The 57671-nt window shown below is 63.1% G+C and carries 44 protein-coding genes and 2 tRNA genes (1 of these 46 cut by a window edge); 16 read left to right on the plus strand and 30 right to left on the minus strand.

The features are described 5' to 3' along the window. The 3 genes from LMTR13_RS20505 to lipA all read right to left on the minus strand — a co-directional run. A protein-coding gene (locus LMTR13_RS20505) for an NAD(P)-dependent oxidoreductase (protein WP_065729408.1) crosses the window boundary here: on the minus strand, nt 1-804 show its 5' portion. Its footprint begins 120 nt before the window's first position; the window shows 804 of its 924 coding nt (coding positions 1-804); it begins with the start codon at nt 802-804; its stop codon lies beyond the left edge, outside the window. Nucleotides 805-869: 65 nt separating this feature from the next. Then, nucleotides 870-1343 carry a type II toxin-antitoxin system RatA family toxin gene (locus LMTR13_RS20510; RefSeq protein WP_065729409.1) on the minus strand — a complete coding sequence of 158 codons (474 nt, stop codon included), beginning with the start codon at nt 1341-1343 and terminating at the stop codon, nt 870-872. A gap of 9 nt (nt 1344-1352) precedes the next feature. After that, nucleotides 1353-2312: a lipoyl synthase gene (gene lipA, locus LMTR13_RS20515; protein ID WP_065729410.1), complete on the minus strand. Its 960-nt coding sequence runs from the start codon at nt 2310-2312 to the stop codon at nt 1353-1355. Between the two features lie 178 nt (nt 2313-2490). On the opposite strand from lipA, the gene LMTR13_RS20520 reads away from it, so the two are divergent. Together LMTR13_RS20520 and LMTR13_RS20525 are read left to right on the plus strand one after the other, a co-directional pair. Then, nucleotides 2491-3123, plus strand: a complete 633-nt coding sequence (locus LMTR13_RS20520; protein ID WP_065732840.1) for a DNA-3-methyladenine glycosylase — start codon at nt 2491-2493, stop codon at nt 3121-3123. Between the two features lie 941 nt (nt 3124-4064). Next, entirely contained in the window at nt 4065-5057 is a 993-nt protein-coding gene (locus LMTR13_RS20525) for a methyltransferase (RefSeq protein ID WP_065732841.1), read from the plus strand. Nucleotides 5058-5060: 3 nt separating this feature from the next. On the opposite strand, the gene LMTR13_RS20530 is transcribed toward LMTR13_RS20525, so the two are convergent. The 4 genes from LMTR13_RS20530 to LMTR13_RS20545 all read right to left on the minus strand — a co-directional run bounded on the left by LMTR13_RS20530 (nt 5061) and on the right by LMTR13_RS20545 (nt 9803). Beyond that, entirely contained in the window at nt 5061-7175 is a 2115-nt protein-coding gene (locus LMTR13_RS20530) for a xanthine dehydrogenase family protein molybdopterin-binding subunit (protein ID WP_065729411.1), read from the minus strand. Continuing rightward, nucleotides 7172-8149, minus strand: a complete 978-nt coding sequence (locus tag LMTR13_RS20535) for an FAD binding domain-containing protein (RefSeq protein ID WP_065729412.1) — start codon at nt 8147-8149, stop codon at nt 7172-7174. Before LMTR13_RS20535 ends, LMTR13_RS20530 begins: the two co-directional genes overlap by 4 nt. Before the next feature lie 2 nt (nt 8150-8151). Then, nucleotides 8152-8778 (minus strand): (2Fe-2S)-binding protein, encoded by a 627-nt coding sequence (locus LMTR13_RS20540; RefSeq protein WP_083219105.1) that lies wholly within the window; start codon nt 8776-8778, stop codon nt 8152-8154. Between the two features lie 182 nt (nt 8779-8960). Further along, nucleotides 8961-9803: a helix-turn-helix domain-containing protein gene (locus tag LMTR13_RS20545; RefSeq protein ID WP_236843034.1), complete on the minus strand. Its 843-nt coding sequence runs from the start codon at nt 9801-9803 to the stop codon at nt 8961-8963. Nucleotides 9804-10450: 647 nt separating this feature from the next. Here LMTR13_RS20545 and LMTR13_RS20550 point away from each other — a divergent pair. Next, nucleotides 10451-12757 carry a glycoside hydrolase family 113 gene (locus tag LMTR13_RS20550; RefSeq protein WP_065729414.1) on the plus strand — a complete coding sequence of 769 codons (2307 nt, stop codon included), beginning with the start codon at nt 10451-10453 and terminating at the stop codon, nt 12755-12757. A 41-nt stretch (nt 12758-12798) separates the two neighbouring features. On the opposite strand, the gene LMTR13_RS20555 is transcribed toward LMTR13_RS20550, so the two are convergent. From LMTR13_RS20555 to LMTR13_RS20580, 6 genes are all read right to left on the minus strand, one after another. Beyond that, a complete protein-coding gene (locus LMTR13_RS20555) occupies nt 12799-13185 on the minus strand; it encodes a VOC family protein (RefSeq protein WP_065729415.1) in 387 nt (128 codons plus the stop codon). 47 nt (nt 13186-13232) lie between these two features. After that, nucleotides 13233-16100, minus strand: coding sequence for a valine--tRNA ligase (locus LMTR13_RS20560; RefSeq protein ID WP_065729416.1), 2868 nt, complete (start codon nt 16098-16100; stop codon nt 13233-13235). A 247-nt stretch (nt 16101-16347) separates the two neighbouring features. Then, nucleotides 16348-17049: a PopZ family protein gene (locus LMTR13_RS20565; RefSeq protein WP_065732843.1), complete on the minus strand. Its 702-nt coding sequence runs from the start codon at nt 17047-17049 to the stop codon at nt 16348-16350. 317 nt (nt 17050-17366) lie between these two features. Beyond that, nucleotides 17367-18773 carry a TolC family outer membrane protein gene (locus LMTR13_RS20570; protein WP_065729417.1) on the minus strand — a complete coding sequence of 469 codons (1407 nt, stop codon included), beginning with the start codon at nt 18771-18773 and terminating at the stop codon, nt 17367-17369. A 248-nt stretch (nt 18774-19021) separates the two neighbouring features. After that, complete coding sequence (locus LMTR13_RS20575) at nt 19022-19687, minus strand: protein-L-isoaspartate O-methyltransferase family protein (protein ID WP_065729418.1); 666 nt, start codon at nt 19685-19687, stop codon at nt 19022-19024. A gap of 140 nt (nt 19688-19827) precedes the next feature. Beyond that, nucleotides 19828-20076 carry a hypothetical protein gene (locus LMTR13_RS20580; protein WP_418219708.1) on the minus strand — a complete coding sequence of 83 codons (249 nt, stop codon included), beginning with the start codon at nt 20074-20076 and terminating at the stop codon, nt 19828-19830. Nucleotides 20077-20278: 202 nt separating this feature from the next. On the opposite strand from LMTR13_RS20580, the gene LMTR13_RS20585 reads away from it, so the two are divergent. Then, nucleotides 20279-20353, plus strand: a tRNA-Asn gene (locus LMTR13_RS20585). A gap of 242 nt (nt 20354-20595) precedes the next feature. On the opposite strand, the gene LMTR13_RS20590 is transcribed toward LMTR13_RS20585, so the two are convergent. Together LMTR13_RS20590 and LMTR13_RS20595 are read right to left on the minus strand one after the other, a co-directional pair. After that, entirely contained in the window at nt 20596-21075 is a 480-nt protein-coding gene (locus LMTR13_RS20590) for an SRPBCC family protein (RefSeq protein ID WP_065732844.1), read from the minus strand. A 253-nt stretch (nt 21076-21328) separates the two neighbouring features. Further along, a complete protein-coding gene (locus LMTR13_RS20595; RefSeq protein WP_065729420.1) occupies nt 21329-22210 on the minus strand; it encodes a universal stress protein in 882 nt (293 codons plus the stop codon). Between the two features lie 145 nt (nt 22211-22355). Between LMTR13_RS20595 and LMTR13_RS20600 the strand changes: the two genes are divergently transcribed. From LMTR13_RS20600 to LMTR13_RS20610, 3 genes are all read left to right on the plus strand, one after another. Beyond that, nucleotides 22356-25133 (plus strand): cation-transporting P-type ATPase, encoded by a 2778-nt coding sequence (locus LMTR13_RS20600; protein ID WP_236843035.1) that lies wholly within the window; start codon nt 22356-22358, stop codon nt 25131-25133. A 251-nt stretch (nt 25134-25384) separates the two neighbouring features. Continuing rightward, on the plus strand, nt 25385-27661 hold the full coding sequence (locus LMTR13_RS20605) for a cation:proton antiporter family protein (protein ID WP_065729422.1): 2277 nt from the start codon (nt 25385-25387) through the stop codon (nt 27659-27661). Between the two features lie 211 nt (nt 27662-27872). Beyond that, nucleotides 27873-28598 carry a choice-of-anchor K domain-containing protein gene (locus tag LMTR13_RS20610; protein WP_156795693.1) on the plus strand — a complete coding sequence of 242 codons (726 nt, stop codon included), beginning with the start codon at nt 27873-27875 and terminating at the stop codon, nt 28596-28598. A gap of 74 nt (nt 28599-28672) precedes the next feature. On the opposite strand, the gene LMTR13_RS20615 is transcribed toward LMTR13_RS20610, so the two are convergent. Next, complete coding sequence (locus LMTR13_RS20615; RefSeq protein WP_065732845.1) at nt 28673-29158, minus strand: anthrone oxygenase family protein; 486 nt, start codon at nt 29156-29158, stop codon at nt 28673-28675. 2 nt (nt 29159-29160) lie between these two features. After that, nucleotides 29161-29982, minus strand: coding sequence for an NmrA family NAD(P)-binding protein (locus LMTR13_RS20620; protein WP_065729424.1), 822 nt, complete (start codon nt 29980-29982; stop codon nt 29161-29163). Between the two features lie 102 nt (nt 29983-30084). Between LMTR13_RS20620 and LMTR13_RS20625 the strand changes: the two genes are divergently transcribed. Beyond that, the gene (locus LMTR13_RS20625) at nt 30085-30738 is read left to right on the plus strand and encodes a TetR/AcrR family transcriptional regulator (protein WP_065729425.1); all 654 of its coding nucleotides are present in this window, start codon (nt 30085-30087) and stop codon (nt 30736-30738) included. Nucleotides 30739-30770: 32 nt separating this feature from the next. On the opposite strand, the gene LMTR13_RS20630 is transcribed toward LMTR13_RS20625, so the two are convergent. Next, nucleotides 30771-31028, minus strand: a complete 258-nt coding sequence (locus LMTR13_RS20630; RefSeq protein ID WP_065729426.1) for a hypothetical protein — start codon at nt 31026-31028, stop codon at nt 30771-30773. 252 nt (nt 31029-31280) lie between these two features. On the opposite strand from LMTR13_RS20630, the gene LMTR13_RS20635 reads away from it, so the two are divergent. Then, complete coding sequence (locus tag LMTR13_RS20635) at nt 31281-31460, plus strand: hypothetical protein (protein ID WP_065729427.1); 180 nt, start codon at nt 31281-31283, stop codon at nt 31458-31460. Between the two features lie 56 nt (nt 31461-31516). Here LMTR13_RS20635 and LMTR13_RS20640 read toward each other — a convergent pair. From LMTR13_RS20640 to LMTR13_RS20675, 8 genes are all read right to left on the minus strand, one after another. Continuing rightward, a tRNA-Cys gene (locus LMTR13_RS20640) sits at nt 31517-31590 on the minus strand. A gap of 329 nt (nt 31591-31919) precedes the next feature. Beyond that, entirely contained in the window at nt 31920-32600 is a 681-nt protein-coding gene (locus LMTR13_RS20645) for a hypothetical protein (RefSeq protein WP_065729428.1), read from the minus strand. A gap of 294 nt (nt 32601-32894) precedes the next feature. Further along, nucleotides 32895-33374: a hypothetical protein gene (locus LMTR13_RS20650; protein WP_236843036.1), complete on the minus strand. Its 480-nt coding sequence runs from the start codon at nt 33372-33374 to the stop codon at nt 32895-32897. Nucleotides 33375-33696: 322 nt separating this feature from the next. Continuing rightward, nucleotides 33697-34428, minus strand: coding sequence for a tRNA-uridine aminocarboxypropyltransferase (locus LMTR13_RS20655; protein ID WP_065729429.1), 732 nt, complete (start codon nt 34426-34428; stop codon nt 33697-33699). 36 nt (nt 34429-34464) lie between these two features. After that, nucleotides 34465-37569, minus strand: a complete 3105-nt coding sequence (locus LMTR13_RS20660) for an efflux RND transporter permease subunit (protein WP_065729430.1) — start codon at nt 37567-37569, stop codon at nt 34465-34467. Continuing rightward, nucleotides 37570-40719 carry an efflux RND transporter permease subunit gene (locus LMTR13_RS20665; protein WP_065729431.1) on the minus strand — a complete coding sequence of 1050 codons (3150 nt, stop codon included), beginning with the start codon at nt 40717-40719 and terminating at the stop codon, nt 37570-37572. A 48-nt stretch (nt 40720-40767) separates the two neighbouring features. After that, on the minus strand, nt 40768-42168 hold the full coding sequence (locus LMTR13_RS20670) for an efflux RND transporter periplasmic adaptor subunit (protein WP_065729432.1): 1401 nt from the start codon (nt 42166-42168) through the stop codon (nt 40768-40770). Continuing rightward, nucleotides 42158-43603: an efflux transporter outer membrane subunit gene (locus tag LMTR13_RS20675; protein ID WP_418219802.1), complete on the minus strand. Its 1446-nt coding sequence runs from the start codon at nt 43601-43603 to the stop codon at nt 42158-42160. The genes LMTR13_RS20670 and LMTR13_RS20675 overlap by 11 nt, the downstream gene beginning before the upstream one ends. Before the next feature lie 880 nt (nt 43604-44483). Here LMTR13_RS20675 and LMTR13_RS20680 point away from each other — a divergent pair. After that, nucleotides 44484-45713 (plus strand): SAM-dependent methyltransferase, encoded by a 1230-nt coding sequence (locus tag LMTR13_RS20680; protein WP_065729433.1) that lies wholly within the window; start codon nt 44484-44486, stop codon nt 45711-45713. A gap of 90 nt (nt 45714-45803) precedes the next feature. Further along, nucleotides 45804-46844 carry a cysteine synthase A gene (locus tag LMTR13_RS20685; protein ID WP_065729434.1) on the plus strand — a complete coding sequence of 347 codons (1041 nt, stop codon included), beginning with the start codon at nt 45804-45806 and terminating at the stop codon, nt 46842-46844. 67 nt (nt 46845-46911) lie between these two features. Here LMTR13_RS20685 and LMTR13_RS20690 read toward each other — a convergent pair whose 3' ends face one another. From LMTR13_RS20690 to LMTR13_RS20705, 4 genes are read right to left on the minus strand one after another with little or no spacing between them, the layout of a single operon-like run. After that, a complete protein-coding gene (locus tag LMTR13_RS20690; protein WP_065729435.1) occupies nt 46912-47655 on the minus strand; it encodes an amino acid ABC transporter ATP-binding protein in 744 nt (247 codons plus the stop codon). 10 nt (nt 47656-47665) lie between these two features. Beyond that, a complete protein-coding gene (locus tag LMTR13_RS20695; protein WP_065732848.1) occupies nt 47666-49189 on the minus strand; it encodes an amino acid ABC transporter permease in 1524 nt (507 codons plus the stop codon). Next, the gene (locus tag LMTR13_RS20700; RefSeq protein WP_065729436.1) at nt 49186-50391 is read right to left on the minus strand and encodes an amino acid ABC transporter permease; all 1206 of its coding nucleotides are present in this window, start codon (nt 50389-50391) and stop codon (nt 49186-49188) included. Before LMTR13_RS20700 ends, LMTR13_RS20695 begins: the two co-directional genes overlap by 4 nt. A 24-nt stretch (nt 50392-50415) precedes the next feature. Continuing rightward, on the minus strand, nt 50416-51432 hold the full coding sequence (locus LMTR13_RS20705) for an amino acid ABC transporter substrate-binding protein (RefSeq protein WP_065729437.1): 1017 nt from the start codon (nt 51430-51432) through the stop codon (nt 50416-50418). Between the two features lie 335 nt (nt 51433-51767). Here LMTR13_RS20705 and metC point away from each other — a divergent pair, with 335 nt between their 5' ends. From metC to LMTR13_RS20730, 5 genes are all read left to right on the plus strand, one after another. Continuing rightward, entirely contained in the window at nt 51768-52961 is a 1194-nt protein-coding gene (metC, locus tag LMTR13_RS20710) for a cystathionine beta-lyase (RefSeq protein WP_065729438.1), read from the plus strand. 299 nt (nt 52962-53260) lie between these two features. Continuing rightward, nucleotides 53261-54058 carry a Flp pilus assembly protein CpaB gene (gene cpaB, locus LMTR13_RS20715; RefSeq protein ID WP_065729439.1) on the plus strand — a complete coding sequence of 266 codons (798 nt, stop codon included), beginning with the start codon at nt 53261-53263 and terminating at the stop codon, nt 54056-54058. 17 nt (nt 54059-54075) lie between these two features. Next, on the plus strand, nt 54076-55536 hold the full coding sequence (locus LMTR13_RS20720; RefSeq protein WP_065729440.1) for a type II and III secretion system protein family protein: 1461 nt from the start codon (nt 54076-54078) through the stop codon (nt 55534-55536). A gap of 41 nt (nt 55537-55577) precedes the next feature. Continuing rightward, nucleotides 55578-56318: a CpaD family pilus assembly protein gene (locus tag LMTR13_RS20725; protein WP_065729441.1), complete on the plus strand. Its 741-nt coding sequence runs from the start codon at nt 55578-55580 to the stop codon at nt 56316-56318. Beyond that, on the plus strand, nt 56315-57598 hold the full coding sequence (locus LMTR13_RS20730) for a CpaE/TadZ family protein (RefSeq protein ID WP_065729442.1): 1284 nt from the start codon (nt 56315-56317) through the stop codon (nt 57596-57598). The genes LMTR13_RS20725 and LMTR13_RS20730 overlap by 4 nt, the downstream gene beginning before the upstream one ends. The last annotated feature ends 73 nt before the right edge of the window (nt 57599-57671 follow it).

Below are 57671 nucleotides of genomic sequence, written 5' to 3' on the forward strand. Positions count from 1 at the left end.
GTAGGTCTGATGCACCGCTTCCGCCATGAACCCGGGCAGACCCGCCTCCTCCAGCCAGCGCGCATAATAGCGGACGTCCTTGCGGGCGTTCGCCAGCGACATCAGCGGCGTGAAGTCGCCATCGAGCGTGGCCTGGCCGTAAAGATCGAGCATGCCGCTCTTGCCGCCGGCCGCCGAGATGATGCGGATCACCTGGGAAAGATCGAGCCCGTCCTTTGCGGCGAGCGCAAAGCCTTCACACCACGCCGCCACATTGGCGAAGGCGATATAGTTGTGAATGAGCTTGAGGCGGATCGCATGCCCCAGCGGGCCGATGTGGAAGATGTTTTCGGCATAGCGTTCAAAATAGGGCCTGAGGTCGTCGAGCAGGTCGCGCTCACCGCCGAACAGCACGTTGACCTTGCCGGCGTCGGCGTGTTTCGGGGTTCGCGTCATCGGTGCTTCGGCGTAGCGACCGCCGGCCGCGCGCACCATGCGGTCGAGCTTGGCGACCATCTGCGGGCTGCCGGTGGTGTGATCCACGATGATGAAGCCCGGTGCCGGACTGGCGAGCAGCCCATCGCTGCAAACCATCAACGCCTCGACATCCTCGGCCTCGTTGACGCAAATCATGATGACGCGGCAATTGTCGCGAATTTCCTGAAGACCGCTGGCAGCGGTCGCGCCGAACGATTTGGCGCCCGCCACAGCCGCCGGGTTGATATCATAGGCGGTGACCGCCACGCCCTTGGCGACGAGGTTCTTGACCAAGCCTCGCCCCATTCCACCAAGGCCGATAAAGCCAACGCGTTCGAATGTCGTCATCTCAACCGTTCCGTAGTTGTTCCCTGGAATCTTTCCGAAGAGCCGAGCGCGCCGAGTTGCGGAGCCTAGCTTCGGGTGCCGGTGACGGGCTTCCCATAAATCACGTCCGCCCGCTTTTCGAACGCGTGGGCAAAACGCTGGAATGCGGTATCGAACATCGTCCCCATCAGCATTGCCAGCATCCGGCTCTTGAATTCATAGGACAGGAAGAATCCGACGTCGCAGTCGGTTTCGGATTTCGGCTCGAACGTCCAGCGGTTTTCGAGGTTGCTGAACGGGCCCTTCAGATATTCGACCATGATTTTCAGGTTCGGCCGGTCCAGCGTCACCCGGCTGGTGAAGGACTCCCGCACCAGCTTGAACGATACCGTCATGTCGGCGACGATCACCTCAATGCCGTCGGCCTTCTGCGTGCGCTGCCGTATCCTCAGCGATTGGCACAGCGGCACGAATTCCGGATAGCGCTCGACATCGGCGACCAGATCGAACATGTGCGACGCGGTATGATGAACCCGGCGCTTGCTGGAAAAGCGAGGCATTGGACGCGCTCAACCGTGTAGCGCAGCCCGCGCCGCCCTGAGCTTGGCAAAATCCTCACCCGCATGGTGCGACGAGCGGGTCAGCGGACTGGCCGACACCATCAGAAAACCCTTGGTATAGGCGACCTTCTCGTAGCCCGCGAATTCGTCCGGCGTCACGTAGCGCATGACGGCGTGGTGCTTGCGGGTCGGCTGCAGATACTGCCCGATGGTCAGGAAATCGACGTCCGCCGAGCGCAGATCGTCCATCACCTGCAGCACCTCGTGGCGCTCCTCGCCGAGGCCGACCATGATGCCTGACTTGGTGAAGATGGTGGGATCGATTTCCTTGACCCGCTGCAACAGCCGGATCGAATGGAAGTAGCGCGCGCCCGGGCGTACCGTGAGATAACGCGCCGGCACGGTTTCCAGATTGTGGTTGAACACGTCCGGCTTGGCCGCCGCGACCACCTCCAGCGCGCCTTCCTTGCGCAGGAAGTCGGGGGTGAGGATTTCGATGGTCGTGGTCGGGCAGCGCGCGCGAATGGCGCGAATCGTCTGCGCAAAGTGCTCGGCGCCGCCGTCGGCGAGATCGTCGCGATCGACCGAGGTCACCACGACATGAGTCAGCCCGAGCTTGAAGGTCGCCTCCGCGACATGTTCCGGCTCATTGGCGTCGAGCGCGCCGGGCATGCCGGTCTTGACGTTGCAGAACGCGCAGGCCCGCGTGCAGGTGTCCCCCATGATCATGAAGGTGGCGTGCTTCTTGTCCCAGCACTCGCCGATATTCGGGCAGCCGGCCTCCTCGCAGACCGTGACGAGGCCGTTCTCCTTGACGATCTTCCTCGTGTCGGCATAGCCGCGGGTGTTCGGCGCGCGCACCCTGATCCAGTCCGGCTTCGGCGGCGATAGCGCATCCGGCCGGTTCACCTTTTCGGGGTGACGCGGGCGAACCTGGTTCAGGGAGACGGTATCGACGAGGACGACCATGTTAAGTCCGGAAAATTGCGAGAACACCTAGCTAATCCGTGTTGCTCGCGCCTGCAACTCTGTTGCGGAAACCTGCAACCTGGCCCGCGGAAGGCCCACAGGTCGGCCTCGCGAAACCCGGCAGATCGTGCAAGATAATGACGAATTTCACCCTTCCGCGAACGATTCTCACTTGAAAATAGTTCAAAACCCCAAGCCCGCCGAGGGCGCCGCCCCCCGGCTCGGCAAGCCGCTGAAACGCTCGTTTTTCGACCGCAGCGTGCACGAGGTCGCGCCCGACCTGATCGGGGCAACGCTCCTGGTCGACGGCGTCGGCGGTATGATCGTGGAGGTCGAAGCCTATCACCATCTGGACCCGGCCGCGCATTCATTTCGCGGACCGACACCGCGCAACCGGGTGATGTTCGGCCCGCCGGGTTTTGCCTATGTCTACCGCTCCTACGGCATCCACTGGTGCGCCAATTTCGTCTGCGAAGAGGAAGGTTCGGCCAGCGCCGTCCTGATACGCGCACTGCAACCGACCCATGGCATACCCGCGATGCGCCGCCGCCGCGGCCTCCAGGACGAGCGCGCGCTGTGCTCGGGCCCGGGCAAGCTCTGCGAGGCGCTCGGGATCACGATCAGGCACAGCGAGCTGCCGCTCGATCAGCCTCCGTTTGCGCTGCATGCGCGAGTCGGCAAGCCCGAGACCATTGTTGGAGTACGGATCGGAATTACAAAAGCGGTCGATCTGCCGTGGCGCTACGGATTGAAGGGGTCGAGGTTTTTGAGCAAGCGGTTTTTGACGGGGGAGCTGCATCAACATCAATAGTTGTCATCCCCCGCGCATGCGGGGGATCCAGTACGCCGCGGCTTCTCGGTTCAATCATCGACGTCTCTGGGATACTGGGTCGCCCGGTCAAGCCGGGCGATGACAGCGAATGTGTGTCGGCGTTCCCGCGACACGATGCGCCCGGGCTTTTGCAAATCGTTCGCCCCAGAAGTGAGAGGGCGCAGGGAATGCCGGGTGCTTGCTGCACCCGCGGTCCCGTGTGCAAATGCACTTAAGAGTGCGCGCACACGAGCATACAGGTACAGCCGGAGCAGCCCGGCATTCCCTGCGCAGTGGGTTTACGGCTTATGCCGCGCTCTCCTTGGAGACGAATTCCTCTTGCCTCCATCACTGACGAATTGACGGCTCGCATGCCACGGTTGGGCGCCTGCAAACCTCTGCCAGCTTGACACCAGCCACGGGCGCCGGGACCACACGGTTTTGCCGTACGCGGCTTCCCTCACCACAGACTTCAACCAGCCAAGTGCCTGCCGGCAGAAGGAATGGCGAAAGCGTTTAAGCGCCGTACGTCCTGCGCACTGTGTTCACTCACGGTAAAAACCGCCCTGCGAACACCTCTCGCGCCCGACGCTGCCGCGTCCACCGCAACCCGCCCCAACGTTCGTGACGATGGCCAACGCCCCTCTTCTTCGGGACGGGATGGCGGGAGTTGTAGAGGTGATTTGGGGTCAGCGCGAAGCGGAATATTTTTGCGGCGATGGCTGGACGGGGCAAATCAGCTTGAAGCTACAAGAGAAAATCGCGTATTCGCGCAGCGGCGCGGGACCTGTGATTTCAACTGCCTCTAGCAAGTGAGTAGGCAAACGTTGGCTTCCGAGCTTGAGCCAGTCCGAACATTCAAGGCCGCGAGCGCGATCCAGAACCGCCAATACGTGAGCCTGTCATTGTATGATATCAACATTGGCGGCAGGAGGAGCGCCATGACAATTCCAGCGGAAAAGCTAATTCGGCTTGGTTTTGGTTTCGCGGTTTCCCAGGCACTGCGGGTTGTCGCGGATCTTGAGATTGCCGACCGACTAGCCGACGGCGAACAGAGCGTAGACGATCTGGCAGCGCAGACCAGCACCCACGCCGACGCGCTCTACAGAATCATGCGATTGCTGGCCGCCGAAGGAGTATTTCGTGAGACCTCCGAGCGTCGCTTCGGTCAAACTGAACTAAGTTCGTTGTTACGCTCTGATCAGCGATCGAGTCCGCGCGACCTGATCCGAATGATCAATAGCGAGCCATATCTGGCCTTCGCGCAGCTCGGCCATTCGGTGCAGACGGGCCTGCCAGCTTTTGACGAAACGTTTGGAAAATCCCGCTTCGATTGGCTGGCCGACCACCCGGCCGAAGCTGCGCTCTTCCAGAGCGCAATGATCGCCCTGAGCCAGGGTAGCAATGAAGCGGTTGCAGAGGCCTATGATTTCACGCCCTTTTCCAAAGTCGTGGACATCGGTGGCGGCCACGGGCAACTCCTGTCGGCCATCCTCGCGCGCCATCCGCATCTGTCGGGCGTACTCTACGACCTTCCATCGGGCATCGCGGCGGCGCGGGCAGGTGCCGGAGGTCATCTGCCCCGCACAGACTTTGTTGCCGGAGACTTCTTTGAATCTGTTCCAGCGGGCGCTGACGTCTATGTGCTGAAGAAAGTTATCCACGACTGGAACGATGAAAAGGCGGTCATGATCCTGCGCAAATGTCGCGACGCCATGAAGTCGGACGGCAGGGTGCTGGTTGCGGAGACGATCGTTCATTCGGGCAACGAACCCGAATCGATCAAACTTATCGACGCCCAGATGTTGGTTGTGACCGGGGGCGTCGAGCGCACGGTGACTCAGTATGCTGCTCTATTCGAGGCGGCGGGTCTACGGTTTGAGCGCGTCATCCCAACTGTTCGGCCAATCTCCATTCTTGAGGCGCTCAGGTGAGAGCTACACGGTCAGCACATCTTCAATCCGGATCGGTAAGCTGCGCACGCGCTTGCCTGTGGCGTGAAAGACGGCGTTGGCGATGGCGGGGGCCATGCCGACAAGCGCGATCTCGCCGAGGCCTTTGACACCAAGAGCATTGACGTGTGGATCTGTCTCCTCGACGAAGTGCGCTTCAAGCTGGGGAATGTCGAGATTCACGGGCAGCAGGTAATCGGCCATATGGGCGTTGACCGGGCGGCCGTCGCGCGGATCGAGGACAGTGCGTTCCATCAGCGCCATGCCCATCCCCCCGATCATGCCGCCAATGCATTGGCTCCTCGCAAGTCGCGGATTGACGACGCGGCCGATGCCATAGGCGCCCATGGCGCGGCGCAGCCGGATCGTGCCGACATCGGGATCGACGGCCACCTCCGCAAATACAGCTCCAAAGGAGTGCATCGAAAATCGGGCCGCGACATCGGGATCGCGCTGAGCCGAAGCCGTAGCCTCGATGGGTCGGCCGTCCTGAGGGCGCTTTGCGGCTTCCTGCTGCACGGCCAGGCAGGCGGCGCGGATCGCAGAACCTACCGAGGCCATCGTCCATGAGCCGCCATGGGATGGGGCCGGCGGATAGTCAGAGCGGCCGAGGCTGAAGCGCACCCGTTCAACAGGCAGTCCCAGCGTCTCGGCGGCGATCTGCGTCATCGACGTGTAGGTGCCGGGACCCATGTCGCTTGCCGCGACTTCAACTTCGGCCGTGCCGTCCGGGAGCAGCCGCGCCCGCGCGTTCGCCGGCGCATGGAAGGCCGGATAGCTCGCCGATGCCACGCCCATGCCGACCAGCAGCCGGCCATCGCGCATCGAACGAGGTTCAGGTACCCGCCGCGACCAGCCGAAACGTTCGGCGGCAAGGTCATGGCATTTCATCAGCGACCGGCTGGAGAACGGCTTGTTCTCGCCCTCATCGATCGCCGGCTCGTTGCGGCGCCGCAGATCGATCGGATCGATTCCGAGCTTGTACGACAGTTCATCCACGGCACATTCGAGCGCAAAGACACCGCTTGCCTCACCGGGGCCGCGCATGTGGTTCGGGGTGCCGATATCGAGTGGCAGCAGCCGATAGCGGGTCCGCACGTTCGGCGTGGAGTACAGGAAGCTCGTGACCGAGGTCAGGGCCTCCATGAATTCTTCGTAGCGGCTCGTCTCGCCGGTGCCCTCGTGCACAATGCTGGTGAGCTTGCCGTCCGCCGTGGCCCCGAGAGCCATTCGCTGCAGGGTGCGGGGCCGGTGGCCCGTCATGAAGAACATCTGCTTGCGCGTGAGAACGAGCTTGACGGGACGTCCCACCTGTCGCGCCGCTATGGCCGCAAGCGTCACATGCGGCCACGTCCTGAGCGACGTGCCGAAGGCACCGCCGATAAACGGACAGATCACCTGTACGTTCTCCGGCGGCAGGCCGAACACGGCTGCGATCTCGGCCTGTTCGTTGACGACGAACTGGCTCTTGCTCCACAGCGTCAGCCGATTGCCATTCCAGGCCGCGACAGTGGCGTGCGGCTCCATTGGATTGTGGTTCTCGCGCGCGATTTCATAGATCTCGTCGACCTTCACCGGCGCGTCCGCGAGAGCGCTGTCGGCACTGCCGCGCGCGGTGTCGGCCGGCAGTCTCGCGTCCGGCTGCTTCCCGGCTTCCGGAACGACAGGTTGGGCTTTTGGGTCGGCAGGATCAACGAGCGGCCGCTCGGCCGCGTAGGAGATGCGCAGCGCCGCAGCCGCGCGTTCCGCCTGGTCGAGCGTATCGGCGACGACGATCGCGACCGGTTGCCCGTAGAAGCGCACGTGGTCGTCCTGCAGCACATGCAGCCGCTCGCCTGTCGCCGGATCGATATAGCTCTTGTGGGGTGCGTATGGCAGGCGTGGCGCATTGCGATGGGTGATGACAGCAACGACTCCCGGCATCTTCTCAACCGGCCCGGTCTCGATACCGGTCACGCGACCGAGACCCACCGTGGCACCGACGATCACCGCATGGGCCTGGCCGCCCTGGTTGAAATCGGCCGCATAGCGGGCCGCGCCAGTGACCTTGGCACGACCATCCACGCGCGGCAGCGGCTTTCCGATCACGTTGGTCGTCATGCGGCTTCTCCCGTCATTTCAAGAGCGCGGACGATCGTCCGGGGCAGGAGTTCGAGCTTGTAATGATTGCCCGACAACGGACGGGCCCCTTCGAGCGCCAGCCGGGCGGCTGTTTCGAAGATTTTACGATCCGGTGCCTTGCCGATCAGCGCGTTCTCCACCGTGCGCAGACGCCACGGCCGAGTGCCCACGCCGCCGACAGCGAGCCGCGCCCGACGGATCACGCCGTCCTCGACATCCAGTGCGGCTGCGGCGGATACGAGCGCGAACTCGTAAGAAGCGCGGTCGCGCACCTTGAGATAGCGCGCCCGCCGGCTGAACGGACCGCCGGGGACCCGCACCGCGAGGATGAGCTCGCCAGGCAGCAGCGTTTGTTCGAGATGCGGCGTATCGCCTGGCAAGCGAAACAGTTCCTCGACCGGAAAGGTGCGCTCGCCCCGCGGCCCCCTCACCTGCATCGTGGCATCGAGCGCGACCAGCGCGACGGCAACGTCCGAAGGATGCGTTGCCACGCAATGATTGCTCGTGCCCAGAATGGCGTGCCCGGCATTGAGGCCATCGATTGCGGCGCAGCCGGAGTTCGGGGTGCGTTTGTTGCAGGGCGCATCGTGCATCCGGAAATAGGGGCAGCGCACGCGCTGGAGCAGGTTGCCGCCGATGGAAGCCATGTTGCGCAATTGCGGCGAGGCGCCCTCGATCAGGCTTTCGGCGACGAGCGGGTGCAGGCGCTGCACGCCCGCGTGGGCGGCAACATCGGCCATGCGGGCGAGCGCACCGATCACGAGAACGGAGCCCTCGATACGGATTTCGGAAAGCGGGAGCGTGTTGATGTCGACAAGATTCGCCGGCTGCTCCACCTCCTCGCGCATGAGGTCGATCAACGTCGTGCCGCCGGCGATGAAACGTCGGCCGGATGATGCGGCGGCGATGGCGGCCTGAACAGAGGTCACCTTCTCGAGCGTGAATGGAAGCATGGTCAGGCCCTCTTGGCCGCGTCGGCGACCGCAGCGACGATGCCCGGATAGGCGCCGCAGCGGCAGATATTGCCGCTCATCCAAAACCTGATTTCATCCGGCGAACCTGCATGGCCTTCCGCGATGCAGCCTATTCCCGACATGATCTGTCCGGGGGTGCAGAAGCCGCACTGCAAACCGTCGTGCTCGACGAACGCAGCCTGGAGCGGATGAAGCTCGCCATTTGTTTCAAGGCCCTCGATCGTCTTGATCTCGGCCCCGTCATGCATCGCAGCCAGCGTCAGGCAGGAGACGATCCGCCTGCCGTTGAGAAGGACGGTGCAAGCACCGCAGGCGCCCTGATTGCACCCCTTCTTCGTGCCGGTGAGATCGAGCGTCTCGCGCAGCACATCGAGCAGTGAGCGGCGGGGATCCAGGTCAAGCTCATGCTGACTGCCGTTGACGACCAGGCGGACCCGTCCCGGAGATGTGGCGGGAGACCGTTCAGAGATGGGTTGCGCGGCGACTTCCGATGCCGCCGCGAGAGTGACCACTCCCCCGACCGTAAGCAGGATCGAACGGCGCGATAATCCGCCATGCCGTTCTTCAGTCTCAACAGCACCGTCGGTGAACGGCTCATCGTTTCTCATGGTCGTCTGCTCGCTTGCTTGTTGGGGTAAGGATCGTTCGCCGATTGCGACGAGATGGCGCCAAAATTCCTCTTCGATGCTCGGAAGCGGCCCCGCGAACTAAGCATGAACCTAGCGGGGTGTACCGTTCGGATATTGCGGCGACTATCGCGGTCTTGCGATGAAGTGCCGCCGGGCACTTCCTACAGAGCGCGTCGGAACGCCGATGGCGTCACGCCGACGATCGTTCGGAAAGCCGCCGTGAAGGCTGACGGCGTCTCGTAACCGACTGCAAGCGCGACCTCCGTGACGCTCAGGCCTGAATGGGCGAGAAGCTCGCGGGCGCGGCGCATGCGTTGTGCTGTCAACCATGCATGCGGGGTCTGGCCGGTCGACTGCCGAAATGCAGTGCAGAAGTGGAAGCGGCTCAAGCCGACAAGCGTGGCAAGTTCGCCGAGCCCGATAGGCTGTTCGAGGTTCTCTCGCATAAACGTCGTGACACGCCGCACCTGCCAGTCAGCAAGCCCGCCCTTTCTGACCTGAGCAGGCAAGCTGCCAAATGATGAATGCTCGCGGATCAGCCGCGCGCAAAGGAGGTCGATCGCCTGCTCCACGAACAGACGGGACGATGCACTGTCCCGCGCCGCCTCGTGGCTGAGAATTTCAAGCAGCCCTGCCGCCGCAGGATCGGCGAAAGCAACACGCGGAAGAATCTCGATACGTCTTCCGCCTGCAATCTCGTCGGCGCATGCCTGGAGGCGCTCCTGAGTGAGGTAGACATGCGAAACGACCACGGGGCCAGCAATATTCCAGTGGCCATCAACGCCTTTCGGAATGAGGGTGAAGGCTTTCGGGTTGGTCCGGGATGTCAGGCACTTGTTCTCGATCCGCCAGGATATCTCGTGCTGTCCTTCGTAGCAGCCGACCGCAACGTATCCAGCCACGCCGCGCATGTAATCCTCTTGCAGCCCACCATGCGCCCACTTCCGCGTCAGCCGCGTATCACCATGCAAAACCTCAGGCACCAACATCGGTGGCTCGTCCAAGATGCGCGCCATCTCAGCGGCAGCGTCGGGACGTGAGCGATCCGCTGCAGATCGGCGCAGACCGCCTGGATCATCCGGCGTAGCCCTGCTTCGGGAACGGAACAGCCGCTGGTCCAACTGCTTTCCTCGTCGAGCTGCTGCACATTTGCAACGCCATTATGCAAAATGCCGGAGCCGCTGTGTAGAAAAACGTCTGCGACAATCCTGACGCCGGTTGTCTGCCTACAAATTGGTCACCCCATGATCGTGCAGTTCGGGCGAGGCCTCGATCCGATCGGGCGGGGATCCGTATGCGCGCTCGAGCAAAACCCGACATCATCGCAAGCGCGCGGATCGGCGCACCGAGGCAGTGGAACTGCGACGGCGGTTGAATAACCCGAATTCCCCGAGCAGTCGTTTCGAATTGAACTGAAATGGTAGACATCGCCGTAACGTTGCGCATCGCTATTTCAACAATCGCAACATCGACTCAATCCCGTCACGACACGCCCACGTTGAATACGTAAGTGTGGTCTGCTGTTTCGCTTTGCGAAAAGTGAAGTGCTCAGGAATTGTACTGCGTCGAACACGTGGAACGCGCAGCGTAATGCTGCAACCACGGAGCCACCACACAGCAACAGAAACTTCAAGAGAAAAGGAGCTGTACAATGGCTGGCGTGTTTCCTGTTCAAGGATTTGGATTCCTCTCCAACTACAATGGTGCATTCGTCGCCAGTTCCGCGCTCGCCGCCATGCAGGCGATCGCGGGCACCAATGCAAACTCGATCGAGCTCGCTCCACGGCTCTTTATGCAAACCAGGACGTCGAATGACGTCTTCGCCGATCCCAACAAGACCGAGAGCGACGCCAACATTCTCCAGGCTATGGCAAATGCGCAGGCGCTCGGCCTTTCGGTCACGCTGAAGCCCATGGTCTCGGCCCTCGACGGCTCGCTTGCATACGTGCTCAATCCGAGCGATCCCGCCGCTTTCTTTGCTTCCTACAAGAGCCATATGGTTCACATGGCTGAAATCGCCGAACAAGCAGGAGTCGCCATGCTTGTGATCGGCAATGAGCTGGGCAAGCTCTCCGGACCGCAATATCGAAGCTACTGGGTCGACCTCATCGATTCCGTACGCGCCGTGTTCCACGGCGAGATCACCTATGCAGCCGCAACCGACGAAGCCATCAATGTCAGCTTTTGGGACAAGGTCGATGTCATCGGAATCAACGCCTATCCGCCGCTGACGACGACAACCGATCCGACCGTCGAGGAGATGGTCAATGCGTGGAACAGCATGTCCACGGACGACTACTGGGCGAAGGTGATGAATCACATGTCGCCGGTCGATTTCTTCCATTCCCTTGCCTTGCAGTACGACAAGCAGGTGTTCTTCACCGAAACCGGCTATCGCAGCCTCGACGGAACCAATATCAGCCCAGGTGGCTGGGCCGACGGCACGACGGAGGATGTGCAGGAGCAATACGATGCCTTCAACGCCTTCTTTCAGGTGTGGGGATCGGAAGGCGGAAGCTGGTTCAGGGGCGCCTCGATCTGGAACTGGGATACGAACAACAAATACTCGCCGATCGGCTACTCGCCCCAAGGTAAGCCAGCGCAGGAGTTGATTACCGAATGGTACGGCGGTCAGCACCAGCCGCCAGGCCAGACGCTGACGGGTTCTCCCTCTGCCGATTTGATGGATGTCGGCGGCGGCAATGACGTGCTGTCGGGCGGCGTCGGCAACGACACGATCAAGGCAGACGGGGGCGACGACACCATTACCGGCGGCCCCGATACAATTCCGAAACTCACCGAGACGTCAGTCACGGTGACGGGCTACAGCTCCGTCGTCGACGGCGTCGGCGCCAAAATGCAGTTCCTGATCAACGGACAGCAGATCGGCAGCACCGTCGAATTCCACGGCGCGACCGATCCATCGGGCTTTCAGACCTTCACCTTCACATTCCCTAATCCGAGCAGCATATCGAGTCTCGACCTCGCCTTCATCAACGACTTCACTAACGCCAATGGCGACCGCAACCTTTACATCAAGGATATCACCGTCAACGGTGAGCATCTGTCGGTTGCCGATGCAGTCAACCCGAGCTCGCCGGGCACCTGGAACCTCTATCACAACAAGTCAATCCACTACGACATGACCGGCCGCCAAGCCCTATTCTTCGGATCGTCGACCGACGATGACATTCTTGAAGGAGGCGCCGGCAACGACGCGATCAACGGCGGCGCCGGGACGGACATCATCCAGGGCGGCGCGGGCAACGACACCATCAACGGCGGTCCCGGCGCGGATGTGATCCACGGCGGGGCAGACGACGACACGATCAACAGCGGCGCCGGCATCGCCACGGCAACCGATCAACTCTACGGCGACGACGGCAACGACATCATCAAGGCCAGCGCCGGCGACACCGGCGCCCGGCTAGACGGCGGCAGCGGCAAGGACCAGCTCTATGGCAGTTGGGTAGCGAATGTCCTGAATGGCGGTGACGGCAATGATTATCTCTCCGGCGGCGGCGGATTGGACGTCATGCATGGCAATGCCGGTGATGACCAACTGAAAGGCGGCCCGGCGGCAACCCAAATGTTCGGAGACGACGGCAACGACAGCCTGCAGGGCGGTACCGGCAGCGAGTTCCTGTACGGCGGCAGCGGTAACGATCGGCTGACCGGTAGCGCAGGGAACGATTATCTGGCTGGCGGCACCGGCAACGACACATTCGTGTTCGCCCCCAACTTCGGCAAGGACACCGTCGCCGATTTCCAGAACACCGATGGCGTGCAGGACATCATTCAGTTCAGCAAGACGATGTTTGCCGACTTCAGCGCGCTGCAATCGCACATGGCCGAGGTCGGCACCAGCGTCGTGATCACGGTCGACGCCAACAACACGATCGAGATTCAGAACAAGACAATGAGCCAGCTCCACGCCAGCGATTTTCTGTTCGTCTGAGGTCTATTGGGACAAGTCCCACGCCGATAGGCATCGCGCGGCTACTCCGCGCGGTGACACACGGCCTCGACCTTGTTGCCGTCGGGGTCGCGCAGGAAGGCGCCATAGTAGGCGGCATGATAGTGGCGCAGGCCGGGCGGGCCGTCATCGGTGCCACCGGCGGCAATGCCGGCGCGCCAGAACGCGTCGACCTCGACTCGCGATTTTGCCTTGAAGCACCAGTGGCGGCTGGAGGCTTCGTCCGGTTCCGCGCCCCTGTAGATGGCGATGTAGACGCGGTCCGGAAACTCCGCGTCGGCGCGTTCGCCATAGCCGAGCCAGCGGTCGCTGCGGCCGACCTTGACGACATCGAGCGCCGCCATGATCGCGTCGTAGAAGCGCTCAGCGGCGGCGAAATCGGATACCGTGATGGAGACGTGGTCCAGCATCGATCCGTTCCTCGATGATGACTCAAACTGCATCAGTCAGCCATCATTCAGGACGCCAGCCTCAACCGCTCCAGCGCTTCCTGCAGTTTCGCCTTGCGCGCCACCGCCGCCTCGCGCTTTTCCTTTTCCTCCTCGACGATCTCTTCGGGCGCATTCGCCACGAATTTCTCATTGCCGAGCTTGGCGTCGACGCGCTTGATGTCGGCGTCGGCTTTGACGATTTCCTTGTCGAGACGGGCTTTTTCCGCCGAAAGGTCGATCACGCCCTTGAGCGGCAGCGCCACGACTTCGCCGCGCACGAGCAACTGCACCGCGCCTTCCGGCGGGCGGTCGGCGAATGAAATCTCGGCCAGCCGAGCCAAGCGTTTCACGATGTCGTTCCAGCGCTGCGCGCGCTCCTTCGTCTCCGTTGACGCACCCGACAGCACCAGCGGGATCAGCGTGGCCGGCGGGATGTTCATTTCCGAGCGCACCGAACGGATGGCGGTGACGAGGTCGACCACCCAGCCGATTTCGGCCTCGGCGGCGGGATCGCTGAAATCGCCGGCATCGAGCGCGGCCATGGCCGGTGCGATCAGCGGATCGCCGGGCCCGGCCATCGCCATCGCGGCGATCTGCTCTGGTGTGACCGAACTCGCCTTGCGCGGCCACTCGGCCAGTACCAGCAGGCCGTCGCGCTTCGCCGTCACCGCCCAGAGCTCTTCGGTGATGAAGGGCATGAACGGATGCAGCAATTTGAGGATCTCGTCGCGCGCCCAGGCGATCATGGCGCGGGTCTCGGTTTTCGCCGCGCCCTCCTCGCCCATCAGCACCGGCTTTGCGAGTTCGAGATACCAGTCGCAATAGACGTTCCAGACGAAGCGGTAGATCGCATTCGCCGCATCGTTGAAGCGATAGCCCTCGATCGCCTCGGTGACCTCGCGTGTGGCACGCGACGTCTCATGCGCGATCCACCTATTCAGGGTCTCCCTGGCGTTCACGGGATCGAAGCCGTCCGGCTTCTCGCAGCCGTTCATCTCGGCAAAGCGGCAGGCGTTCCAGAGCTTGGTCGCGAAATTGCGATTGGTTTCGACCAGTTGCGGCGAAAGCTTGATATCGTGGTTGTGAGCCGCGCCGCGTGCCAACGCGAAGCGCAGCGCGTCCGCGCCAAAATCGTCGATGACGCCCAAGGGATCGATGACGTTGCCTTTCGACTTCGACATCTTCGCGCCCTTCTCGTCGCGGACGAGGCGGTGGATGTAGACGGTCGAGAACGGCGCCTCCTTCATGAAGTGCAGGCCCATCATCATCATCCGGGCGACCCAGAAGAAGATGATGTCCCATCCCGTGACGAGGACGTTGGTCGGGTAGTAACGCTTCACTTCCAGCGTTTCGTCCGGCCAGCCGAGCGTCGAGAACGGCCACAGTCCGGACGAGAACCAGGTGTCGAGCACGTCCTCGTCGCGCGTGATGAACCCATCGCGCTTGGCGGGATCCAGCGCCATCTCGCGCCCCTGCTCCGGCGTGATGACTTCCTGCTCGACGTAATAGCCGAGCGCGTTGCCGACGGCTTCATCTTCGGTCTCGGCGACGAACACCTTGCCGTCCGGCCCGTACCACGCCGGGATCTGGTGGCCCCACCAGAGTTGGCGCGAAATGCACCAGGGCTGGATGTTTTCCATCCATTCGAAATAGGTCTTTTCCCAGTTCTTCGGCACGAAGCTGGTCGCGCCCGAACGCACGGCCGCGATTGCCGGCTGCGCCATCGTCTTCGCGTCGACATACCACTGGTCGGTCAGATAGGGCTCGATGACCACGCCGGAACGGTCGCCATGCGGCACCACGTGCGTGTTGGGCTCGATCTTTTCCAGGAAGCCGAAATCTTCCAGCCGCGCCACGATCGTCTTGCGCGCGGCGAAGCGATCGACATTGTGCAGCTCTTCCGCAAGCATCAGCGCGCCCTCGGGCAGCCCGCGCAGATAATCCTCATTGTCGACGAGGGCCATGCAGCTCTCGCGGTCGAACACGTTGATCTGCGGCAGGCCGTGACGCTTGCCGACCTCGAAGTCGTTGAAGTCGTGCGCCGGCGTGATCTTGACCGCGCCCGATCCCTTTTCGGGATCGGCGTAGTCGTCGCCGATGATCGGGATGCGGCGGCCGACCAGCGGCAGGATCACATGCTGCCCGATCAGGTGCCCGATCCGCTCGTTCTCCGGATGCACGGCAACCGCGGTATCGCCCAGCATCGTTTCGGGGCGCGTGGTCGCGACCACGATGAAGGTCGTGGGATCGTCGGGGCTGAATGTCTTGCCCGCGATCGGATAGCGCAGATACCAGAGGCTGCCCTTGACCTCGACCTGCTGCACCTCGAGATCGGAGATCGCGGTGAGCAGTTTCGGGTCCCAGTTCACCAGCCGCTTGTCTTTGTAGATCAGGCCTTCGCGGTGCAGCTCGACGAAGACTTTCACGACGGCGCGCGACAGCCCCTCGTCCATCGTGAAGCGTTCGCGCGACCAATCGCAGGAGGCGCCGAGGCGCTTCAACTGATTGACAATGGTGTCGCCGCTATCCGCCTTCCACTGCCAGACGCGCTCGAGGAATTTGGCGCGGCCGAGGTCGCGCCGGCCCGGCTCCTGCCGTTCCATCAATTGACGCTCGACCACCATCTGGGTGGCGATGCCGGCATGGTCGGTGCCGGGCTGCCACAGCACGTCGCGGCCGCGCATGCGCTCGAAGCGGCAGAGAACGTCCTGCAGCGTGTTGTTCAGCGCGTGGCCCATATGCAGCGAGCCCGTCACGTTCGGCGGCGGAATCACAATGGTGAACGGCGCGGCGTCTTTCCGTTCCGGGCGGCCCGCCTTGAACGCGCCGCTTTCCTCCCAGATCCGGGACATACGGCTTTCGATATCGGCGGGCTGGTAGTTTTTTTCGATCATGGCACTGCAATTGGGGATGTCGGGGGCGCTCTCGAGCGACCCGTCGCCGGTCCGCCGAGAGAATGCGCATCAAATCAACGTGGTAGCGCCCGGTTCTGATGTGATCGGCGCCGGGCCGCCCCTAGAAAGCCGCCACAGCGCCTCAAGTCAACCGGACAACTCGGTCGGGGGCCACAGGAAGCCGCGATAACGCCGGTTTGAATGTCCCGATAGGACCCGGATCGGCGGACGCCGGGGGCGCCTTGAGTTAGCGGCCGCGCGAAACCCGCTCGATTTCGGCCTTGACGATCCGCTCCACCAATCCCGGCAGATTGTCGTCGAGCCAGGATTTCAGCATCGGCCGCAGCATTTCCTTGACCAGATCTTCCAGCGTCCGCGCGTTGTTGCTCAGCACCGTATTGGCCAGCGAATTGAAGGCGGACTCGACCGCGGAGACGGTGGAGCGCGACAAGATCGGCTGCTGAGGTGCTTCGAACGGCGGCGGCTCGTGAGCCGGCTGCCGTCCTCTGTTGGATTCGCTGAACTCGATGTCGTCCTCCGGCTCGATCTTGTTGAAGGAGGCTTTCGGCGGCGCCGGATCCGGCAGCGCCATCTCGTCGGTGAGCTCGAACACGTCGGCTTCCGGCTGCGGCGCCGGCCTGATTTCCGCCTCGGGCGTTGCCGCGTCCAGGCTCGCCAGCATCGCGTCGATGTCATCCTGGCTGTTGCTGGCGGCGGCTGGTTCGGGTGCAGGCGGCGGTGGCGGGGCCGGCTTCGGCGCAGGAGCCGGTTTCGGCGGGGGAGCAATCGCGGACGGCGGGATGTCCTTCATCACCGGTTTCGGTGCCGGCGCTGCGGTGGCCTCCGGCTTGGCAGCGGCAGGCTTTGCCTCGTCGTCGGCAATGATGCGACGGATCGACGCCAGAATCTCCTCCATCGAGGGCTCTTGGACCTTTGCAGGCTGCGTCATCTCCGACTCCACATCGAAACCATTTTACACCAAAGCCAAGAGGGAATTGCCGGTTCCGGATATGCAGGCCGGGATTTTCACCGCACAAGCCTGACTTGTCCCCAGATCAAGCCCGCCCGCGACATCGCGCGAGAGGTCTGCTCCCCTTCAAAACGCAACCCGACGCGCGTCCGTGAGATGCAAAGACGCTGGCCGCGAATCGCTCAGCTCGCCCCGGAAACGGTACGTCATGGCCGCAAATGATTGCAAGCAAAGCGCCCGGCGCTTCAGGCGCCGGGCGACGAATTCCTCCGCCTGCGCGGAATATGCCTCAGGTATCAGCGGCCGTCGGGTGTACGAACGCCGGCCCAGCTATCGCGTACCTGATGATAGTGCACGCTCGGGTCATAAACCGTCGTGGGCAGGTTGAGCACCTGCGGCGACAGACGGCCGATCGTGTTCAGCACGGAGTACGACGCCACCACGCGGTCATGCTGCGCGGTGACGAGCGCGACGCGCGCATTGACCAGCGCCTGCTGCGCGTTGAGCACGTCGAGCGTGGTGCGCTGTCCGGCCTTGGCTTCCTCGCGCACGCCGTTAAGCGCGATTTCCGACGCCTGCACCTGCGCCTGGGCGGAGGCGACCTGCGCTTTGCCGGCAACGAGCTGCCCCCATGCCGTGACCACGTTGGCACGGGTCTGGTCGCGGGTCTGGTCGAGAACGAGGCGCTGCTGCGCCACCGTTTCCTTGGACTGCCGGATCAGCGAATATTCGGCACCGCCCTGATAGATCGGCACCGAGAGCTGCGTGGTCACGGAGGCGCCGAACGAGCGGAACTGGATCAGGCTCTGCTCATAGGACTGCTGCACCGCGGCCTGCACTGTGACGGTCGGCAGCAGCGCGCCTTCGGCGACCTTGACCTGGAGATAGCTGACGTCGATGCCGAACATCGCCGCGGTGACGTTCGGGTTTTGGATCAGGCCGAGCTCGACGGCGGCCGGCAGCGTCGACGGCAGGAAGCGGTCGACTGGCGAGCCCGGCGCCAGCGCCACCGGCTCGCTGCCGATGATGCGACGGAAGTTCGACCGCGTCGTGTTCAGGTTGGCTTCCGCGGTCAACAATTGAGTCTTGCCGGCAGCAAGCTGCGCCTCCGACTGCGCCACGTCGGTGCGCGTCACTTCGCCGACATTGAACCGGTCGCGGGTCTGTTTCAGCGTCTGCTCGAGCACGCGAACGTTGCTCTTCTGCACCTCGACGATGGCGGAATCGCGCAGATAGTCCATGTAGATCGTCGCGGCACTGAGCAACACGGTCTGCTCGAGCGCCCGCAGCGCTTCGCGTGCGCCGGAAACCTGGCCCTCCGCGGCCCGGGTCCTGTTTGCGGTCTGCTGGCCGTTGAACAGCGTCTGCGTGACGGTCCCACCGATGCTGCGCGGCGCATTGGCGCCGACAATAGGAGTTTTCACGAGCCTGGTTTCGTCACCACCCTGCGTGCTCAGCGTATCCGTATATTGGACGCCCGCGCTCGCCGTGACCGCGACTCTCGGGCGGTAGCCCGACAGCGCCTGCGGCACGTTCTCGTCGGTGACGCGCACCTGCGCGCGCTGTGCATTGAGCTGCGGATTGTTCTGATAGGCGCGCACCAGGGCCGCCTCAATCGTGTCGGCCAAAACGGGCGTCGAGCCCATGCATACTAATAGAAGGGCCGAAGCTGCAGCCCCGGCAAATGCCTTCACCCCACGCATCCCAAGCAATCCAATCATTCTGGTCCGCCCGGCCCACCATCATGTTCGCACATGATCATTAACCGAACGTCGCTTCACTCGAAGTGAGTCCCGGCTCACCTTATTCCGCACGTACGCTGGACGGAACACCCCCGCAAGCTAACGCCGTCGAAACTCTTCACGTGGGGCAATCCGGCCACACTTCTGATTTCGAAGGGGATTTAGACGGCCACGGGGGGCGAATATTGGGCGTGGGAAGGGCTGAAAGGCTAGAAAACGAAGGCCGGAACAAGTTCCATGCCGGGCAGCACCGGGGCAACGGCATCGAACAGCGTCCGGTGACCGAAATCGCCATGCGAACAGGTCACCATGGTGGCCCGCGCGGGCTGCGATATCGCAAAAACGCCCACCAATCGGCCATCATTGCGCAATTGCCCGTAGAGTCGCTCCGGCACGATCTCGGTTGCGCCGTTCAGCACAATGACATCGTAGGGCGCGTTCGCCGGGTCGCCATCGGCCGGTGCCGCAGTCCGGACCGTGACGTTTCCGCAGCCATTTCCGACCAGAATCGCCTGCGCCTTCGCCGCCAGCGCCGAATCGCTCTCCGTCGCGGTCACTTGGGCAGCGAATCGGGCAATCACGGCGGCGGCGTATCCGGTGGCGCAGCCGACCACGAGGACGCGATCGCTCTCCCTGATCTCGGCCGCCTGCAGCATCTTCGCCAGCACGGCCGGCTTGATCAGGAAGCGCTTGGCCGAGCCCCCTTCGCTGACGTCGAGATCGAGGTCCAGATAGGCCAGCGCCTGCTTGGTTTCGGGAACGAAGGCCTCGCGCGGCACCGCGAGCATGGCATCGATAATTCGGATATCGGTCACGTCGCTCGGACGCACCTGACCATCGACCATTTTCTGGCGCGCGGTCGCAAAACCGGACATAGGCGAAGACCCTGAAAGCATGCGGCGTTGCCGCCGGGGGAGCTGAAACCGGGCCATCTTTGGTACAAGCTCCCGCAAAACGCAACATGCGGGCGCCTGTTACGGGCCACCGCCGCCGGGGAAAAAGCCGCTGCCCTCGCCTACTCTATCGTGACGGCTAATCGGGCGATCAGTCGCGCGACCTCATCCAGATGCTCGTTGTCATGTTCTTCAACGGCTTGCGCGAGCCGACGCAGGCATTCGTCGTCGCTCATGGCGGGAACGTCGCTCGGAACGATCGGCGGTGCCGCACGTGTCAGGTCGGTCACATTGGCAGGCATCGAATCAACTCCCATGAAACCCGATACCAGGAAGGCTCCGGGCCGATTGAGTCGAATTGGCGGCCCCATCCAGGGCTCCTATAGACGACGCAATTGCCGGCGCCCGGTTCCGCCCGCCGTCTGCCCCGGGGACGAAAACGGCGACAAATCGTTGTAGCGCGGGGACTTTCCGGCCCTGCTTCAAGCAAGTGCAGGACCTGCGATTTGGTCCTTTGCAAGCCCGAAAGGCTTTGTTATACGCTGCCCGCTCGCGAACCTTTGTTTCGCCTATTCCTCGGTAGCTCAGCGGTAGAGCATTCGACTGTTAATCGAATGGTCGCTGGTTCGAATCCAGCCCGGGGAGCCAGTAGCCTTCGTCCGTGGTTATCTTTAGGGGTCCGCGGACATTCAGACCTCCTGTCAAATCATTGAAGAAGCAGCCTTTCCGGGTCACCATGCCCGTCACGTGCTGTTTGCTCCTGTTCGGGGACAACCACCCGAAATGACAGTATCGGACCAGGACGGAACGGGTCCGATACTGTCATGGGCGGGTTTCGATACTGTCATTTGTGTCTGCTCCGTTCGGTCAACAGGGTGACCCTGCCCGCATTATGCGCCGTCCAGGTAGTGTGCCTTCTGCGCCGGGTAGTAGTCTTCGAACGACGGCAGCGCCTTGCCCTCGCGCGCCGCGACCAGCATGTCGAGATAGTATTCCCAGCCCGGCCCTACGTCGCCCGCGAGTTTCCGGTCGCTCAGGTGCTGCACGAAGCGCATCTCGGTCGTGTCGTCCATCTGCGTCAACGTCAGCTCGATGCGCCACTCGCCGTAGTCATCTTTCATCATGACGACGAGGCGGCGCGGCGCCTCGCATTCTTCGATCGTCACGTTCGTCCACGGCTGGCCCTTCTCATGGACCAGTTGCAGCCGCACGATCTTGCCCGGACCGGCGTCGCCTTCCCAGTTGCCGAACCAGCGCGCGGTGTTCTCGGACTTCGTCACGCTCGTCCAGACGTCATCGATGGGTGCGCGGAACGTGCGCGTGAGGATCAGGTCGTTGCCATGAACGTGGCCGGTGGGCTTGGGGCTCATGCTCTCTCCTTCTTGTTGTCGCTCGCGCTTTACGCGGTGGAGCTCGGTTTGCGTGATCGTCGAGGGCATGAGATGTAGCATCTTCTGCTCTGCCGTCATTCCTGCGGTGGTTTGCCTGGGGTGCCGGGCGGCACGGCGGCATGGGTGACGTTTCGTCGTTTTGGGGATCGTGGCGTTCGATCGCGCTTACGAGGCGAGGCGGTCGCCGCTCAGCGCCTTCCGGAACACGGGCAACATGACCGTACCGCCGCCTCTATTGAGGCTGCTCCGGCGACGAACTGGTGACGCCCGGAACTACCAACACGTCGGCTTCGGAATTGCGCAGCACCTCCTCTGCCACGCTTCCCAGAAAGAACTTGGCTGGCCCTGTTCTGCCATGAGTTCCGATCACCACAAGATCGACCTTGTGCTTGTGAGCGCAGTCCCGGATCGTCTCCGGCGCAGAGAGTTCGATGAGTTGAACGAAGCGTTGGTTCGGCCACAGATCGACCTCTTGCAGGAACTTTGAGAGCTCTCCTGCAGCGCGCTCCTCCTCGTCGGCAATGTAATCCTTCAACTGATCCATCGTCATGAGCGAGTGGGTCGTCATACTCCGGGCCGGGGCGTCGAAGGCGTGCAGGACAAGAACTTCGATGTGATCAAGCAAGCCCAGCTTTCGTGCCTCCTTTGCCGCGATCGCCGAGCGGTCCGAAAAATCGGTCGCGACCAGAACACGGATATAGGTGCCTGCTGGAACTGCGTTCGCCATGATGACAGGGCGTCGGCTCCGTCCAATCGTCCGCTCGATCGTCGTGCCGATGAAGACGTCCCGCAAGGCTTGCCGCCTGTGAGGTCCCATCACAACGACATCTGCATCGGCGCGCTCCGCCGCCTCGGCGATTGCCTGAAATGGTTCGCCGAGGACCACGCGCGTCTCGCAATGCACGCGGTCGACTTCGCGCAGTGTGGCGGCGAGATCGTTCAGCAGCTCTCCTGCTGCGCGCTCCTCGGCCTTCACCAGCCGCGGCGGCTGATCGTCATCCACGACGTGGACGAGAACGATCTCGGCGGAAACCTGCCGCGCCAGGAGGGTTGCTCGACGCAAGGCGCGATCTGAGCGGGTCGAGAAGTCGGTCGCAACGAGTATCCGCTTCATATTCCGCCTTCTCCCCTGAGCTTGCGCAACGGTTCGACTGCGAAGGTGTCTACTATATCAACAATGGACCGTCAGGTCACGACGAGCGTTGATCTCCATCAAGTGACGCAAGAGCGGCATCAGCTACGTTTAACTGTGTTGATGAATGAGCCAGGTACGCATGCGCAACGCGGCATCCACCACACCGTCTGTCACGACTGCGGCGCGCGAGATCGACTCTCGGTCGCGCGCGCCCGACCTTGCATGGCATGGCATCAGCTCTGATGCCGCTCTGGACGCGCTTCGCACGAATGTCGACGGCCTCTTCGAGCACGAAGCGGCACGTCGCCTCGAGACGTATGGTCCAAACCGCCTGCCCGAAGGTCCTCGCCGCAGCGCCCTGACACGATTCCTGCTGCAGTTTCACAACCTGCTCATCTATGTCCTTCTGGCGGCGGGGGTGCTCGCAGCGATGATCGGCCATGGGACGGACGCGCTGGTCATCTTCGCCGTTGTCCTGGTCAACGCGATCATTGGTTTCATTCAGGAGGGGCGTGCGGAGAAGGCGCTGGACGCCATCCGCGCGATGATCGATCCGCATGCCTCCCTTATTCGAGACGGTCGCCGCGTGACGATTGCCGCGGACAAAGTCGTGCCCGGCGACATCGTGTTGCTTGAGGCAGGGGACCGGGTGCCAGCCGACCTGCGACTCGTCAAGGCGCGCAATCTCCGGGTGGACGAGGCAATCCTCACGGGCGAATCCGTCCCGGTCGACAAGGCTGTGAAGGCCGTCGAAACAACCGCTGCCCTCGGCGATCGTTTCCCGATGGCATTCTCTGGGACGTTCGTCACCACCGGCCAGGGGACTGGGGTCGTCGTAGCGACCGGCCCGGCCACCGAGCTGGGGCGCATCAGCTCCATGATCGGGGCGGTGGAACGGCTTGCTACTCCCCTTGTCCGGCAGATGGACCAGTTCGCGCGGCAGGTCACCGTCGCCGTGCTCGGCATCTCGGCGCTCGTATTCGTCTATGCCGTGGTCATGCAGGCCTATGGCCTTGATGATGCCCTCATGGCTGTTGTCGGCTTGGCCGTCGCGGCGATCCCAGAGGGTCTGCCGGCAGTGATGACCATCACCCTCGCGGTGGGTGTCCAGCGCATGGCGCGCCGCAACGCCATCATTCGCCGCCTACCCGCTGTCGAGACGTTGGGCTCGGTCTCAGTAATCTGTTCCGACAAGACTGGCACGCTGACCCGCAACGAAATGACGGTGCGCAATGTTGTCACAGCCGATCGGACGATGGCGGTGGAAGGCTCCGGATACAGGCCGGAGGGCCATTTTCGCAGCGAGGCAGGTGAACCTCTCGATCCCGCCGCCGATCCTGTCCTCGAGGAGCTCTCGCTCGCCGCGCTCCTCTGCAACGATGCTGGTCTGCGGCAATCCGGCGAGGACTGGACGGTGGATGGCGACCCCATGGAAGGAGCGCTGGTGTCGTTCGCGATCAAGGCCGGGCATGATGCCGTTGCGGCCCGCGTCGGCTTTCCGCGCCTCGACGAAATCCCGTTCGACTCCCGCCATCGGTACATGGCAACGCTAAACGCGCGCAGCGGCCATGCACCGGTTGCCTACGTGAAGGGGGCTCCGGAACGCGTCCTTCAGATGTGCACACATGTCGCGACGCCGGAGGGCGAGCGCCGGCTCGATCGTGAGGCCTGGCACAGGCAAGTCGATCAACTCGCGATGAACGGCCTGCGTGTAATTGCGCTCGCACGTCGTACCATGAAGGACGGCGAACATGCGGTGACGCCGTCCGATATCGAGCATGAACTCACCCTGCTCGGCTTGGTGGGGCTGATTGATCCGGCGCGGCCAGAGGCGATTTCTGCGATCGCCGAGTGCAAGGCGGCTGGGGTGCGGGTCAAAATGATCACCGGCGACCACGCCGCGACCGCCCGCGCGATCGCCGCCCAACTTGGACTCGCCGATGATCCGAAGGCCATAACCGGTCAGGAACTTGATGCACTTGAGAATGCACGGTTCCGGGAGAACGCCTGCGAGGCGACTGTCTTCGCTCGAACCAGCCCCGAACACAAGCTCCGGCTGGTCGAGGCGCTTCAGGCCGACGGTTCCGTCATCGCAATGACCGGCGACGGCGTGAACGACGCGCCCGCACTGAAGCGGGCTGATGTCGGCGTCGCCATGGGCGGTAAAGGCACCGAGGCCGCCAAGGAGGCGAGCGAGATGGTGCTCGCGGACGACAATTTCGCCTCCATTGTCGCGGCCGTCCGCGAGGGCCGGACTGTCTATGATAATCTCACCAAGGTGATCGCCTGGACACTGCCGACCAATGGCGGCGAGGCTTTTACTATCATTCTTGCCATCCTGTTCGGCCTCACCCTGCCGGTTACGCCAGTGCAGATCCTCTGGATCAATATGATTACGGCCGTTGCCCTCGGCCTGACCCTGGCGTTCGAGCCGACCGAACCGGGCGCTATGCGCCGCCCTGCACGCCCCGCCAACCAGAGAATCCTGTCTGGCCGGCTATTATGGAGAATCCTACTCGTCTCTGCCCTGATGGTCGTCGGCACGTTCGGTGTCTTCGCCTGGGCCACCGAGCGCGGCGTGCCGCTCGAAACGGCCCGCACAATGGCCGTGAACACAATCGTCGTGATGGAGATCTTCTATCTTTTCAGCGTGCGTTATGTTCACGGCACTTCCCTGACCTGGCAGGGTGTGCTCGGGACACGCGCGGTACTCATCGGGGTTGCGACCGTCATCGTCGCACAGTTCGCGTTCACCTATCTGCCGCCGATGCAAGCCGTCTTTGCCACCCGTCCAGTACCACTAGGCGATGGCGTTGCCATCGTGGCGGTCGGAGTCGTGCTATTTGCCATCGTCGAGGCCGAGAAACGGATCGCAGCCCTGGTCAGCCTGAGAAGAGACTGAGGGTCTAAGCTATCGAACGGCTACGTCAGGGAGCCAGAGTTCCCGAACCAATTCGAATTGGCGCCTCCGCCGTCCGTTCCACTGGTCTTAGCCCAGACCAGCGTGCTCATCTTCTTTGGTCCCAGGCGCCGACGTTGCGCTCAGGACGCACCCAAACGCTAAATTACGTGTACATTAGGAGGTAGGAGCCGCACAGTCTGGATCGGATTAGTCGGCAACGTCCGAGCCCTCCGGCCAGCGCAAGGAGGTCCATGACCGACGTCGTATTTCACGAGATCGCTTGGCTGCTGCTCGGTGCTGCTGCCATCGGGTTGCTCGGCGCCGCCCTGCGCCAGCCTGTGATCGTGAGCTTCATCGCGGTCGGGATCGCGGCCGCTGCCTTCTTCGACAGTAGCGCTGAAACGGCGAGTCAGGTCCGCTTTCTTGGGGAGCTCGGCGTTGCGCTCCTCCTGTTTCTGGTTGGTCTCAAGCTCGACTGGCGTCTGGTCAGGACCCTTGGCCCGGTCGCTCTTGCCACCGGGCTCGGCCAGGTTGTCTTCACGGCGGGCGCCGGCTTCCCTATTGGCCTTGCCCTTGGGCTCGACTGGCTGACCAGCCTGTATGTGGCTGTCGCCCTGACTTTCTCCTCCACGATCATCATCGTGAAGCTGTTGAGCGACAAGCGCGAGCTCGAGACGCTGCACGGCCGCATCGCCCTTGGTTTCCTGATCGTCCAGGACATCGTCGTCGTGCTCGCCATGGTCGTGCTGTCGACGATCGGGATCGGTTCCGCGCAGGTCGAGAGCGGCCCCGCCAAGCTCTTCACCATCGGCGCCTCGCTGCTCGGTGTTATGGCGGCCCTCATCTTGTTCGTCCGCTATCTCGCCGATCCGCTGATGGCGCGACTCGCACGTACCCCGGAGCTGCTGGTCATCGCCGCCATCGGCTGGGCAGCGACGGCGGCTGCAATCGGCGACATGATCGGCCTTGGCAAGGAGCTCGGCGGACTCGCCGCTGGCGTCTCGATCGGTTCCACGCCCTATCGGGACTTGGTCTCGGCGCGGCTTACCGCGCTGCGCGACTTCCTGCTGCTCTTCTTCTTCTTATCGATCGGTACCACGCTCGACCTGTCCACCCTCGGACAGGACGTCACGCGGGCCATTGTCTTTTCCTTGTTCGTGCTGATCGGCAACCCGCTGATCGTCCTCCTCATCATGGCCTGGATGGGTTACCGCGCCCGGACCGGGTTCCTCGCCGGCCTCACCGTCGCCCAGATCTCGGAGTTCTCGCTGGTCTTCATGGCGATGGGGCTCAGTCTCGGCCATGTCGATCAGTCTGCGGTCGGGCTCGTCACCCTGGTCGGCCTCGTGACAATTGCCCTGTCGGTCTACATGATCACCTATTCTCAGCAGCTCTATGCCTGGTGCCGGCCGCTGCTCCGGCCATTCGATTTCGGATCGTGGCGGGAAGCAGTAGCGGAGAACGATGAAGACAAGTCGACGGTCGATGTCATCATCTTCGGCCTCGGCCGCTTCGGCAGCCAGCTCCTGAGGCGCCTTGAGGACGCCGGCTACAACGTGCTCGGCGTCGACCTCGACCCCGAGACCATCAGGCGCTTTTCGCGTCAAGGCTACCAGGTCCGCTATGGCGATGTGACCGAGCAGGAGTTCTGGGCCGAGCTGCCGCTGACCCATGCACGCTGGGTCGTGCTCTCGGTCCCATACGGCACAATCCTGCTGACCGAGACCGATCCGCGCAGCGGACTCCTCACCGCGGTCCGCACCCACCGCTTCGGCGGACGCGTCGCTATCACCGCTCGCAACGATCAGGAAGCCCGCCGCCTTCAGGAAGGCGGCGGCGTCGACCTCGTCCTCTATCCTTTCGACGATGCCGCAACCTTGGCCGCCAAGCAGATCACAGACTTGGATGAGGAAATCGCCACGAAAGAGGCAGTAAGGACGCTTACCCCCGCCGCGCTCGCTTCCGCTGCGCCCGAAGGTCAGTCGCGGGTGATCATCGTCGGATGTGGGCGCGTCGGCGATCTGGTGAGCGAGATGCTCGCCCGGCATGAGGTGCCCCATGTCGGCCTGGATAGCGATTCGGCTCTCGTCGCCCGCGAGCGGCGGCGTGGCAGGCCAATCTTCTACGGCGATGCCACCAGTCCGGAACTGCTTCGCCGCTTCGGGATCGCTTCCGCCCAAGCACTCGTCGCGACAATGGATAACCCGGTTGCGGTGGAATCGGTCGTCACGGCTGCGCGTGCCGAACGGCCCGATCTCATCATCGTTGCACGGGCTCGCGACGCCGAGCATGCAGCCAAACTCTATGATCTGAACGTCACCGACGCCGTGCCCGAGGCGATCGAAGCGAGCCTGCAATTGTCCGAAGCCCTGCTCGTCAACATCGGCGTTCCCATGGGTCTCGTGATTGCCTCCATTCACGAAAAGCGCGACGAATTTCGCAGCGCCCTTCAGGGGCCCGGCAGGGAGGGCCGGCTTCGGCGAGCAATCCGCGCGTCCACCCGAAGAAAGAGCGGTGGCGAAGCGTAGCGAGCCAGAGGCCTCATAAGATAAACGCGCCGGCCTTGCCCTTGGTCCGGGGATATCGCCGAGGAACGCCTCCTTAGGGGCGAACATGGGCTGTCACGCAACCTGGCGGCCCCGCATTTAATTTGAGCAAATTAATTACACCACACTTGACTACCTATATAATCTCTGAGAGATTCCATTTAATAAATCGATAAAAATTGGGGTGTCTATTATGAGCAAAATATTTAAATTTTTGGCCGCGGGTTTACTCGCGGGTTTGGTGCATTCACCGGCAAATGCAGCCGTCGTGAGTTTCACCGGCGACGGCAATTTCTCCAACGTCACGAATTGCAGCGGCGGCAGCCCGGGCTGCTCCATTTCCGCCGACAAGAACGTGCTCAAAATGTCGGGCGCGTCGTGGCCGACAGGCCAGCCGAGCACGCTGACCATCACGGACATCACCGGCACCAACATCACGACGGATCAGAACGATTACGTCATCGGCATGATCACCTGGGTGAACCGTGCAACCTACAACACGGACCAGAACTTCAACGTCCAATACACCTTCACGCTGAATTTCACCTCACCGAACAACTCGTTTGATTCTCAGGTGTTCAACCTGAACATCACGCAGCCGACCAATCCGACGCCAGACAACGTCTTCAACATCAGCCAGGCGACGCTCAACAATCTTGGTCCGTTCACCCTCAACGGCGTCACGATTTCCGACATTCATTTCGCTGAATACGGTGATGGATGGTACAACGGAAGCACGTGGAAGAACCCGGAGTATGGAACGTCCACGCTTAAAATCCTGGCAGACTTCACCTTCGCAACGGCGGCCCCGCCCGTCCCGGAAGCCTCGACATGGGCAATGATGATCCTCGGTTTCGCCGGCGTCGGCTTCGTGGCCTATCGCCGCAAGCGCGCTGGAAGCGCGCTCCCGGCGGCCTGATCTCGCTCACCGAAAACAACGGGAAAAGCCGCCCGTGATCCGGTCGGCTTTTGTCTGCCGGCATCTCCGACGCCCTACCTCGCCGCAATCGCGGCAATAAACAGCGCGCTAGCCGCCGTGGATGCGACCGTCCGCACGTGGTTCCAGAATGTCCAGTCCGTCAGGTAGCGCGCCCATAATGATGCCGCCTCATCGCTTGCCGGATCGGCGGCGGCAAGCGCGTTGTTCAGGGGAACGTTGAGGACCATCGTGACGATGAACATGCCGAGCACGTAGATCACGCCGCCGGCCAGCATCGCCATCGCTCCGGGCTCGCTCCAGCGCAACAGCGCGGTCACCGCCAGCGCCGCACTCGCCGCCGTCGTTCCGAGGAAGATCGGTATGAACAGCGACTGCACGATCGTGGTGTTGATCGCATTCATCGCCGCGATGCCGGAGGCCTGTCCGATCCGGCCAAGCGCCGTCATGATGAAGGTCGAAAACGCGAAGTAGAGGCCGGCGAGCAGGCCGCAGCCGATGGCACAGAACCACAGCAGGCCGGTGATCAGCATCTGCAGCATGATCATGCCCTCCAGACACCGGTCGCGGCAGTTCGGCGGGCATAGTCGGAAAAGTCCCGTGCGGGACGCCCGAGCGCCTGCTCGACGCCGTGTGCGACAGCCGAATTGCGCCCGTCGAGCACGACGGTGAACAGGTCCAGCATCAGTTCGATCACGTCGTCGGGCATATGGGGCCGCATGCCGGCCGCAAAATCTTCCGCCGCGATCTGCCGGTATCGGACCGGGCGCCCGGCAGCATCGGCGATCTCGGCAACAGCCTGCGCGAACGTCAGCGCGCGCGGTCCCGTCACCTCGTAGATCTTGCCGGCATGGCGCCGATCGGTCAGCGCGGCGACTACGACTTCGGCAATGTCGTCGGCGTCGATGAACGGTTCGGGCACGGCGCCGGCCGGCAACGCGATTTCGCCGACGAGCACGCCTTCAAGCAGATATCCCTCGGAGAAATTCTGATCGAACCAGCTTGCGCGCACGATGGTCCATGGAACGCCGGATTGCCGCAGCGCCGCCTCCGCCCGCTGCGCGCCCGGCTCGCCGCGCCCCGACAGTAATACGACGCGCTCAAGCTCATTCTCGCGCGCCAGCCGGCCCACTTCCGCGATCGCATCAGCGGCACCTTCGACCGCAAGGTCCGGCTGGTAGGTGACATAGGCCATCGAGACGCCGGCAAACGCAGCCGGCCACCCCTCGGGCTTGGTCCAGTCGAACGGGACAGGGGTCGTGCGCGATACCGGCCGCGTTGCGATGCCGCGCGCCTGCAGCAGCGCATCGACGCGCGCGCCGGTCTTGCCCGCGCCGCCGACGATCAGGATCGGGAGTTCTGCCATGGATCAATCCTTTCGGAGCACAACACGAGAATGTCTCGTATTTGCTAAACCCGATAAACTCTCGTATTAGTAACGTCAAGTCGCTTTTATGTGAGAGGACCGATGGCAAGGCGGAAAGCCGGACAGAAGACGGCCGCAATAGCTGCGCCCGCGTTGGCGCGGCTGGTCCCGACCCAGCAGCGCAGCCGCGAGCGGTTCGAGAAAATCCTGGCATGCGCGGCAGAGCTGATGGCCGAGAAGGGCAGCGAAGCCTTCCGCATGAGCGACGTCGTCGAACGCGGCGGTGTGCCGTTCGGCTCGCTCTATCAATACTTTCCGGACAAGACGGCGATCATCGGCACACTCGCCGAGCGCTACAACGCGATCGGCCGCGATTGCGTCCGGCGCGACCTCGCCGTGGTCAAGACAGCCCGGGATCTGCATCCGGCCCTGTGCCGCGTGACCGACAGCTACTATCAGATGTTCATGGACGTGCCGCTCATGCGCGACATCTGGCAAGCGACACAGGCCGACCGGGCTCTGCAGAAGCTTGACGAGGAGGACGGCGTCTATCTCGCCGGGCTGCTCGGCGACGCACTAAGGCGGATCGCACCCGATGTATCAGCAACTGCGCTGGCCTCGTTTTCCCAACTGATGATGACGCTGATCGCGGCGACAGTCCGCCATGCCATCGCGCAGGACACCAAGGAGGCCGTCCGCATCCTCACTTTGTTCAAGCGAATGCTGCCGAAGAATCTGGCGGCGCTGGAGACGTGAGACGTCGGCGCGGGGACGCCGTGTGCCGCCCCCTACCGCTCGAACACGGCAGCGCAGGCCGCGCTTAGGCTCGCCTTCTGCCGGCGCAGGCAGGCGGTGATGGCGCGCGCGTTCGGGATCTCGCCGGCACAGAGCCGGTAGACGTCGGGCGTGCAGGCCCTTCGCTGTTCGGGCGTGCCTTGTTGAGCGTGGGCCGAACCGCTCGCCATCAGCGTGAGCAGGAAACCGAGCGTCGAAGCCCGGCGGGAGCGACGGAGCAGTGCCGCACTTCGCGCAAACCTCGCCTTCATGACCGCATCTCCCGGATCTTGCCCGCCTTGACAAGGCAGGCGTCACCTAGCCGGATACGCGAACCAATTTTTGCAGAATGTGATTTCTCTCACACGTCCCGCGCGGGTGCGGGCCTAGCGTTCGCGCGAGGAACTCAACACTTTAGTAACCAGCTTTGCCGCAGGGGCCGAATCGGTAAAATTCGAGCGATCCGTTCAATCCGACAACAAAATACATTTGAGATCATCGCCTCTGGAACCCCGGAGAGCGCGATGAGCGAAGTTGAATACGATTTGCTGCTGGAAACCGTGCAGACGGCCATTGCGCCAGCCCCGGAGGATGATTTCGTGGTCCAGACCCAGCGCTTTTCTCCGTTGCCGCGCGCCGCCAACGACAACCAGGGCCCTTGGCCGCTGGTTCCGTTTCCTGAGGGCTGGCACGCCGCCTGCTGATCGCAGCCGGCTTGCTGCGGCCTCTTATAGTCGGTCTAAGTCGTTGATTATATGGATGGAGGCCACGACCAGAATTGAACTGGTGTACACGGTTTTGCAGACCGTTGCGTAACCACTCCGCCACGTGGCCCCTTGAGCGGCGTTTAATATAGAGTGTCAGGCACTTAGGCAACCACCCTCGCCCGCTCTCTTGCAACTTCTGAAACTGAGCCCCAGTGTCCTAGGTTGATTTGGGGAGCGTCCTATTTGCCTAACATCTCTGGTGGGAACGGCACATGAGCGCACTCACCACGCTAGCCATCTACCTCGGACCCTTCATCGTGCTCGGGATCGCTACGAAGCTTCTAATGAAGCGAAGGGCGGTTGATCTCGGCGACGTTCAATCGGAAGCGGGCTCGAACCGGAGACCGCGCAAGGTGTTCCTCCTCGGAGCATGGCGGACTGAAGATTAAGACCGCCTCAGTCGGCGGACGTATCGCCGAGACGATTGTTCCGAAGACCGAGTTTGGCGGTCCTTGCGCGGATGCCCCCTACCGTCCGCTTCATTTCCAGTGCGATGGCCCTTGGGGGCTTGCCGCCGCCGATCAGCGAGCGCAGCAGTGCATCGTCTTCCGCTGTCCATTCGGCGCCGCTCAGTTGAAAGCGCTCTTCGCGGACCGTTTCCTTGGTTGGCGGTGCAAACCTCGCCCAGCCCAACGTCTCATGGAAAATGACGACAAAGGCGATCCAGAGAACGATAGCCCGCCCCTCGGACAAGGCGGCCGACTTGAGATGTTCCGCGCTGAACGTCGCGGGCAGCAAAGCGTCCAGCGCAGGCCAGATGTATAAAGCGATTGAATTGACGAAATAGACGTACAGCGACACGAAGGGGCCGGAGATGACGGCTCCCATGGCCGCGATCAGCCAAAGCGGCAGGCTTCGCCCGGCTGTTTTGCTCACCAATTGCGTGGCAAGGCCGGTCAGGCACCAGGGCACAATAGCGAGCGAGAGAACATAAAGCGTTGCCCCGGCGCCTCCCATGATGGCCGCATACGGTCCGAGAACGACCGAAAGCATCGCCAGCACGATCGGAACGCCGCCGAAGAAAGTGAGATCGATCCAGGCCTGTTTGGACAGGCGCCGATGCGCCGCAAGTTCCATCACGTTGCTCCACGTGCATCCGGTCCGTCTGTCATAGTGCGGGCGCAAGAATGCAGCAACATCGCGACAGCACAACGCCAACGCCTGTCTTCGACTGGAGACCAGCGCCGGCCGTTCAATTGCAGTATTTGGGGCCCAAATTCCGTAAGCATCGAGGGCGCTCACCGGCCGAAGATCTCTTCGGCCAGAGGTGAACTGCTTACGTGAATGCCCGGTGCGCACCTTACAATAGCATGCTGATGGCCACGACGACGAACGGCGCAGCCACCAGCAGGACCGGCCAAAGCCGGAACATCAGGCGGCGAGACTATTACCTGCTGCAATTTTCTTTTTGAGCGTCTCGCAGACGGTGCGGACTTCGGACGTCATCAAGGAACAATCCTCGATCTGCAGGAAGTAGCGCTTTCCTTCTTCGCGATAATTCGCCGCCAATTCCTTGATCTCGGACACCATGGCGTGAACGCCAGCAACCATCGCCTCACATCTTTTGGCGGCGTCGGACAGTTCCGCACCGAGCGCTTCAATCTCTTTCACCGCCGCGTCGTATTCGCGGACCACAGCCTCGGCTGAGAGTTTGCCGACCTGATTGACCCCTTCCTTGTGCTCGACATAGTCGGGCATCGGGCCTTTGGGTAACGGGTGATCGTCGCTGTGGGGTCTCTCCCGAACGATGGGCGCTTGTCGGGCGTTGTGGATGAGGTGGCCGATTTCCCCTTCGATTTCATTAGCGTCAAGCAATGGAGAGCGAGTGAGGATTTCAGTGCTTAAAGACATCGACTTTGCTCCAAATTGTTACGCGGAGAGCAAAGAATTTAGCACCGTCAACAGGGATGTCATCATTGTCCACAGACCGCTATGTCTTCTTGCAGACATTGGAACCGACATGTTGGTATCATGATCATGACGGATTATCGGGCAACGCTGCACAATTTGAGGTTCACCGATCTCGTCGACGCAGCCCTTGTTTGAGAGCTGGGCGTCGCGAAGGATGCAGGCCACAGACGGGACCCTCATGGTTGGCGAAGCCTCATCGGGCCGCGCTACGCAGAACCCGTTGGCGCTCCTCGCCATGAGGGGCTTATGACGCGCAGTAGGATTAGACGCGCTTGCGACGGCGGTAGTCCCGCTTCTTCGGCTTCGGGGCGAGTTCCGGCATTTCTGCCTGCACTTGCCGATATCGCACCAGCATGCGTTCAAAGCTGGCGTTGAGCGCCTCTGCGATCTCGGGCCGCTTCTCGAGCCCGGCCAGCAGCAGGCCTGCGGCCTCGATGGTGGAGAGGCCGTCGCGTCGCGGCTCCTTGCGGAGCTTGCCGTAACGCGAGGGGCGTTTCGGCCCCAGAATGACCCGCTGGCATTTCAGCATCCACGCGTTGCGCCACCATAGCGCCTTGGCCTGGCTCCAGGTGCCGTCCAGCAGCACGACGCCTTCAATGTCGGAGAGGATGGCGCGCTGGTGCGGCTCGACCTCACCCTTGCGGTTGATCGCCACGATCTCGGCATCGGTATCGAGATCGGCGACCTTGGCAGAACCGAGATAAAGCACCGCCCAGCGCGAGGGATCGTCGACCTTCCGTCCCAGCGCCTTGGAGAGGCTCGGCCAGGACAGGCCGATTTTGACTGTCGCGTCCTTGAAATGCATCGCGGTCAGCCGCGCGGTGCCGAGCGCCCTGTCCTGCTCCTGCGGATGCTGCAGGATAAGGACCGAGATTTTGCTCTCGATGGGCGTGACGCTGTCGCAGATGCAAAGCGGCAGCGGCTTGCCGCAACGCGGACAGTCCGGAACGGCCTCCACCGCCGCTCCGGCCTGAGGATTGGATTGATCTGACATCCGCCCGCTATACGCTTTCCGCAGCCGGTAATCCAACTATTCGGCGGGCGCGGCGATGGCGGCCGGCTGGGATCGCTGCCGCAGCCGGTCGATCAGGAGATAGATCACCGGCGTGGTGTACAGCGTCAGGATCTGCGACACGAACAGTCCGCCGATGATGGTGATGCCGAGCGGCCGGCGCAGCTCGGTGCCGGGGCCGGTGGCGATGACCAGCGGAATGCCGGCGAACAGGGCCGCCATCGTCGTCATCAGGATCGGCCGGAAGCGGGCGCGGCACGCCTCGAAGATTGCGTCCGCCGACGACAGGCCGCGGTTGCGTTCGGCGTCGAGGGCGAAATCCACCATCATGATGCCGTTCTTCTTGACGATGCCGATCAAGAGGATGATGCCGACGAAGGCAATCACCGTGAGCGGCGTATTCGTCACCTGCAGCGCGAGCAGCGCACCGAGCCCTGCGGACGGCAAGGTCGAGATGATCGTGAGCGGATGCGCCAGGCTCTCATAGAGTACGCCGAGCACGATATACATTGCGACCAGAGCACCTAGAATCAGAAGCGGCTGCCGCGCGCTGGTCCTGTTGAAATCACCGGCATTGCCGTCGAAACTGCCGCGGATGCCTTCCGGCATATGCAGTTCCTCGACCGCGCGCTGGATATTGGAGGTCGCGACTTCCAGCGGCACGTCGGGCAGGAGATTGAACGAGACCGTCGTCGAAGGAAACGATTGCGAGTGGTACACCGCAAGCGGCGACAGGCCGCGCTGGTAGCGGACCACGGCCGATAGCGGCACCTGGGCGTCATTGGCGCCGGCCACATAAATCCGCTCCAAATTGGAAGGATCGCTCTGGAATTTCGGATCGATCTCCAGCACCACCATGTACTGGTTGCGCTGGGTATAGATGATCGAAATCTGGCGCTGCGCGAACGCGTTGTTCAGGGCGTTATCGATATCCTGGACGCGAACGCCGAGGCTCGAGGCGGTCTTGCGGTCGATCACCAGCGACAATTGCAGCCCGCCGGGGTCGCGGTCGCTGGAGATGTCGGTGATGCCCTCCACCGTCTCCATGCGCTTGGCAACCAGCGGAGCCCACTTCTGCAGGAGCTCGAGGTTCGTGCTCGACAGCGTATACTGGTAATCGGAATCGCTCTGGCGGCCGCCGGTGCGGATGTCCTGTGCGGCGAACATGAAGAGGCGGATGCCGGCCACGCGGTAGAGATTGCGCCGCAGACGGTCGATCACCTGCGCCGTCGACATGCCCGCCCGCTCCTCGGGCGGCTTTAAGCTGATGAACATCGTGCCGCGATTGGAACCGCCGCCGCCCGGCCCGGCGATGCCGCCGAGCGAGGAGCCGACGCCGGCGACCGCCGGATCGGCCATCACGATATCGGCCAGTTGCTGCTGCAGTCCGAGCATCGCCTGGAACGAGGTGTCCGGCGAAGCACGCGTCGAGCCGATCACAAAGCCGCTGTCGTCGGTCGGGAAGTAGCCTTTCGGCGTCTTGATATAGAGCACCACCGTCAGCGCGATCGTGGCAAAGAACACGAGCAGGGTCAGGAACGGAAAGCCGAGCACCGCCCGCAGCGTCCAGGTGTAGAAGGAAACGATGCGCGACAGCGTGCCCTCGACCAGGCGGTCGAACCAGGTCGCACGATCGGACGTTGCTTCCTTGATGTAGTGCGCGCAGATCATCGGCGTGATCGTGAGCGACACCACGGTCGACACCACGATGGCAAAGGTCAGCGTCAGCGAGAACTCGCGCAGCAAGCGGCCGACGATGCCGTCCATGAAGATCAGCGGCGTGAAGGCTGCTATCAAGGACAGGCTGATCGACAGCACGGTAAAGCCGATCTGCTTGGCGCCTTCCAGCGCCGCGGGATACGGCGCCATGCCATGTTCGAGGTTGCGGTACATGTTCTCGATCATGACGATGGCGTCGTCGACCACGAAGCCGACGGAAATCGCCAGCGCCATCAGCGACAGATTGTCGATCGAGAAACCGGCGAGCCACATCCCGGCGCAGGTGCCGGCCAGCGCCAGCGGCACCGACACGCCGGCCGCGATCGTCGGCGTCAACCGCCGCAGGAACGCGAACACCACCACCATGACGAGAAATACCGTCGCCAGCAGCGTGTACTGCATGTCGAGCACGCTGGCGCGGATGGTTCCGGTGCGGTCGACGAGGGTCGAAATTTCCACGCCGCCGGGCAGCCACTGCTTCAGCTCCGGCAGCAGCGCCCTCACCCGATCGACAGTATCGATCACGTTGGCATCGCCCTGCTTGGTGATCTGGATCAGGACCGCCGGCTGCTTGTTGAACCAGGCGATCGAGCGGCTGTTGCGGACGGAGTCCTCGACCTCGGCGACGTCGGCCAGGCGGACGAAATTGCCCGCCGAGCTCTTGATGATGATGTCGCGGAATTCGGCCGCGGTCCGCATCTGCTTGTTGGTCGAGATCGTCTCGCTCTGGCGGCCGCCGTTGAAAATGCCGACGGGCCCCAGCGGATTGGCATTGATGATGGCGAGCCGCACGTCGTCGGTCGCGATATCAGCATTCGACAGCGCCACCGGATTGAGCGCAATCCGCACCGCGGGTTGATCGGCGCCGGAGACGAAGACCTCGCCGACGCCCGGTACCTGCGAGATGCGCTGGGCGATCACGGTGTCGGCGACGTCGTACATTGCGCTCGTCGTCAGCGTCTTCGACGTCAGCGCCAGCACGAACACCGGCGCGGCTGCGGGATTGGCCTTGCGGAAGCGCGGCAATGACGGCAGGTCGGTCGGCAGATCCGCCAGCGAGGCGTTGATCGCGGCCTGCACGTCGCGCGCAGCGCGGTCGATGTTGCGGCCGATCGAGAACTGCAATTGGATACTGGTGGTGCCGAGCGAACTGGTCGAGGTGATCCGGTCAAGGCCCGCAATCTGGCCGAGCCGGCGTTCCAGCGGCGCAGCAACTGTCGAGGCCATCACGGAAGGATCGGCGCCGGGACGGGTGGCGGACACCCGGATCATCGGGAAGTCGACATTGGGCACCGACGAGACCGGCAGAAAGACATAGGCGACGATGCCGACCAGAAAGAGCCCGATCGCCAGCAGTGTGGTGCCAACCGGCCGGCGAATGAAGGGCTCCGAGATCGATGCCATCTACTGCATCCCCTCGGTGGCGCCGGCGACTGTGGGTCCGGGCGGCCCTGGGTCCGGTACCGCCTTCTCGATTTTGCGATTGATCCGGTCGAGCGCCAGGTAGATCACCGGCGTCGTATAGAGCGTCAGCAACTGGCTCAGCAGCAAGCCGCCGATGATGGAGATGCCGAGCGGAAAGCGCAATTCTGCGCCGGTGCCGCTTTCGATCGCCAGCGGCAGCGCGCCGAACAGTGCGGCGAGCGTCGTCATCATGATCGGACGGAAGCGCAGCAGGCACGCCTGCACGATCGCATCCCTGGGCGACATGCCCTGATGCCGTTCGGCTTCAAGCGCGAAGTCGATCATCATGATCGCGTTCTTCTTGACGATGCCCATCAACAGGATGATGCCGATCAGGCCGATCACCGACAGGTCCTGCCCGAACAGCATCAGCGCGAGAATGGCGCCGACGCCGGCGGACGGCAGTGTCGAGAGAATGGTGATCGGGTGAATGTAGCTCTCGTAGAGCACGCCGAGCACGATGTAGATGGTGACGATCGCGGCCAGGATGAGCCATGGCTGGCCGGCGAGCGATTTGGAGAATTCGGCCGCATCGCCCGAGTAGACGCCGACGATGCTGCCGGGCATGCCGATCCTGGTCTCGATCTGCTTGACCGCCGCGACGGCATCGCCCAACGCCTCGCCGGGGGCGAGGTTGAAACTGAGCGACACCGCCGGAAACTGCGCGAGATGCGAGATCGCCAGCGGCGCGGTGGTGCGGGTCAGCGTCGCCACCGCCGACAGCGGCACCTGGGCGCCGGGCGCGCCGGCGGTCGTGCTCGCGGCCCCCGGGAGATAGAGTTTCGACAGGATCGACGGATCGCGCTGGTACATCGGCATCGCCTCCAGCACCACGCGATACTGGTTGGCCTGGCCGTAGATCGTCGAAATCTGCCGCTGCGCAAAGGCGTCGTTGAGGGTGTCGTTGACCGCCTGGAGGCTGACGCCGAGCTGGCCCGCGCGTTGACGATCGATGTTGAGCGCGGCGCGCAAGCCGCCCTCCTGCGCTTCCGACGAGACGTCGCGGAACAGCGGATCCCGGCGCATCTCGGCAACGAGCTTCTGCGACCACAGCGATACCTGGGCGGCATCGGTGCCGGTCAGCGTATACTGGTATTGCGAGCGGCTCGACTGGGTGGAAATCTGCACGTCCTGCACCGGCTGGAAATAGATCGTCATGCCGGGAATCTTCGCCGTGCGCTGTTTCAGCCGGTCGACCACGACGGAAATATCATCGTGCCGCTCGCCGCGCGGCCTCAGCGTCATCACCAGGCGCCCAACATTCGTGGTCGGATTGACCGAGCCGGCCCCGATCACGGAAACCACGCCGATCACGTCCGGATCGGCCTGGATCGCCGCCGCCGCCGTCGCCTGCCGGCTTTGCATCTCGGCAAAGGAAACATCCGGGCCGGCCTCGGTCACCGCAGTGATTGACGCGGTGTCCTGCAGCGGCAGAAAGCCCTTCGGCGCGATCACATACATGAAGAGCGTCGCGGCGATGGTGGCGAAAGTCAGGGCCAACGTCGCGCGCTGGCGCTGCAGCACCCACAGCAGCGTGCGATGGTAGAAGGCGACCATGCGGTCGATGAAGCGGCTGACGGCGGCAAGCCCCGGGACCGTCATCTCTTCCCCGACGTGCTTCAAGAGTCGCGAACACATCATCGGCGTCAGCGTCAGCGACACGATCGCCGAGGTCACGACCGCGATTGTCAGAGTGAGCGCAAATTCGCGGAACATGCGCCCGACCAGCCCGGACATGAACAATAGCGGGATGAACACCGCGATGAGCGACACCGTCAGCGAGATCACGGTGAAGCCGATTTCGCTGGCGCCCTTCAGCGATGCCTCCATCACCGATTCGCCGTCTTCCATGTGGCGGACGATGTTCTCGATCATGACGATGGCGTCGTCGACCACGAAGCCGGTTCCGATCGTCAGCGCCATCAGCGACAGATTGTCGAGGCTGAAGCCGCAGAAATACATGATGCCGAAGCTCGTGATCAGCGACAGCGGCAGCGCCACGCCCGCGATCATGGTCGCGCGCAACGACCGCAGGAACAGCAGCACCACCAGCGTAACCAGCACCACGGAAAGGATCAGCGTGAACTGCACGTCACGCACCGAGGCGCGAATGGTGACGGTCCGGTCCGAAACGATGTTCAGATTGACGCCGGCCGGGATCGCGCGCTGAACCTTGGGAAGTTCCTCGCGGATCTGCCGAACAACTTCGATGACGTTGGCGCCGGGCTGCCGCTGGATGTCGATGATGACCGCCGGCGTGCCCTGATACCAGCCGCCGGTCCGGTCGTTTTCCAGTCCGTCGATGATGATGGCGACGTCGCCAATCGTGACCGGCGAGCCGTTGCGGTAGGCGATGATGATCGGCTTGTAAGCCTCCGCCGCCGCGATCTGGTCGTTGGCCGCGATGGTGTAGGCCTGCTGTGCGCCGTCGAGCGATCCTTTCGGCCCGGAGACGTTGGCGCCCGCGATGGCGTTACGCAGATCTTCCATCGAAATGCCGTAGGCCGCGAGCCGCGCCAGATCGGCCTGCACCCGCACCGCAGGCTTGAGCCCGCCGAGGATGGCAACGCGCCCGACGCCGGAAATCTGGCTGAGCCGCTGGCCGAGGATCGTGTCGGCGATGTCGCTCATGGCGCGCAGCGAAATCGTCTCCGATGTCAGCGCCAGTGTCAGGACCGGCGCATCCGCCGGGTTGACCTTGGCGTAAGTCGGCGGATACGGCAGGTTCCTTGGCAGGATTCCTGCCGCGGCATTGATAGCGGCCTGCACGTCCTGGGTAGCGCCGTCGATATCGCGGTTGAGGTCGAACTGCAGCGAGATCTGGCTGACGCCGAACGAAGAGGTCGACTGCATCGAGGACAGCGAGGGAATCTGCCCGAGCTGGCGCTCTAGCGGCGCCGTGATGAGCGAGGCGACCACGTCGGGGCTGGCGCCCGGCAGTTGCGTCGTCACCTGCACGGTCGGGAAATCGACCTGCGGCAGCGCCGAAACCGGCAGCGCCCAATAGCCGAGCGCGCCGCCGATCATCAGCGCGATCCCCAGTAGCGAGGTCGCGATCGGCCGGCGGATGAACGGTTCGGAGACGCTCATGGTTGCGTGCTCACTTTACGAATTCATTTCAGGCGTGCGGCGCATCGATCATGGCTGCGACTTCGCCGCGCCGCGCGCTGGCTCGGCCGGTGCCGGGCCGGTTTGTCCCTTCTGATCGCCCTCGCCGCGCTCGCGCTTGCCGCGGCGTTCGCCGTCCTTGCCCTGACCTTCGCCGGCTTGGCCTTCCTTAACCGGACCTGCCCTTGCATCGGGGCTGCGGCTGCGCTTGCGCGGCGCGATGTCGGCGGTTGGCGCCCGGTCATCGGTACCAATCAAGACCTTGGCGCCGTCGGACAGATTGGCAAAGCCGGTGGTCACGACGCGGTCGGAGGTGGTGAGGCCGCTCGCAATGACCGCGTCGTTTTCGTTCTGCTGCGTCACCACGACCGGCTTTGCGGTCGCAACATTGTCGGGGCCGATCACATAGCTGAAAGTCCCGACCGGACCGCGCTGCACCGCCGAGCTCGGCACCACGATCGCCTTCTCCAGCGTTTCGACCTTCAGCCGCACATTGACGAACTGTCCGGGCCAGAGCTGGAATTTGGCGTTGGGAAACTCCGCCTTCAGCCTCAGCGTGCCGGTGGTCGGATCGACCTGGTTGTCGATGCCTTTGAGCGTACCGGTGTCGATGACGGTCACCCCGTCATTGCCGAACACGTCCACCGTCAGCACACCTTTGGCGGCGGCAGCGTTGACCCGCACGATCTGCTGCTGCGGCAGGCTGAACTGCACCGCGATCGGCTGCAGTTGGGTGATGATGACGAGGCCGGTGACGTCGGAGGCGCGGATGATGTTGCCCTGGTCGACCTGGCGCAGGCCGGCGCGCCCGGACAACGGCGCGATGACTTTGGTATAGCCGAGCATCGCCTTGGCATTGTCGATCGCGGCCTGGTCGGCCTGCACCAGCGCTTCCTGCTGGGCGACCACAGCGCGCTGCGTATCCGCCTGCTGCTTGGAGCCGGCATTTGACGCGGCGAGCTGCTGATATCGGGCCAGATCGAGCTTCTGGTTGGCGAGCAGCGCCTCGTCCTGTGCCTTCTTCGCCACCGCCTGATCGTACTGCGCCTGGTAGATCACGGGGTCGATCTCGGCCAGCACGTCGCCCTGCTTGACGTCCTGGCCCTCGACGAAGTTCACCTTGATCAGCTTGCCGTCGACCTGCGCGCGCACCGTCACCGTGTTCAGCGCGCGGACCGAACCCACGGCATCGAGATAGACCGGGACGTCCTGCGTGCGGGGCATCGCCGCCAGCACCGGCACCGGGAGATCGGGACGTGCGCCGGGCCCGCCACGGCCAGTCTGTTTCTGCTGAAACGCGTTCCAGCCGAGATAGCCGAGACCGCCGAGAATCAACAGCGTGATCGAGAGCGACACCATCCGCCGGCCAATGCCGAGCGCGACGCGCTTGCCCGCCGTCTTCGGGGCTTCTACTTCCGGCTTAAAGAGCATCGACCGGCCTTTCCATCCTTGGCTCCCAGCCGCCCCCCAGCGCCTGATAGAGACTGACGATTGCCAACAGCCGGGCCAGTTGGGCCTGCGACAGCGCATCCTCAGCCTGGAACAGCGTCAGTTGCGTATTTAGCACAGTTACGATGTCGGCAGTCCCGGCCCGTAGCTGCTGCTCCGACAATTCAAACGCCCGCCGCGACGACGCCACGACCTCGCGCTGCAGCCGTAGCCTCTCCGTGGTCTGGCGGATCGACACCAGGGCATTGTCGACATCGGCAAAGGCCTGCACCACGGTCTTGCGGTAGGTCTGCAGCAGCTCGTCCTGCCGCGCCTTGGTGAACTCGAAATTTCCGAGGATCCTGCCGCCGTCGAAGATCGGCTGGGTCAGGCTGCCGACCATGCTGAAGAACGCGGCCTGCGGCTGAAACAGCGACGTCAGCGCCGAGCTCTGATAGCCGCCCTGCCCGGTCAGTTGAATGCTCGGAAAGAACTGCGCGCGGGCGCTGCCGACATTGGCGGTGGCCGAGGCAAGCTGCGCTTCCTGGCGGCGGATATCAGGGCGTTGCGTCAGCAACTCGGAAGGCAGGCCGGGTGTGACGCGCGGCGTGGCGATCTGGTTGAGCGATCCGCCTTTGACGCGTACGGCTTCCGGCGGCCGCGACACCAGGGTGGCCAGCGCGTTGATGTTCTGGTCGAGCGTTTGCCGCAGCGGCGGCACCAGCGCGCGCTGGTTGGCCAGCACGCTTTCCTGTTGCGCGACATCGAGGTCGGTACCGGTGCCGGCGCTGAAGCGCTCCTTGATGGCGTTCAGAATGCGCTCCGCGCTGGCGATGTTCCGCTGCGCGGTGCGAATCCGGTCCTGCGCCGCCAGCACCTGGAAGTAGGCATTGGCGACCGTCGTCAGCGTGGTCAGCGCGATGACGTCGCGGTCAAAGCGGTTGGCAACCGCCGTCTCTTCCGCTGCCTGGGCAGCGTCGCGATTCTTGCCCCAGAAATCCAGCTCGTAGCTGGCGCTGAGCGAGGCCGAGTAATTGACCACCTCGCGGCCGCCAATGGACAGGCCGCTGGCGCTCGATCCGGAGGTTCGGGAATAGGCTTCCTGACCCGTGCCGCTGAGGGTGGGCAGCAACGCCGCACCCGCGATTCGCGCCTGCGCGTCGGCCTGCTTGAACCGCGCGGTGGCGGCTGCAATGTCCAGATTGACGGTCTGCGCCTCCTCCATCAGGACCGTCAGTTCGCGCGAACGGAAGCCACGCCACCAGTCGAGCGTCGGCGGCGCGTCCGCGGGCTTCGAAAGCCGGGCCGCCTTGTAGCCTTCGGGAATGTCGAGCGCGGGATCGGGAAGATCCTTGGTCAGGATGCAGCCTGCTGAACTGACGACGAGGCCAATCACGGCAAACGATCGCGCCAGCCGCTTGCCGCCCGGAACGAGAATGGGCCGACCTTTGATCGCAGCCGTTGCAATTCGCTGGGTCACACCCGTTCTCCACCGGGCAAATCCCGGCCCGGCGCAATTCGAGCGCGTCTCCTGATGGGCTGCGATACGTTCACGGGGGTGATGCTTCCGTTGGATCCGAACCCGATATTAGCCTTGCGATCAGCACGCGGACAGCCCCGCGCGGCCCCTCGCCGATCGTGCGTTCAGGTGCGCAAACGGACGCCAAAGAGCACGCTTCCCCTTGTTTTATAGGGTGTGGAACGATGTCGGGACGCCACAGGACAGCCGAATTCTTACGAAGATTTCATGGGGTTTTTCCCCTGTTCTAAGCGTCCCGAATCCGGCCCGCGGAAGCCGAAGGGACTCCTGTGGCCAATTTGAAACTCCGGGAACAGCCCCTGTATCTCGCCGCGAGCAACGGATAGCCAAACATGCGGGTCGCGGCGGTGGCTACGGGAATCAGCGGGAACGCTGCGGCCGTGCCCAGAAGCGGCTCCCGAAAATTCGTCGCATCTGATTCTGCGGCGCATGGACCGGATACGGAGCGCGTCCAATTGCGAATTCTGGAAACCAATCGCGAAGGCCCTGCTAGCTCTGCAACCATCATTGGCGGCCACCGCACGCTCAACACCAAGGGGTAGCTGCGCGCATTTCTCACTCTACCGCTGGCACGATCAAGATCCTGGCGGCGATCCACTGGGAGGCGCTGCGGCTCTGGCTCAAGGGCGTGCGGCTAGTCCGTAGCCTGCAATACCGGCTTGGCGACCGGGAAAAGCAACGATTATACTTCGCCGGCGTTGTCCACCCGTGCCAACGATTGAAGCAGGGTCGATCGGCCATGCGAAGCCCGGGTAAACCGCAATTCGATGGATCGCACATGCCCGAGTTGATTTCGGTCACATCGGAAACTGTAGACGCGACGTTTCCGGAATTGCCCCGCATGGTCCGGCTGGCGCTGGGCTTTGGTTCAAAGCTGCAACACGGCACGCTCGACGTGACACTGGCCGACGGCCGCGTGGTCCGGTTGGGCGGCAACGGGCCGGGTCCTGCCGCCGCGATGAAGATTTACGATTACGGCTTTGCCTCGCGGCTCTTGCGCGGCGGCGACATCGGCATTGCGGAAGCCTATCTGCGCGGCGAATGGGACACGCCCGATCTCACGCAATTCCTCTATCTGTTCTGCGTCAACCAGGACTGGATGCAGACGATGCTGGTTGCCAATCCACTGACGCGCACGTTCCAGGCGGTCAGGCATTGGCTCAACCGCAACACAAAGCGGCAGGCCCGCCGCAACATCTATGCGCATTACGACATCGGCAACGCCTTCTATTCGGCGTGGCTCGATCCGAGCATGACCTATTCGTCGGCCTTGTTCGAGGACGACACGCCCGACCTGACGGCTGCGCAACACAACAAATACCGCCGGCTCGCCGAGGCCATCGATCTGCGGCCAGGCCAGAAGCTTTTGGAGATCGGCTGCGGATGGGGCGGCTTCGCCGAATATGCCGCCAAGACGTTCGGCGCCAAGGTGGTCGGGCTCACCATCAGCAAGGAACAGCGCGATTTCGCACAGGCGCGCATTCAGAACGCCGGACTCAGCGATAGGGTCGAGATCAAGCTCAGGGATTATCGCGACGAGCGCGACCGCTATGACCGGATCGCCTCGATCGAGATGATCGAGGCGGTCGGCGAGCAATTCTGGCCGAAATACTTTTCACAGTTGCGCGACCGCCTGCTGCCCGGTGGGCTCGCCGGCATCCAGGCCATCACCATCCAGGACAGCCTGTTCCAGGCCTATCGCCGCGAAGTCGATTTCATCCAGCGCTACGTCTTTCCGGGCGGCATGCTGCCTTCGCCGCAGATCCTGAAGACGCTCGGCGAGCGCTTCGGCGTTCCAGTCATCCGCGAACGCATCTTTGGGCAAGATTATGCCAAGACGCTCGCGATCTGGCGAAGCAATTTCCGCGCGGCCTGGCCGAACCTGACGCCGTCGGGTTTCGACGATCGCTTCCGGCGGCTGTGGGAGTATTACCTCGCCTATTGCGAGGCCGGTTTCCTGTCCGGAAATATCGACGTGCGCCAGGTGGTGTTTGCGAAATCGGGCTGACCGCCCCGCTCCAACGCCGGCTTGTATGGCTGGCGGCCCTCCTTTAGGGTCGCCTAACGATTAGGCAAACAAACCGGCGATTTCAAAGACATGGCCTTCAACAAAGACGTCATCGAAGCGATCGGCAACACGCCCCTCATCAAGCTGAAGCACGCTTCCGAAGCGACCGGCTGCACCATTCTCGGCAAGGCCGAATTCATGAATCCCGGCCAGTCGGTCAAGGACCGCGCCGGCAAATGGATGATCCTCGAAGCCGAAAAGCGCGGCGACCTCAAGCCGGGCGGGCTCGTGGTGGAATCAACCGCCGGCAACACCGGCATCGGGCTCGCCGTGGTCGCCAGCGCCCGCGGTTACCGGACGCTGATCCTGATCCCGGAAACGCAGAGCCAGGAAAAGAAGGACATGCTGCGGCTGTGCGGCGCCGAGCTCGTCGAGGTGCCGGCGCTACCCTACTCCAATCCGAACAACTATCAGCACGTCGGGCGGCGGCTCGCCGCTCAGCTTCGCAAGACCGAACCGAACGGCGTCCTGTTCGCCGACCAGTGGAACAATCTCGACAACGCCAAGGCGCACTACGAATCCACCGGACCCGAGATCTGGGAGCAGACCGGTGGCACGGTCGACGGCTTTATCTGCTCGGTCGGCACCGGCGGCACGCTCGCGGGCGCCAGCCGCTTTCTGAAGGAGAAGAACGAGGACATCGTGACCGCCTGCGCCGATCCGCACGGCTTTGCGATGTACGAGCTGTTCAAGCATGGTCAGGCAAAGTCGACGCCAGGCGACTCGATCACCGAAGGCATCGGGCTCGGCCGCGTCACGCCTATCGTCGAGACCGCAAAGGTCGATGACGCTTTCCTGATTTCCGACGAGGAAGCCGTAACGGTGATCTACGAATTGCTCGAGCAGGAAGGCCTGTGCCTCGGCGGCTCCACCGGCATCAACGTGGCGGGCGCGATCCGGCTTGCAAAACAGCTCGGACCCGGCAAGACCATCGTCACCATCCTTGCCGACTCCGGCGGCCGCTATCAGTCAAAGCTGTTCAATCCGGCATTCATGCGCTCGAAGAACCTGCCGGTGCCGGCATGGCTGGAGAAGCACACCAAGATCGACGTCCCGTTCGAGAAGGTTTAGAAGGCGACTGGGCGAATGGCGAATGGAGTTCCCCTATTCGCCATTCGCCACTCCCCATTCGCCATCTTCAATGCCGCAAGATCTGGCTCAGGAACAGCTTCGTCCGCGCGTGCTGCGGATTTGCGAAAAATTCCTGCGGCGTGTTTGACTCGATCACCTGGCCCGCATCCATGAAGACGACGCGGTTGGCGACTTCGCGGGCAAATCCCATTTCGTGGGTGACCACCAGCATGGTCATGCCTTCCCTGGCGAGGTCGACCATGGTGTCGAGCACTTCCTTGACCATTTCGGGGTCGAGCGCAGAGGTCGGCTCGTCGAACAGCATTACCTTCGGGTTCATGGTCAGGGCGCGGGCAATCGCCACGCGCTGCTGCTGGCCGCCGGACATCTGGCCTGGATATTTGTTGGCCTGATGCGGGATCTTGACCCGCTCCAGGAATTTCATGGCGGCGGCTTCGGCATCCTTTTTCGGGATGTTGCGCACCCAGATCGGCGCCAGCGTGCAGTTCTCCAGCACGGTCAGGTGCGGAAACAGGTTAAAGCTCTGGAACACCATGCCGACCTCGCGCCGGACCTCGTCCACCCGCCGCAGGTTTGGCCCGAGATCGATGCCGTCGACGACGATGTTGCCTTCCTGGAATTCCTCCAGCGCGTTGATGCAGCGGATCAGCGTCGACTTGCCCGAGCCCGACGGGCCGCAGATCACGATGCGCTCGCCCTTGGCGACATCGAGGTTGATGTCGCGCAGCACGTGAAAATCGCCGTACCATTTGTTGAGTGCGTTGATGCCAACGATCGAGTTTGCGGTCATGGTGATGTACTCAGTTGCGCCGATGGGCGTTCAGGCGGTTCTCGACGAACAGCGAGTAACGCGACATCCCGAAGCAGAAGGCGAAATAGATCAGTCCGGTAAAGGCAAAGCCAGTGAACAGCGTCGTCGGCGTCGACCAGACCGGATCGCTGAAAGAAGCCCTGAGCTGCCCCAGGAGATCGAACAGCGCGACGATCGAGACCAGCGAGGTATCCTTGAACAGCGCGATGAAGCTGTTGACGAGACCGGGGATGACGTGCCGCAGCGCCTGCGGCATCACGATGAGTGCCGTGGTCTTGCTCCAGGACAGGCCGAGCGCGCTCGCGGCCTCCGCCTGCCCGCGCGGAATCGCCTGCAGGCCGCCGCGGATAACTTCGGCCTGGTAGGCGCCGGCGAACAGCGCAATGCCGATCAAGGCGCGCATCAGCCCGTCGATGGTGAAACCGGCCGGAACGAACAATGGCAGCATGTAGGTTGCAAAGAACAGCACGGTGATCAGCGGTACGCCGCGCCAGAATTCGATGAAGGCGATCGAGAAAATCCGGATCAGCGGGATGGTCGAGCGCCGCCCGAGCGCGAGCGCAATGCCGACCGGCATCGAGGCGACGATGCCGGTGACGGACACTACCAGCGTCACCAGCAGGCCGCCCCACAACCGCGTATCCACCTCCGGAAGTCCACCGCTGTCGAGCCCCATCACCGCGATCACGAAGGCAATGGCGAGAAAGACCCCAAGGCAGGTGATGAGCGGACGCCAACCGGAGCGCAAGCCGCCACCAAGCCATAACAGCAGCGCCGAAACGATCACCGTGGTCGCGGCGAGATCCGTCCAGACCGGCTGGCCGGAGGCCTGGATCTGGTCGCGCAGCCAGGTCAGCGGCAGCAGCACCCAGCCAACCACCGTACTCAGCAGCACGATCAGCTGGCCGATGACCCATAGCAGCGGTCCGATGATGGCCGTCGCCTCGCCGGAGGCCACCAGCTTCCTGCCGCCATCGCCGATACTGTCGTTGAAGCCCGAGAGAAGCCCGGCCGTCCAGCTCACGCCGAAGCCGCCGATGCCACCGCCGCGCAGCAGGAAGAAGGCAATGACGGGAAACGCCAGGAAAAACAAAATGGCGTTCGGCCCCTTGGCCGGCAAACGCGGAATCAACAGCGGCACCAAGAGGATCGCGGCAAGAATGAATGTCAAATTGACCCGCCAGCGTTCCGGCTCCGGATAGAATCCGTAGATGAACTGCGAGAACTTGGCCTGAATGAAGGGCCAGCAGGCGCCGACCACGTCGCCCGGGTTTTTCGGAAGGCAGGCAGTGCGGTCCTTGCCGATCCAGACTGCATCGACGAACGCGAATTTCACGGCCGGAACGACGGTGACCCATAGCAGCAACAGGCTGACGATCGTGATCAGGATGTTGGTCGGAGAATTGAACAGCCGCGTGCGCAGAAAACCGATGAGGCCGGTGGTCTTCACCGGCGCCGGCCGCTCCGGCACGAGATCCTGACGGACGAAAATGGATGAAGTCGTGTCGCTCATCCGCCCATGCTCCGACTGATCCGCCATCCATAGAAGCTCATGATCGCGCTGGTGACCAGCGAGATCAGGAGATAGACGCCCATGGTGATGCCGATGATTTCAATCGCCTGCCCGGTCTGGCTCAGCGTGGTTCCGGCGAACACCGAAACCAGGTCGGGATAGCCGATCGCGACCGCCAGCGAGGAGTTTTTGGTCAGGTTGAGATACTGGTTGGTGAGCGGCGGCAGGATCACGCGCATCGCCTGCGGGATCACGATCAGCCGCAGCACCGAGCCGCGTTGCAGTCCGAGCGAGGAACCGGCTTCCATCTGGCCCTTGTGCACGGAGAGAATGCCCGCGCGCACGATCTCGGCAATGAAGGCCGCCGTGTAGGTCGACAGCGCCAGCGTCAACGCGACGAATTCCGGTATCAGGCGTGAGCCGCCGGCGAAGTTGAAGCCTCTGAGCACGGGCACCTCGAACGTGACAGGTGCCCCGAAAATCAACACGCTGAGCAGTGGCAGGCCGATGACCATGCCGAGCGCATAGGGCCAGACCTTGATCACCTTGCCGCTTTGGAAGAGCTGACGGCGTGCGTATCGCCACAATATGATCGCGGCGACGATCGCAACCAGCAGGGCGACCACGAACGGCTCGAAGCCGGCTTCGCCGATCGGCTTCGGAATAACGAGGCCGCGATTGCTGAGAAAGATGCTGTCGAAGACCGAAATGCTCTGCCGCGGATTGGGCAAGGCGGCCAGCACCGCCAGATACCAGAACAGGATCTGGAACAGGAGCGGCAGGTTGCGGATCAGTTCGACATAACCGCCCGAGATCCGCGCCAGCAGCCAGTTCGGCGACAGCCGGCCAAGGGCGACGAGGAAGCCGATCAGGGTGGCGAAGAAAATGCCGATCACCGAAACCAGCAGGGTGTTCAGCAGGCCAACCACGAACACGCGTGTGTAGGGATCGGATCCCGAATAGGGGATCAGGCTCTGGCTGACGTCAAAGCCCGCATTGTTCGCGAGGAAGCCGAAGCCCGCGGTGATCCGCTGCGCCTGCAGGTTGGCGCGGGCATTGGCAACGATCTCGTAGGAGATCCAGGCGAGCGCGGCAACGAACAGGAGCTGGAGCACGAAGCCGCTCCAGCCCGCCCGGCCGCCGAGGGCCTTCTGCAGCCTGGGAAGTAGCTGCGACGGTGGTTTTCGGGGGTCGATGGCCATCGCCGCAGCCCCTCTCGCTGGCGCCTAGCGGATCGGCGGCGCGTACTGGATACCGCCCTTGCTCCATAGATTGTTGAGGCCGCGGGCGATGCCGAGCTTGGAGCCGGAGCCGACGTTGCGCTCGAAGGACTCGCCGTAATTGCCGACCGCCTTGACGATCCGCACCATCCAGTCCTTGGTCAGGCCGAGTTGCTCGCCCAGATTGCCGTCGGTGCCCACGGCGCGTTTGACCTCAGGCTTGTCGGACTTGACCATCTCATCCACGTTCTTCTGGGTCATGCCGAGTTCCTCGGCGCCGACCATCGCGTACAGCGTCCACTTGACGATGTCGAACCACTGGTCGTCGCCATGACGGACCATCGGTCCGAGCGGCTCCTTCGAGATCACTTCGGGCAGCACGACGTGCTCGGCCGGATTGGCGACCTTCAGGCGTTCGGCATAGAGCTGGGAGACGTCTGAAGTGAAGACGTCACAGCGGCCGGATTCATAGGCCTTGACGGTCTCGTCGGCGGTCGCGAACGCGATCACCTCATACTTCATGTTGTTGCCCTTGAAGTAGTCGGCGAGGTTCTGCTCGGTCGTGGTGCCGGTTTGCACGCAAACGGATGCGCTGTTGAGTTCCAGTGCCGAATTCACCTTCAGCGACTTCTTCACGAGGAAGCCCTGGCCGTCATAATAGGTGACGCCGGTGAAGTTGGCGCCCAGCGAGGTGTCCCGCGACAGCGTCCAGGTCGTGTTGCGGGACAGAACGTCGATCTCACCGGACTGCAATGCAGTGAAGCGGTCCTTGGCCGAGAGCGGCACGAATTTGATCTTGGTGGCGTCGTTGAAAACGGCCGCCGCGATCGCGCGGCAGATGTCGACGTCGATGCCGGTCCAGTTACCCTTGTCGTCCGGCGTCGAGAAGCCCGGGAGGCCCTGGCTGACCCCGCAGGACAGCATGCCGCGGTCCTTGACCGTCTTGAGGGTTTGCGCCGAGGCGGCCTCGGCCGAGAGGCCGGCGGCCAGGGCAAGGGTAACAACCAGAGATACGCGTTTCATGGGCTAGGCCTTTCAAGGGGTCGTCAGAAGATCTTTTTAGGCAACGCCTGACGTTGTGGGGCCAACCCGCTGATCCCTCGCTGAAAAGCGTCATCCTGACCGTGCATCTGGCGTGCCATTCCGGTCAAGCAGAGGATCCGATATCGCGGCAGGCCCCTCAACTTGCAGCGACTGATATTTGGCGCGCATCACAGAACGACTGGCGTGCCGGGTCAAGGGGTTGACTGCCGTCTTCTGTGTCTTGTTATTAAGTCTCCCGGCCCCGGCCCGCCGCCAGGCGGCTTTTTCGCGATCAAGTTGTGGCTGCGGCATAACGTCTTGGATAATGCAAACGCATGAGCTTTTCGAACGACGGTCCGTCCAACCCGCAAGAACCCGAAACCAGACTGGTCACCGCCGGCCGTGACACCAAGGGACAGAGGGGGTTCGTCAATCCGGCGGTGTACCGCGGGTCGACCGTGCTCTACCCGACCGCGGAGGACCTGCACGCCCACCGCGCCGAATTCTCCTACGGGCGTCATGGCACCCCGACCACGCAGGCGTTGCAGAACGTACTGATGTCGCTGGAAGGACCGCAATGCGCCGGCGTCGGCCTGGCGCCGTCGGGCCTGGCCGCGATCACCACCACGCTACTTTCGGTCTTGAAGGCCGGCGACCATCTGCTGGTGACCGACAACGTTTACCGCCCCTCGCGCAACTTCTGCAACGGCATGCTGGCCCGCTACGGCGTCGAGGTCGGCTATTTCGATCCGCTGATCGGCGCCGGGATCGAGAAACTGTTCAAACCGAACACCAGAGCGGTTCTGGTCGAGGCGCCCGGCTCGCAGTCGTTTGAAATGAGCGACATCCCTGCCATCGCCGAAGTGGCCCATGCGAGGGGCGCGTTCGTCATCGACGACAATACCTGGGCGACGCCCTTGTTTCACCGCTCGCTCGACCAGGGCGTCGACATCAGCATGCAGGCCGCCACCAAATATATCGGCGGCCATTCCGACATCATGTTCGGCACGATTTCGGCGAACGCAAAAGCCTGGCCGCTGCTCGCCGAGGGCATTCGCCTGCTCGGCGTGTGTGCCGGGCCCGACGACGTATTCCTGGCGCTGCGCGGCACCCGCACGCTGTCGGTGCGGCTCGCGCAGCATTATCGCTCCGGCCTCGAAATGGCGCGCTGGCTCGCCGGCCGCCCCGAAGTCCTGCAGGTTTTGCATCCGGCGCTCGAAAGCCACCCCGGCCATGCGATCTGGAAGCGCGACTTCACCGGCGCCTCCGGCCTGTTCAGCATCGTGCTGAAGCCGGTCGCCCAAAAGGCGGTCGATGCCCTGCTCGATGCCGTCAGGCTGTTCGGCATGGGCTATTCGTGGGGCGGCTTCGAAAGCCTCATCATCCCGTTCGACTGCGATCCTTACCGCACCGCGACCAAATGGTCCCCCGGCGGGCCGACGCTGCGGCTCCACATCGGCCTGGAGAATGTCGATGATCTCAAGGCCGATCTCGAGCGCGGCTTTGCGGCGTTGAAGGCTGCCGCGTAAGGCTGGCAGCCGATCGGCCATTGATCCGGACTTCCCGGCGCGGCGAGTCTGGCCATGCTGCCCTGCCCGCTCGACTGCTGCGGCCGTTCAGGGCCGCCCACAACCGCCTCCGGGTTTTTGCGGGACGGCTTTTCCAAAACGATAACCACCCGTTCACCATGACGGCGAATGCCGCCGTGCGATCGACCAAATAATTCAACCCTCAAGTTCCCTTATACCTTTGATGCCTAGTCATGGCTTCGGGGATGGCTGCGTTTGTGAGGCATCCCTGCGTAGGTGTAAGAGTAGATTGTAAGCGTATGAACATCGCACGTGTCGTCGTTCTGACCATCGCATTGAGTGCCGGCGGTGTTGCCGCCTATCTCGCCCGTGGCACCGAAGAACAATCCCGCCCAGCCGCCGAACCCGTCGCACAATTGCCGACGGTGGAAATTCTGGTCGCGAAGTCCGACATCGGGCTCGGCCAGGCCGTCAAGCCCGAGCACCTGCAATGGCAGGCCTGGCCGGCCGCAACCGCCGGCAACAATCTGATCAACCGCGCCAGCCAGGCCGAGGCCATCAAGGAAATCGCCGGCTCGATCGCGCGCAGCCCGTTCTTCGCTGGCGAGCCGATCCGCGAACAGAAACTGGTCAAGGCCAATGGCTCTGGCTTCATGGCAGCCATCCTGCCGACCGGCTTGCGGGCGCTCTCGACCGAGATCTCGCCGGAAACCGGCGCCGGCGGCTTCATCCTGCCCAACGACCGTGTCGACGTCATCCTCTCCAAGCGCGAAAAGAATCCAGACAGCAAGGGGCTCGACGTCGTCCAGTCGGAAATCATTCTCTCCAACATCCGCGTGTTGGCGATCGATCAGGCGCCGAAAGAAAAAGAGGGCAGCAACTCCCTCGTCGGCCGCACCGCCACACTCGAACTGAAGCCCGAGCAGGCCGAGACGCTGGCGCGTGCGCGCCAGAGCGGCACGCTATCGCTCGCGCTGCGCAGCATCACCGATGTCAACGCGGCCGAAGGCCGGTCCGAAGACCAGGTTCAACAACGAAACGAGAGCGTCAACGTGGTTCGCTACGGAGTCGCCAATCAAACGACGGCACAGAAGTGACCGAAAGGACTCCCGATATGAAGTTTGGGGAAAATCAGTCAGCGACGCGAACCGTGGCGGCGCGCACCTTGTTATTGTCGGCCGTCGCCGCGCTGACGCTCGGCCCGTTGCTGCCCGTCGTCGCAGCCGAATCCGAGAAGGATCCGGTGACGACGTCTGCCATCGGCCCGGTCAAGATGCGTTTCCTCTCGCTCGGCATCGGCAAGTCGGTGGTCGTCGACCTGCCGCGCGACGTGAAGGACGTGCTGGTCGCCGATCCGAAGATCGCCAACGCCGTCATTCGCTCCCCGCAACGCGCCTATATCATCGGCGGCGCCGTCGGCCAGACCAATGTGGTGTTTTTCGACGGCGACGGCCAGCAGATCGCTTCCTACGACATCGCGATCAAGCGTGACCTCAACGGCGTGCGCGCCGCGCTGCGGCAGTCGTTGCCGGGAATTCAGATCGAGGGCGTCGGCGACAGCGTGCTGCTGACCGGCTCGGTCTCTAGCCCGGTCGAAGCCCAGCAGGCCGGCGAGATAGCCGCGCGGCTGGTCGGCGGGTCCGAGAAGGTAGTCAACTCGATCGTCGTTCGCGGCCGCGACCAGGTGATGTTGAAGGTCACTGTCGCGGAGGTCCGGCGAGATGTCGTCAAACAGATGGGTGTCGATCTCAGCGCCCAATTGAATGTCGGCAATACGACTGTGAATTTCAACAATACCAATCCCTTCACTGCAAACAACGCCCCCCTCGTGCCTGGCAATGGCCTTGGCATAGCAGCCGGCACCATGCCGTCGGTCCAGGCCGTGCTTCGCGCGATGGAAAAGGCCGGTGTCGTGAAGACGCTCGCCGAACCCAATCTGACAGCGATCTCCGGCGAATCCGCAACGTTTATCTCAGGTGGTGAATTTCCCATTCCGACCGGCGTGAGCTGCCAAACAACAACAGGCGGTGGCATCGGAAATTGCGTCCAGACAGTCGCGTTCAAGAAATTTGGCATCTCGCTCAACTTCACGCCGGTCGTACTGTCTGAGGGTCGGATCAGCTTGCGGGTGATGACGGAAGTTTCGGAAGTCTCGACCGAAAACTCTCTGACTGGCGGCCAAGGTGGGACAACCATTCCCTCGATCAAGACCCGCCGCGCCGAGACGACGCTGGAAATACCCTCCGGCGGCTCGATGGCGATGGCCGGCCTGATCCAGGAGCAAACCAAGCAGGCCATCAACGGGCTGCCGGGGCTCGATCAATTGCCGGTGCTGGGCGCGCTGTTCCGCAGCCAGGACTTCGTCAACAACCAAACCGAGCTGATGGTCATCGTGACGCCCTACGTCGTGCGCGCGGTCGCGCAGAAGGAGCTGTCGCGGCCCGACGACGGGTTTGCGCCGGCATCCGACTCCCAATCCACGCTGCTCGGGCGCATCAACCGGATCTACGGCGTCGCCGCTCGCATCGATCCCGTCAGCGACCTTCAGAGCAATTTCGGCTTCATCATCGATTGAGACCGCAGAACTGTTCATCGAGTGGGGACGAGGAAAGAACGATGACAACGAAAATTCCGCTCCATCGCGTCAAGGCTTTGGGCATTCTTGGTGCCCTCCTCGGCCTTTCGGCGGCGCTCGGCGCCTGTACGCCGCAGACCACTGAAATCGTGACTGCCAGCGTATCCGATGATTACCGCCACCGTCATCCGATCGCGGTAACCGAAGCCAACCATTCGATCGTCGTGTTCGTGGGTCATGCCCGCGGCGGCCTCTCCGGGCCGCAACGCACCGACGTCATGGGCCTGGCGCGGACATGGGCGCGCGAAGGCACCGGCGCGATCATTGCGGACGTCCCGATAGATACGCCCAACGCCCGCGCGGCTGCGGCGACGTTTCGGGAAATCCAGTCGGTGCTGGTGGCGGGCGGCGTGCCCTCGCGCGCCATCACGCTGCATCACTACCGTCCCGACGATATCAGGACCTTGCCGACGATCAGGCTGAGTTATCCGAAGATCAAGGCAGTGGCCGGTCCGTGCGGCCTGTGGCCGCAAGACCTCGGCCCGAACATCGACAACGTCACCTACAACGAAAACCGCTCCTATCACAATTTTGGCTGCGCCACCCAGCGCAACCTGGCGGCGATGATCGACAATCCGGCCGACCTCGAGCAGCCGCGCCCCGAGACGGCCGCCTACACGCCGCGGCGCAATATCGCCTTTGACAAATATCGCAAGGGCGTTGCGACCGAGACCACCTACCCCGAAGCCGACAAGGCCAAACTCAGCGATACAGGCAAATGATCAGCCGCGTCTTTCAAAACTCCGACGACCAACTGGACGACACGCCGGCGCAGCCCGAGGAATACATCTCGCCGGCGCCGCGCGTATCGGTGCAGGCCTTTTGCGCCAGTGTGGCGATCGCAACCGCGGTGCGCGCGGCGAGCGAAGACCGCCGTCTCGGCAAGGCTCATCTTTCGGTTCACATGGGCGGCATTGCCGCCGCCATCGAAGCCTACCACACGGCCCCGACGCCGAACGTCATCTTGCTGGAAACCGAGCCCGGCCGCGATATCCTCGAAGGGCTCGATGAACTCGCGACCGTCTGCGACGCGGGAACGCGCGTCGTCGTGATCGGCAGCGCCAACGATGTCACGCCCTATCGCGAACTGGTGCGGCGCGGCGTCAGCGACTACGTTACCGGACCGATCGAACCCATCGACGTCGTGCGCGCAATATGCGGCCTCTATGCGGCATCCGAAGCCGTGGCCGTCGGCCGCATCGTCGCCGTCGTCGGCGCCAAGGGCGGCGTCGGTGCATCCACTGTCGCGCATAATGTGGCCTGGACGATTGCGCGCGATCTCGCGCTCGATTCCGTCGTGATCGATCTCGACCTTGCCTTCGGCACCGCGGGCCTCGATTACAACCAGGATCCGGTTCAGGGCATTGCCAATGCTGTCTTCCAGCAGGAACGGCCGGATTCCGCATTCATGGAGCGTCTGCTGGCGAAATGCACCGACCGCCTCAACCTCTTGGCGGCGCCGGCGACGCTGGACCAGGTCTATGATTTCGGCGCCGACGCATTCGATGCGATCTTCGATACGATGCGCATGACGACCCCCTGCATCGTGCTCGACGTTCCCCACCAATGGTCGGCATGGACCAAGCGCACGCTGGTCGGCGCGGACGACATTCTGATCGTCGCCGAGCCTGATCTCGCCAATATGCGCAACACCAAGAACATGCTGAACGTGCTGAAGGCGGCACGGCCCAACGATCGCCCGCCGCTCTATTGCCTTAACCAGGTCGGCATGCACAAGCGTCCGGAGATCACCACGCGCGAATTCGCCAAGGCAATCGAGAGCCAGCCGATCGCGGCGATTCCATTCGATTCGAAGATGTTCGGCACCGCCGCCAACAACGGCCAGATGATCGCGCAGATCGCCGCCAAGCATCGCACCACCCAGGTGTTCCTGCAGATCGCGCAGCGCATGACGGGCCATGCCGTGACCAAGCGGTCGCGGACTTCGTTCCTGGCGCCGATCATCAAGAAGCTGCAGGGCGCGACGGCGCGCAGGGCGTGAGCAAAGCGCAGCGGCGGTGGCCACTGATGCTGATCGCGTTTTCGAGCGAAAGCCTGCCCCAACTTGATCCGGG

The organism is Bradyrhizobium icense, from assembly GCF_001693385.1.
GTDB classification, from domain to species: domain Bacteria; phylum Pseudomonadota; class Alphaproteobacteria; order Rhizobiales; family Xanthobacteraceae; genus Bradyrhizobium; species Bradyrhizobium icense.

What these genes read in the sequence shown, in the direction of transcription:
- LMTR13_RS20600 (WP_236843035.1), top strand. Translation starts at nt 22,356, where the DNA reads ATGAGCCAGGTACGCATGCGCAACGCGGCATCCACCACACCGTCTGTC.
- metC (WP_065729438.1), top strand. Translation starts at nt 51,768, where the DNA reads ATGAGCTTTTCGAACGACGGTCCGTCCAACCCGCAAGAACCCGAAACC.
- LMTR13_RS20680 (WP_065729433.1), top strand. Translation starts at nt 44,484, where the DNA reads ATGCCCGAGTTGATTTCGGTCACATCGGAAACTGTAGACGCGACGTTT.
- LMTR13_RS20625 (WP_065729425.1), top strand. Translation starts at nt 30,085, where the DNA reads ATGGCAAGGCGGAAAGCCGGACAGAAGACGGCCGCAATAGCTGCGCCC.
- LMTR13_RS20575 (WP_065729418.1), bottom strand. Translation starts at nt 19,687, where the DNA reads ATGTCCGGTTTTGCGACCGCGCGCCAGAAAATGGTCGATGGTCAGGTG.
- LMTR13_RS20700 (WP_065729436.1), bottom strand. Translation starts at nt 50,391, where the DNA reads ATGGCCATCGACCCCCGAAAACCACCGTCGCAGCTACTTCCCAGGCTG.
- LMTR13_RS20535 (WP_065729412.1), bottom strand. Translation starts at nt 8,149, where the DNA reads ATGCTTCCATTCACGCTCGAGAAGGTGACCTCTGTTCAGGCCGCCATC.
- LMTR13_RS20580 (WP_418219708.1), bottom strand. Translation starts at nt 20,076, where the DNA reads ATGGGGCCGCCAATTCGACTCAATCGGCCCGGAGCCTTCCTGGTATCG.
- LMTR13_RS20570 (WP_065729417.1), bottom strand. Translation starts at nt 18,773, where the DNA reads ATGCGTGGGGTGAAGGCATTTGCCGGGGCTGCAGCTTCGGCCCTTCTA.
- LMTR13_RS20720 (WP_065729440.1), top strand. Translation starts at nt 54,076, where the DNA reads ATGAAGTTTGGGGAAAATCAGTCAGCGACGCGAACCGTGGCGGCGCGC.
- LMTR13_RS20660 (WP_065729430.1), bottom strand. Translation starts at nt 37,569, where the DNA reads ATGGCATCGATCTCGGAGCCCTTCATTCGCCGGCCGGTTGGCACCACA.
- LMTR13_RS20705 (WP_065729437.1), bottom strand. Translation starts at nt 51,432, where the DNA reads ATGAAACGCGTATCTCTGGTTGTTACCCTTGCCCTGGCCGCCGGCCTC.
- cpaB (WP_065729439.1), top strand. Translation starts at nt 53,261, where the DNA reads ATGAACATCGCACGTGTCGTCGTTCTGACCATCGCATTGAGTGCCGGC.
- LMTR13_RS20530 (WP_065729411.1), bottom strand. Translation starts at nt 7,175, where the DNA reads ATGACGACCAACGTGATCGGAAAGCCGCTGCCGCGCGTGGATGGTCGT.
- LMTR13_RS20525 (WP_065732841.1), top strand. Translation starts at nt 4,065, where the DNA reads ATGACAATTCCAGCGGAAAAGCTAATTCGGCTTGGTTTTGGTTTCGCG.
- LMTR13_RS20615 (WP_065732845.1), bottom strand. Translation starts at nt 29,158, where the DNA reads ATGCTGCAGATGCTGATCACCGGCCTGCTGTGGTTCTGTGCCATCGGC.
- LMTR13_RS20670 (WP_065729432.1), bottom strand. Translation starts at nt 42,168, where the DNA reads ATGCTCTTTAAGCCGGAAGTAGAAGCCCCGAAGACGGCGGGCAAGCGC.
- LMTR13_RS20555 (WP_065729415.1), bottom strand. Translation starts at nt 13,185, where the DNA reads ATGCTGGACCACGTCTCCATCACGGTATCCGATTTCGCCGCCGCTGAG.
- LMTR13_RS20630 (WP_065729426.1), bottom strand. Translation starts at nt 31,028, where the DNA reads ATGAAGGCGAGGTTTGCGCGAAGTGCGGCACTGCTCCGTCGCTCCCGC.
- LMTR13_RS20565 (WP_065732843.1), bottom strand. Translation starts at nt 17,049, where the DNA reads ATGACGCAGCCTGCAAAGGTCCAAGAGCCCTCGATGGAGGAGATTCTG.
- LMTR13_RS20635 (WP_065729427.1), top strand. Translation starts at nt 31,281, where the DNA reads ATGAGCGAAGTTGAATACGATTTGCTGCTGGAAACCGTGCAGACGGCC.
- LMTR13_RS20590 (WP_065732844.1), bottom strand. Translation starts at nt 21,075, where the DNA reads ATGAGCCCCAAGCCCACCGGCCACGTTCATGGCAACGACCTGATCCTC.
- LMTR13_RS20550 (WP_065729414.1), top strand. Translation starts at nt 10,451, where the DNA reads ATGGCTGGCGTGTTTCCTGTTCAAGGATTTGGATTCCTCTCCAACTAC.
- LMTR13_RS20605 (WP_065729422.1), top strand. Translation starts at nt 25,385, where the DNA reads ATGACCGACGTCGTATTTCACGAGATCGCTTGGCTGCTGCTCGGTGCT.
- LMTR13_RS20730 (WP_065729442.1), top strand. Translation starts at nt 56,315, where the DNA reads ATGATCAGCCGCGTCTTTCAAAACTCCGACGACCAACTGGACGACACG.
- LMTR13_RS20645 (WP_065729428.1), bottom strand. Translation starts at nt 32,600, where the DNA reads ATGGAACTTGCGGCGCATCGGCGCCTGTCCAAACAGGCCTGGATCGAT.
- LMTR13_RS20620 (WP_065729424.1), bottom strand. Translation starts at nt 29,982, where the DNA reads ATGGCAGAACTCCCGATCCTGATCGTCGGCGGCGCGGGCAAGACCGGC.
- LMTR13_RS20685 (WP_065729434.1), top strand. Translation starts at nt 45,804, where the DNA reads ATGGCCTTCAACAAAGACGTCATCGAAGCGATCGGCAACACGCCCCTC.
- lipA (WP_065729410.1), bottom strand. Translation starts at nt 2,312, where the DNA reads ATGGTCGTCCTCGTCGATACCGTCTCCCTGAACCAGGTTCGCCCGCGT.
- LMTR13_RS20725 (WP_065729441.1), top strand. Translation starts at nt 55,578, where the DNA reads ATGACAACGAAAATTCCGCTCCATCGCGTCAAGGCTTTGGGCATTCTT.
- LMTR13_RS20595 (WP_065729420.1), bottom strand. Translation starts at nt 22,210, where the DNA reads ATGAAGCGGATACTCGTTGCGACCGACTTCTCGACCCGCTCAGATCGC.
- LMTR13_RS20695 (WP_065732848.1), bottom strand. Translation starts at nt 49,189, where the DNA reads ATGAGCGACACGACTTCATCCATTTTCGTCCGTCAGGATCTCGTGCCG.
- LMTR13_RS20690 (WP_065729435.1), bottom strand. Translation starts at nt 47,655, where the DNA reads ATGACCGCAAACTCGATCGTTGGCATCAACGCACTCAACAAATGGTAC.
- LMTR13_RS20610 (WP_156795693.1), top strand. Translation starts at nt 27,873, where the DNA reads ATGAGCAAAATATTTAAATTTTTGGCCGCGGGTTTACTCGCGGGTTTG.
- LMTR13_RS20650 (WP_236843036.1), bottom strand. Translation starts at nt 33,374, where the DNA reads ATGTCTTTAAGCACTGAAATCCTCACTCGCTCTCCATTGCTTGACGCT.
- LMTR13_RS20540 (WP_083219105.1), bottom strand. Translation starts at nt 8,778, where the DNA reads ATGAGAAACGATGAGCCGTTCACCGACGGTGCTGTTGAGACTGAAGAA.
- LMTR13_RS20665 (WP_065729431.1), bottom strand. Translation starts at nt 40,719, where the DNA reads ATGAGCGTCTCCGAACCGTTCATCCGCCGGCCGATCGCGACCTCGCTA.
- LMTR13_RS20510 (WP_065729409.1), bottom strand. Translation starts at nt 1,343, where the DNA reads ATGCCTCGCTTTTCCAGCAAGCGCCGGGTTCATCATACCGCGTCGCAC.
- LMTR13_RS20655 (WP_065729429.1), bottom strand. Translation starts at nt 34,428, where the DNA reads ATGTCAGATCAATCCAATCCTCAGGCCGGAGCGGCGGTGGAGGCCGTT.
- LMTR13_RS20560 (WP_065729416.1), bottom strand. Translation starts at nt 16,100, where the DNA reads ATGATCGAAAAAAACTACCAGCCCGCCGATATCGAAAGCCGTATGTCC.